Annotated in this window: 49 protein-coding genes (2 of these 49 cut by a window edge); 28 read left to right on the top strand and 21 right to left on the bottom strand. The window is 71.5% G+C overall.

The window, feature by feature from the left end; translation table 11 throughout:
* Positions 1 to 750: the beginning of a SpoIIE family protein phosphatase gene (locus EOT10_RS28500; protein ID WP_127831207.1), read on the bottom strand. 1,335 nt of this gene lie to the left of the window's left edge; only the first 750 of its 2,085 coding nucleotides appear in the window; the start codon lies at positions 748 to 750; the stop codon falls past the left edge of the window.
* Between the two features lie 152 nt (positions 751 to 902).
* Entirely contained in the window at positions 903 to 2,072 is a 1,170-nt protein-coding gene (locus EOT10_RS28505) for a D-alanyl-D-alanine carboxypeptidase family protein (protein WP_127831208.1), read from the bottom strand.
* Between the two features lie 234 nt (positions 2,073 to 2,306).
* Between EOT10_RS28505 and EOT10_RS28510 the strand changes: the two genes are divergently transcribed.
* Positions 2,307 to 2,981, top strand: a complete 675-nt coding sequence (locus EOT10_RS28510) for a restriction endonuclease (RefSeq protein ID WP_127831209.1) — start codon at positions 2,307 to 2,309, stop codon at positions 2,979 to 2,981.
* 57 nt (positions 2,982 to 3,038) lie between these two features.
* Positions 3,039 to 3,278: a hypothetical protein gene (locus tag EOT10_RS28515; protein ID WP_127831210.1), complete on the top strand. Its 240-nt coding sequence runs from the start codon at positions 3,039 to 3,041 to the stop codon at positions 3,276 to 3,278.
* Between the two features lie 154 nt (positions 3,279 to 3,432).
* On the opposite strand, the gene EOT10_RS28520 is transcribed toward EOT10_RS28515, so the two are convergent.
* Positions 3,433 to 4,248, bottom strand: coding sequence for an SAM-dependent methyltransferase (locus EOT10_RS28520; RefSeq protein WP_127831211.1), 816 nt, complete (start codon positions 4,246 to 4,248; stop codon positions 3,433 to 3,435).
* A 137-nt stretch (positions 4,249 to 4,385) separates the two neighbouring features.
* Here EOT10_RS28520 and EOT10_RS28525 point away from each other — a divergent pair, with 137 nt between their 5' ends.
* From EOT10_RS28525 to EOT10_RS28560, 9 genes are all read left to right on the top strand, one after another.
* Positions 4,386 to 4,943, top strand: a complete 558-nt coding sequence (locus tag EOT10_RS28525) for a GNAT family N-acetyltransferase (protein WP_127831212.1) — start codon at positions 4,386 to 4,388, stop codon at positions 4,941 to 4,943.
* Between the two features lie 146 nt (positions 4,944 to 5,089).
* Positions 5,090 to 6,550, top strand: coding sequence for a purine-cytosine permease family protein (locus EOT10_RS28530; RefSeq protein WP_127831213.1), 1,461 nt, complete (start codon positions 5,090 to 5,092; stop codon positions 6,548 to 6,550).
* A gap of 28 nt (positions 6,551 to 6,578) precedes the next feature.
* Positions 6,579 to 8,297, top strand: a complete 1,719-nt coding sequence (locus EOT10_RS28535; RefSeq protein WP_223281262.1) for an amidohydrolase — start codon at positions 6,579 to 6,581, stop codon at positions 8,295 to 8,297.
* The gene (locus tag EOT10_RS28540) at positions 8,294 to 9,409 is read left to right on the top strand and encodes a C45 family autoproteolytic acyltransferase/hydrolase (protein WP_223281263.1); all 1,116 of its coding nucleotides are present in this window, start codon (positions 8,294 to 8,296) and stop codon (positions 9,407 to 9,409) included. The genes EOT10_RS28535 and EOT10_RS28540 overlap by 4 nt, the downstream gene beginning before the upstream one ends.
* A 213-nt stretch (positions 9,410 to 9,622) precedes the next feature.
* The gene (locus EOT10_RS42910) at positions 9,623 to 9,688 is read left to right on the top strand and encodes a putative leader peptide (protein ID WP_317617368.1); all 66 of its coding nucleotides are present in this window, start codon (positions 9,623 to 9,625) and stop codon (positions 9,686 to 9,688) included.
* Between the two features lie 95 nt (positions 9,689 to 9,783).
* Positions 9,784 to 11,034 (top strand): LLM class flavin-dependent oxidoreductase, encoded by a 1,251-nt coding sequence (locus tag EOT10_RS28545; RefSeq protein WP_127831289.1) that lies wholly within the window; start codon positions 9,784 to 9,786, stop codon positions 11,032 to 11,034.
* A 20-nt stretch (positions 11,035 to 11,054) separates the two neighbouring features.
* Complete coding sequence (locus tag EOT10_RS28550; protein ID WP_127831214.1) at positions 11,055 to 12,452, top strand: NtaA/DmoA family FMN-dependent monooxygenase; 1,398 nt, start codon at positions 11,055 to 11,057, stop codon at positions 12,450 to 12,452.
* Between the two features lie 37 nt (positions 12,453 to 12,489).
* Positions 12,490 to 13,296 carry an inositol monophosphatase family protein gene (locus EOT10_RS28555; protein ID WP_127831215.1) on the top strand — a complete coding sequence of 269 codons (807 nt, stop codon included), beginning with the start codon at positions 12,490 to 12,492 and terminating at the stop codon, positions 13,294 to 13,296.
* Positions 13,297 to 13,324: 28 nt separating this feature from the next.
* Entirely contained in the window at positions 13,325 to 14,128 is an 804-nt protein-coding gene (locus tag EOT10_RS28560) for an NAD-dependent epimerase/dehydratase family protein (protein ID WP_223281264.1), read from the top strand.
* A gap of 18 nt (positions 14,129 to 14,146) precedes the next feature.
* On the opposite strand, the gene EOT10_RS28565 is transcribed toward EOT10_RS28560, so the two are convergent.
* The 3 genes from EOT10_RS28565 to EOT10_RS28575 form a co-directional block, all read right to left on the bottom strand.
* The gene (locus tag EOT10_RS28565) at positions 14,147 to 14,356 is read right to left on the bottom strand and encodes a hypothetical protein (protein ID WP_127831216.1); all 210 of its coding nucleotides are present in this window, start codon (positions 14,354 to 14,356) and stop codon (positions 14,147 to 14,149) included.
* Positions 14,357 to 14,449: 93 nt separating this feature from the next.
* Positions 14,450 to 15,835 carry an NAD-binding protein gene (locus EOT10_RS28570; RefSeq protein WP_127831217.1) on the bottom strand — a complete coding sequence of 462 codons (1,386 nt, stop codon included), beginning with the start codon at positions 15,833 to 15,835 and terminating at the stop codon, positions 14,450 to 14,452.
* A gap of 456 nt (positions 15,836 to 16,291) precedes the next feature.
* Positions 16,292 to 19,195 carry an AfsR/SARP family transcriptional regulator gene (locus EOT10_RS28575; protein WP_127831218.1) on the bottom strand — a complete coding sequence of 968 codons (2,904 nt, stop codon included), beginning with the start codon at positions 19,193 to 19,195 and terminating at the stop codon, positions 16,292 to 16,294.
* A 424-nt stretch (positions 19,196 to 19,619) separates the two neighbouring features.
* Between EOT10_RS28575 and EOT10_RS28580 the strand changes: the two genes are divergently transcribed.
* The gene (locus EOT10_RS28580) at positions 19,620 to 20,405 is read left to right on the top strand and encodes an SAM-dependent methyltransferase (protein WP_127831219.1); all 786 of its coding nucleotides are present in this window, start codon (positions 19,620 to 19,622) and stop codon (positions 20,403 to 20,405) included.
* Positions 20,406 to 20,430: 25 nt separating this feature from the next.
* Here the strand turns inward: EOT10_RS28580 and EOT10_RS28585 are convergent, their stop codons facing one another.
* Entirely contained in the window at positions 20,431 to 21,606 is a 1,176-nt protein-coding gene (locus EOT10_RS28585; protein WP_127831220.1) for an epoxide hydrolase family protein, read from the bottom strand.
* A gap of 300 nt (positions 21,607 to 21,906) precedes the next feature.
* Between EOT10_RS28585 and EOT10_RS28590 the strand changes: the two genes are divergently transcribed.
* Positions 21,907 to 22,287, top strand: a complete 381-nt coding sequence (locus EOT10_RS28590) for a hypothetical protein (RefSeq protein WP_223281265.1) — start codon at positions 21,907 to 21,909, stop codon at positions 22,285 to 22,287.
* A gap of 204 nt (positions 22,288 to 22,491) precedes the next feature.
* On the opposite strand, the gene EOT10_RS28595 is transcribed toward EOT10_RS28590, so the two are convergent.
* From EOT10_RS28595 to EOT10_RS28620, 6 genes are read right to left on the bottom strand one after another with little or no spacing between them, the layout of a single operon-like run.
* Complete coding sequence (locus EOT10_RS28595) at positions 22,492 to 23,283, bottom strand: ABC transporter ATP-binding protein (RefSeq protein ID WP_127831221.1); 792 nt, start codon at positions 23,281 to 23,283, stop codon at positions 22,492 to 22,494.
* The gene (locus EOT10_RS28600) at positions 23,280 to 24,311 is read right to left on the bottom strand and encodes an ABC transporter ATP-binding protein (RefSeq protein WP_127831222.1); all 1,032 of its coding nucleotides are present in this window, start codon (positions 24,309 to 24,311) and stop codon (positions 23,280 to 23,282) included. The genes EOT10_RS28595 and EOT10_RS28600 overlap by 4 nt, the downstream gene beginning before the upstream one ends.
* The gene (locus tag EOT10_RS28605) at positions 24,308 to 25,186 is read right to left on the bottom strand and encodes an ABC transporter permease (RefSeq protein ID WP_127831223.1); all 879 of its coding nucleotides are present in this window, start codon (positions 25,184 to 25,186) and stop codon (positions 24,308 to 24,310) included. The genes EOT10_RS28600 and EOT10_RS28605 overlap by 4 nt, the downstream gene beginning before the upstream one ends.
* Positions 25,183 to 26,115, bottom strand: coding sequence for an ABC transporter permease (locus EOT10_RS28610; RefSeq protein WP_127831224.1), 933 nt, complete (start codon positions 26,113 to 26,115; stop codon positions 25,183 to 25,185). The genes EOT10_RS28605 and EOT10_RS28610 overlap by 4 nt, the downstream gene beginning before the upstream one ends.
* Positions 26,112 to 27,737, bottom strand: a complete 1,626-nt coding sequence (locus EOT10_RS28615) for an ABC transporter substrate-binding protein (RefSeq protein WP_127831225.1) — start codon at positions 27,735 to 27,737, stop codon at positions 26,112 to 26,114. The genes EOT10_RS28610 and EOT10_RS28615 overlap by 4 nt, the downstream gene beginning before the upstream one ends.
* Positions 27,734 to 28,972, bottom strand: a complete 1,239-nt coding sequence (locus EOT10_RS28620) for an amidohydrolase family protein (RefSeq protein WP_127831226.1) — start codon at positions 28,970 to 28,972, stop codon at positions 27,734 to 27,736. Before EOT10_RS28620 ends, EOT10_RS28615 begins: the two co-directional genes overlap by 4 nt.
* Before the next feature lie 79 nt (positions 28,973 to 29,051).
* Here EOT10_RS28620 and EOT10_RS28625 point away from each other — a divergent pair, with 79 nt between their 5' ends.
* From EOT10_RS28625 to EOT10_RS28640, 4 genes are all read left to right on the top strand, one after another.
* Positions 29,052 to 29,738: a FadR/GntR family transcriptional regulator gene (locus EOT10_RS28625; RefSeq protein WP_127831227.1), complete on the top strand. Its 687-nt coding sequence runs from the start codon at positions 29,052 to 29,054 to the stop codon at positions 29,736 to 29,738.
* Between the two features lie 486 nt (positions 29,739 to 30,224).
* On the top strand, positions 30,225 to 31,187 hold the full coding sequence (locus tag EOT10_RS28630) for a TauD/TfdA dioxygenase family protein (RefSeq protein WP_127831228.1): 963 nt from the start codon (positions 30,225 to 30,227) through the stop codon (positions 31,185 to 31,187).
* Between the two features lie 105 nt (positions 31,188 to 31,292).
* Positions 31,293 to 32,906, top strand: coding sequence for an APC family permease (locus EOT10_RS28635; RefSeq protein ID WP_127831229.1), 1,614 nt, complete (start codon positions 31,293 to 31,295; stop codon positions 32,904 to 32,906).
* A gap of 196 nt (positions 32,907 to 33,102) precedes the next feature.
* Positions 33,103 to 33,870, top strand: a complete 768-nt coding sequence (locus EOT10_RS28640; RefSeq protein ID WP_127831230.1) for a dienelactone hydrolase family protein — start codon at positions 33,103 to 33,105, stop codon at positions 33,868 to 33,870.
* A gap of 217 nt (positions 33,871 to 34,087) precedes the next feature.
* On the opposite strand, the gene EOT10_RS28645 is transcribed toward EOT10_RS28640, so the two are convergent.
* Complete coding sequence (locus tag EOT10_RS28645) at positions 34,088 to 36,340, bottom strand: zinc metalloprotease (RefSeq protein ID WP_127831231.1); 2,253 nt, start codon at positions 36,338 to 36,340, stop codon at positions 34,088 to 34,090.
* Between the two features lie 444 nt (positions 36,341 to 36,784).
* Positions 36,785 to 37,360 carry a TetR/AcrR family transcriptional regulator gene (locus EOT10_RS28650; protein ID WP_127831232.1) on the bottom strand — a complete coding sequence of 192 codons (576 nt, stop codon included), beginning with the start codon at positions 37,358 to 37,360 and terminating at the stop codon, positions 36,785 to 36,787.
* An 89-nt stretch (positions 37,361 to 37,449) separates the two neighbouring features.
* Here EOT10_RS28650 and EOT10_RS28655 point away from each other — a divergent pair, with 89 nt between their 5' ends.
* Positions 37,450 to 38,280: an oxidoreductase gene (locus EOT10_RS28655; protein WP_127831233.1), complete on the top strand. Its 831-nt coding sequence runs from the start codon at positions 37,450 to 37,452 to the stop codon at positions 38,278 to 38,280.
* A gap of 66 nt (positions 38,281 to 38,346) precedes the next feature.
* Here the strand turns inward: EOT10_RS28655 and EOT10_RS28660 are convergent, their stop codons facing one another.
* Both EOT10_RS28660 and EOT10_RS28665 read right to left on the bottom strand, forming a co-directional pair.
* Positions 38,347 to 38,685 (bottom strand): thioredoxin family protein, encoded by a 339-nt coding sequence (locus tag EOT10_RS28660; protein ID WP_127831234.1) that lies wholly within the window; start codon positions 38,683 to 38,685, stop codon positions 38,347 to 38,349.
* A 172-nt stretch (positions 38,686 to 38,857) separates the two neighbouring features.
* A complete protein-coding gene (locus EOT10_RS28665; RefSeq protein WP_127831235.1) occupies positions 38,858 to 39,997 on the bottom strand; it encodes a PucR-like N-terminal domain-containing protein in 1,140 nt (379 codons plus the stop codon).
* An 87-nt stretch (positions 39,998 to 40,084) separates the two neighbouring features.
* Here EOT10_RS28665 and EOT10_RS28670 point away from each other — a divergent pair, with 87 nt between their 5' ends.
* The gene (locus EOT10_RS28670; RefSeq protein WP_127831236.1) at positions 40,085 to 41,140 is read left to right on the top strand and encodes a ferredoxin reductase; all 1,056 of its coding nucleotides are present in this window, start codon (positions 40,085 to 40,087) and stop codon (positions 41,138 to 41,140) included.
* Between the two features lie 7 nt (positions 41,141 to 41,147).
* A complete protein-coding gene (locus EOT10_RS28675; protein WP_127831237.1) occupies positions 41,148 to 42,266 on the top strand; it encodes a fatty acid desaturase family protein in 1,119 nt (372 codons plus the stop codon).
* A 64-nt stretch (positions 42,267 to 42,330) separates the two neighbouring features.
* Here EOT10_RS28675 and EOT10_RS28680 read toward each other — a convergent pair whose 3' ends face one another.
* A complete protein-coding gene (locus tag EOT10_RS28680; RefSeq protein ID WP_127831238.1) occupies positions 42,331 to 43,851 on the bottom strand; it encodes an amidase family protein in 1,521 nt (506 codons plus the stop codon).
* Positions 43,848 to 45,185 carry an MFS transporter gene (locus EOT10_RS28685; protein ID WP_189492189.1) on the bottom strand — a complete coding sequence of 446 codons (1,338 nt, stop codon included), beginning with the start codon at positions 45,183 to 45,185 and terminating at the stop codon, positions 43,848 to 43,850. The genes EOT10_RS28680 and EOT10_RS28685 overlap by 4 nt, the downstream gene beginning before the upstream one ends.
* A 167-nt stretch (positions 45,186 to 45,352) precedes the next feature.
* Here EOT10_RS28685 and EOT10_RS28690 point away from each other — a divergent pair, with 167 nt between their 5' ends.
* The 7 genes from EOT10_RS28690 (at position 45,353) to EOT10_RS28725 (ending at position 53,906) form a co-directional block, all read left to right on the top strand.
* Positions 45,353 to 46,537 (top strand): Lrp/AsnC family transcriptional regulator, encoded by a 1,185-nt coding sequence (locus EOT10_RS28690; RefSeq protein ID WP_189492192.1) that lies wholly within the window; start codon positions 45,353 to 45,355, stop codon positions 46,535 to 46,537.
* Positions 46,538 to 46,611: 74 nt separating this feature from the next.
* A complete protein-coding gene (locus tag EOT10_RS28700; RefSeq protein ID WP_223281266.1) occupies positions 46,612 to 47,628 on the top strand; it encodes a MurR/RpiR family transcriptional regulator in 1,017 nt (338 codons plus the stop codon).
* A 149-nt stretch (positions 47,629 to 47,777) separates the two neighbouring features.
* Entirely contained in the window at positions 47,778 to 49,295 is a 1,518-nt protein-coding gene (locus EOT10_RS28705; RefSeq protein ID WP_223281267.1) for an APC family permease, read from the top strand.
* Positions 49,296 to 49,351: 56 nt separating this feature from the next.
* Complete coding sequence (locus EOT10_RS28710; RefSeq protein WP_127831241.1) at positions 49,352 to 50,662, top strand: type I glutamate--ammonia ligase; 1,311 nt, start codon at positions 49,352 to 49,354, stop codon at positions 50,660 to 50,662.
* Entirely contained in the window at positions 50,652 to 51,809 is a 1,158-nt protein-coding gene (locus EOT10_RS28715) for an amidohydrolase family protein (RefSeq protein WP_223281268.1), read from the top strand. Before EOT10_RS28710 ends, EOT10_RS28715 begins: the two co-directional genes overlap by 11 nt.
* Entirely contained in the window at positions 51,806 to 53,008 is a 1,203-nt protein-coding gene (locus EOT10_RS28720; protein ID WP_127831242.1) for a M20 metallopeptidase family protein, read from the top strand. Before EOT10_RS28715 ends, EOT10_RS28720 begins: the two co-directional genes overlap by 4 nt.
* A 97-nt stretch (positions 53,009 to 53,105) precedes the next feature.
* The gene (locus tag EOT10_RS28725) at positions 53,106 to 53,906 is read left to right on the top strand and encodes an IclR family transcriptional regulator (protein ID WP_127831243.1); all 801 of its coding nucleotides are present in this window, start codon (positions 53,106 to 53,108) and stop codon (positions 53,904 to 53,906) included.
* A gap of 79 nt (positions 53,907 to 53,985) precedes the next feature.
* Here the strand turns inward: EOT10_RS28725 and hutH are convergent, their stop codons facing one another.
* Both hutH and EOT10_RS28735 read right to left on the bottom strand, forming a co-directional pair.
* Positions 53,986 to 55,521 (bottom strand): histidine ammonia-lyase, encoded by a 1,536-nt coding sequence (hutH, locus tag EOT10_RS28730; RefSeq protein ID WP_127831244.1) that lies wholly within the window; start codon positions 55,519 to 55,521, stop codon positions 53,986 to 53,988.
* A gap of 312 nt (positions 55,522 to 55,833) precedes the next feature.
* Positions 55,834 to 57,267, bottom strand: a complete 1,434-nt coding sequence (locus tag EOT10_RS28735) for an amino acid permease (protein WP_223281269.1) — start codon at positions 57,265 to 57,267, stop codon at positions 55,834 to 55,836.
* Between the two features lie 158 nt (positions 57,268 to 57,425).
* Here EOT10_RS28735 and EOT10_RS28740 point away from each other — a divergent pair, with 158 nt between their 5' ends.
* Positions 57,426 to 57,671, top strand: partial view of an IclR family transcriptional regulator gene (locus EOT10_RS28740; protein WP_127831246.1) — the 5' end (the start) only. Its footprint extends 567 nt past the window's final position; only the first 246 of its 813 coding nucleotides appear in the window; the start codon lies at positions 57,426 to 57,428; its stop codon lies off the right edge, out of view.

Here is a 57,671-nt window from a genome sequence, read left to right on the forward strand (position 1 = left end):
CGTGACGAACTGGAGGCGGTTGGTGACGAACACCGGCTCGCGGGTGCGGACCGCCTCGGTGAGGGGCAGCGGCTCGGACAGCCGGGACAGGTGGAAGTCCTGGATCAGGGTTTCGTGGACGCCGTTCGAGCCCACCAGTTCCATGCGGCCGTTGTCGATCATCCCGAGGATGATGCTGGACGCGCCGATGCGTTCGAGGAGACGGGAGTCGGTGAGGGCGTCGGCGACGTCTTCCACGGTGACGGTCGGCACCAGCGCGTCGCTCACGTGGACGACGATGTCGGACGGCCGGTGGCTGTCCTCCAGGGACTGGCGCAGCTGCTCGGTCTCGTCCACCGCGCGCAGTTCCTGGCTCGCGTCACGGATGATGCCGATGACCCGCACCGGACGGTTCTGCTCGTCGCGGACGATATGGCCCTGCGTATGGGTCCACTGCAGCCGCCCGTCGCTGTGCCGCACCCGGAAGTAGAGGCTGAAGCCGGAGCGCTCCCGCAGCGCGCGGTCCACGAGCTTCCCGACGGCCGGCAGCTCGCTGGGCACCATGCGCTCACCCAGCGTGGCCAGACGGCCGTCGAACTCGCCGGGCCGGAACCCCATCACGGCCAGGCCGCCGGCGTCGTACTGCATCACACCGCTGGCCACGTCCCAGGAGAACGTGCCCATGCCGTTGACCGCCAGGGCGACGTGGGCGGCGGCCGCGGAATGACTCTCTGTGCCGGGCCCGCCGCCCGGTTCGAAGAGGCGATCCATGAAACCCTCCTGGCCGCACCCTCGGTACCTCTGGGGCGCGCCGCGTCCACGGCTGCGCCGGGCGTGGCCACCTCCTCATTCTGCGCGGATTCGCCGACGGTCGCCTGTCCTGCGGGGCGGGTCCGCACGGGCGGGTGCCCGGTGTGCGGCGCTCACCCGGCGGAACCCCTGCGCCTGCGGCGGGCGGTCCTGACGGCGAAGGGCAGCGCGGCGAGGGCGAGGAGGGCGGCGGCCGTTCCCAGATGCCGGGTGAGATCGGACGACGCATGACCGGACGCGGTCGAAGCGTGCAGGGCGGTGGCTGCGTGCCGGGCCGGGTGCGGGTCACGGGGCGCGCCGTGCGAGGCCGCCCCGTTGACGATTCCGGCCGTGACGGCGTGGGGAGCCTCTGTGAACCCCCAGTCCAGGAGCTCGCGGCTCTCGTCGTAGACCGCGTTGGACGACCCCTCCTGCGGATTCATGATGGTGACCAGGATCGTCCTGTCATTGTGGGTCGCGGCGGCGACGAGTGTGTTGCCGGCCTCGGAGGTGTAGCCGTTCTTCACACCGATCATCCCCGGATAGGGCTCCACCCCGTGGGATCCGACCAGGAGACGGTTGGTGTTCTGGATCCCGAAGGAGTCGGGTCCGCCCGCGGCCGGGAACTGCGCCCACTTCGTGCCGCAGTAGCGGCGGAAGTCCGAGTTCCGCAGGCCCGCGCGCGCGATGAGGGACAGGTCGTACGCGGAGGAGTACTGCCCCGGGGTGTCGAAGCCGTCGGGGGAGCGCACCTGGGTGTCGCGGGCACCGAGCCGCTTCGCGGTGGCCTGCATCTGCGCGAGGGTGCGCTGCAGGCCACCGTTCAGCCTGGCGAGGGTGTGCACCGCGTCGTTGCCGGAGCTGAGGAAGACACCCCGCCACAGGTCTCCAACGGTGTAGCTGGTCCCCTCGCGCACCCCGACCAGGCTGCTGCCCGGCTCCACGGCGTCGAGGTCGGCGGTGACGGCGGTGTGCACGGCGGTGGCGGGCAGCTGGGGGAGCAGAGCCACGGCGAACAGGGTCTTGAGGGTGCTGGCGGGCGGCAGGTGAAGGTGCGGGGCCTTGGCGGCGAGCAGGTTGCCGGTGCCGACGTCGGTCACCGTCCACGAGAGCGCCGACACGTCCGGTGCGGCGGACGTGCCCGGCGCGGTCTGGATCTGACTGTTGGGCCCTTCGGCGCGCGGCGGCGCCCCGACCGCTCCGACCGCCGCGCCGGCGGGCGACCCGACCGCGAGCGCCGCACCCGCGAAGGAGGCGACAACTGTCTTGGTAATACAGGCGTAAAAGCCCACAAATCGCGTCATGGCGGAAACGTAGGGGCACGGTGCGCACCTCGCCATCGCCCTTACGCCATCCGGCGGCCCCTCCCTCTCACGTGACACACCCTCACCGCGCCACCCTTGACGCCGGATTGAGTGGTTCTGGCCTCACACCCTGCGGGCGGCGGGTGCGAGGGTGGTTCGTCTCGGGGGACGTGGCTGACGTAGGGGGCGGTGTTGGTCGGGGTGGGGAAAAGGGTGCGCCGCCGGGGGTGGGCGGTGTCCGGGCGGCGCCGGCGCTCCTCGGCGAGGGCGGGGCAGAACTTCACCGGCGTGTACGCCGTCGCCGCCGTCGCCGCGGGGACACTGGCCGTGGCGACGGTCCGATGGCTGCTGGCCAACTGGTGGGTGCTCGTCGTGGCCGCCGCCGTCGCGGTCGCGGGCGGCGCCGCATGGCTGTACCGCAGAGCCGAACGGGCCCGCGCGGAGCGTCTTCGCATGCAAGGTCTTCGGTACGAACTGCCCCGTCTCGACTCGCTCCATCACCGTGAGTTCGAGTTCGCGGTACGCGATCTGATGCTTCGCGACGGCTGTGGGGACGCGCGGCAGGTCGGCGGCGCGGGCGACAACGGCGTGGACGTACTCGCGACCGATCCCGCCGGCCGGCGCTGGGTCATCCAGTGCAAGCACCGCAGGGACGGCGATCGCGGCGCGGCCGTGGGCACGCCCGACCTCCAGCGTGTCAACGGCACGGCGCGGCCCCTGCACCGCGCGGACGTCGTGGTCGTCGTGACCAACGGCAGGTTCTCCGCCAAGTGCCCCACCCTGGCACGGCAGTTGGACATGCACCTGGTCGACCGCCGGACCCTCGCCACATGGGCGGCGGGATCGCGCCCGCTCTGGGAACTGCTGCCTCGGGTCCCGCCGCCACGCAGACCGTCACCGCTGCCCTGAGGGCACTCGGCCCGGGGCAGGTTGGGCGGGCACGGGCGACCTGCGACACTTTCCGGCGTGAGTCAATCCCGCCGCCCCCTGGGCACCGGCCCCAGCCCCGACGAGCCCTCCGAGCCGACCGAGCCTTCGCGCGCCGTACGAGGCCGCACGGCCGCGGAACGCGCGGGCGCCGCGGAGCAGTTCCCCGACACCGGCGCCGAGGCCGGTACCGAAGCCGCGGACGCGCCGGACGTGTCCGCATCCGGCAGACGCCGGCTCGGCGTGGGTCAGGCGCGGAACGACGAAGCGGCCCACTGACCGGACGGCGCACGCGGCCTGCGGTGGCCGGTGCGTGTCCTGCGGTGACGGTGCGTGGCCTGCGGTGACCGCAGGCCACGTGACCGGACACGCGCGGCCCCCCGGATTCTCCTGGAGGCACCCCCGCACGCCCGGCCGGCCGCGATCCTGCGGATCAGGGCTTGCGGGCGAGGCCGCCGTGTTCCGCGATGAGTTCCGGGGCGGGGGACGTGGCGTCGGGGCGCCAGAACGGCACCGAGACGACGCCGGGTTCCAGGAGTTCGAGGCCGTCGAAGAACGCCGTGATCTGGTCGACGGGACGCAGGAAGTACGGGACGGCGCCGGAGCTGTTGTAGCCGTCCTGGGCGTGCTCGAAGCCCGCGTCGATACCGCGTGACCCGTCGTTGATGGACAGGTAGCTGCCCGAGGGCAACCCGTCCAGCAGGCGCTTGACGATCGCCCGCGCCTCCTCGTAGTCACCCATGTGGCCCAGGATGTTGCTGAGGATCAGAGCCGTGGGACGGCTGAAGTCCAGCGTCTCGGCGGCCGCCGCCAGGATGCGGTCCGGGTCGGACAGGTTGGCGTCGACGTAGGCGGTCGCTCCCTCGGGCGTGGAGGTGAGCAGCGCGCGGGCGTGCGCGAGGACCAGCGGGTCGTGGTCGACGTACACGATCTTGGTCTCGGGGGCGAGGCGCTGGGCGACCTCGTGCGTGTTGTCCACGGTCGGCAGGCCGGTCCCGATGTCGAGGAACTGGCGGATGCCCGCCTCGCCGACCAGGTACGTGATGTTGCGGCGGAGGAAGGCGCGACTGCTGCGGGCGATGGTGGTGATGCCGGGGAAGAGGGCGCTGTACGCGTCGCCCGCCTCCTCGTCGACGGGGTAGTTGTCCTTGCCGCCGAGCCAGTAGTTCCAGATCCGGGCCGAGTGCGGGACCGAAGTGTCGATCTTCTCTTGTGCCGCAGGTCCGGTGGTCGCCGCTTCGTCCGTCATGGTTACCGTCCGTCTTCCAACCGAGGCGTGAACTGTTTCACCGCACAACCTACGTCCCAACATTCCTGATGCGCACACCAGTTCAAGCTTTGAATGTGCGCGTCACGGGATTTTCCTGGGGAGAACGGAGACACGCGATGGTGGCCCCGGTGGAACTGTGGCACCTGGACGAGGACAACCTCGAACGACTCCTCGCCGTGGCCGTCGACGACGCGGACCCCGGCGAGGTCATGCCGCCCGTCCCGGGCCCGCCCGGGTGGACGCCGGAACGCCGCGAGGCCTTCCGCGCCTGGCACCGCGCCCGCCGCCCCGGACTCGACGGCCCCCTCGGGGAGCGCACGTACGCGATCGCCTGCGAGGGGACGATCGTGGGCTCGGCGCGCCTCGCGGTCCGTGACGCCGACACCTCCGGCGAAGTCCTCGAAACCGGCATGTGGCTCGCCCGTTCACGACGCGGCCAGGGACTCGGCACCGCCGCCCTCCGCCGGCTCCTCGCCGAAGCCGGCGAAAGCGGAGCGCGCGCACTGGTCGCTGACACCAGGACCGACAACCACGCGGCCCTCATGGCCCTCCGCCGGAACGGCGCGACGGTCCGCCCCGGCGAGAACCCCTCGGACGTCCATGCCGAACTGGCGGTCAAGGAGCAGGACCTGCCCCCGCACGGCAACGCCACGCCCCCCGCGCACCCCCTGTGACCAGGCCCCGGCCTCTCCGTCGTATGGCACATGTATTTCCGGCAAAACCTTGACGTCATGCTCTCCCCGGCTATTAGATCTGCTCTATTGGGCGCGTGGCCAATAGTGATCGCCCGGCCGTACGAGACGCTTCTTGGGAGGACGCGATGGCGACCAGAGACCTGACAGCCACCGCCGGCGGCGATGAGGCCGTGACCGTGGACCAGGCCGGAGCCCTGGAAACCCACGGGATCGACTACATCCCCGAGGGTGAGCGGCAGGGTCGCGCCCGGGAGCTGTTCGCGGTGTGGGCGGCGCCCAACGTGAGCTATCTGAGCCTGGTCGTGGGCGCGGCGATGATCCTCATGGGCCTCACCCTCGTGCAGGCGCTCGCGGTGATCGTCGCCGGAAACCTGCTGTGGGCGCTCACCGGAGTGCTCGCCGTGAGCGGACCGGCCGCGGGCACCACGGGCTCCGTGATCTCCCGGGCGATGTACGGGATCCGCGGGAACAAGGCGATGATCGCCCTGACCGGGTGGCTGATCTCCGCGGCGTACCTGGCGCTGAACTGGTCTGCGGCCTCGGTCGCCGCGATCGGGCTCGCCGGCCGGCTCGGCGCCCCCGACAACCCTCTGCTCAGCGGCGTGATCATCTGTGCCATCGCCGCGGCGACCCTCGTCGTCAGCGTCTACGGCCACGCGACGATCCTGCGGCTCTACTCCGTTCTGAGCGTCGCGCTCACCGTCGTGTTCGTCGTGGTGAGCGGCTATGTGCTCGGGCACACCGACTGGTCGTACCGGCCCGCCGAGTCGCTGCACGGCGCCCAGCTCTGGGTGACGCTCATCGGCGGCTTCGCCATCATCGCCTCCACCCCGCTGTCGTACAGCAACAGCCCGGACCTGGCGCGCTATCTGCCGCGCGACAGCAAGCCCGCGGCCGTGGCCGGCTGGACCGCGCTCGGCGCCTTTCTGCCGAGTGTCCTGTTCACCGGCATCGGCGCCCTGGCGGCCACCGCACTCGACATGAGCGACCCGGAGGCGGCCCTGGAGGGGATCCTCCCGAGCTGGTTCATCCCCGTCTTCGTCATCGCGGTCGTCCTGAACACCGTCGCCAACAACGGCCTCACCGCGTACAGCGCGGGCCTCGCGTTCCAGTCGATCGGCGTGCGCCTCGGCCGGGTCTGGTCCGTCCTCGTCATCGGCGTCCTCGCGACGGCCATGACGCTGTACGCGATCCTCGTCTTCGACTTCCTGACCAGCGTGAACACCATGCTGGAGCTCGTCGTGGTGGTCACAGGACCGGCCGTCGGCGTGTACGTCGCCGACATCTGGACCTGCCGCAACCGCTACGACGGCCCGCAGCTCCTCGACGAGCGCCGCGGCAGCGCGTTCTGGTACGACGGGGGCGTGTGCCGGGCGGGCGTGGGCGCGTTCCTCGCCGGCGCCCTCGCGGGCGTCCTGTGCGTGAGTACGAGCTTCTGGACCGGCCCGGTCTCCGCGCTGCTCGGCGGCGCGAACCTGTCCCTCGTCGCCGGACTCGTGGTCTCCGCCGTCGTCTACGCGGCGGTCGGCCGCACCCGGCGCCGCGCGGTGATCACCGAGCCGCGCGCCTGGCCTCTCCTGCCCTGACCTCTCCCACAAGGAACAGGGCGCCATCGTGAAAAACACATCCGAGAAGAAGACATCCGAGAAGAAGACATCCGAGAAGAAGAAGGCAGTCATGCAAGCCGATGCCCTGGTGCGCGTGGCGCACGTCGAGACACTCGACGGCGCCGACGCCACCTCAACGCCCGCACCGCAGGTCGTGGCGATCCGCGACGGGCGCGTCCTCGCCGTCGGGGGCGAGGAGGTGACGGCCTCGTACCGCGGCCCCGGGACCACGGTGCACGACTTCCCGGACGCGGTGCTGCTGCCCGGCCTGACCGACGCCCACGCCCACCCCGTCTGGGGGTCGATCGAGATCGGCAGCGGCATCGACCTGTCCGGCGCCGACAGCCTGGAGGGTGTACTCGATCTCGTCGCGGACGCCCTGCGCAGCCGCCCCGAGGACGCCTGGGTCACCGGCTACGACCTCGACCTGAACCACTTCCCCGGAGCCCCGGGCGGAGCGGTCCTCGGAGAGCGCTTCCCCGGCCGCGCCGTCTCCCTGATGACGCGGGACGCGCACGCCCTCGTGGTGAGCCCGCGCGTCGTGGAGCTCGCCGGGCTGACCGGCCGCGAGACGTTCAGCGACAAGTCCTGCGTCGAGGTCGGCGCCGACGGACTCCCCACGGGCTACATCCTCGAACTCCAGGCGATGGACCTGGTGTTCGCGCACTACCCGGAGGTCAGCACCGAGGACGCCGCCGCCTACGTGCTGCGGCAGCTGGACGTCCTCGCCGGCTGCGGCCTCACCGGGCTGCACGCGCTGGACTTCACCGACCCCAGCGAGGCGGTGTACCGCAAGATCGAGGAGAACGGCGAACTGCCGCTGCGCATCCGCTGTTCGCCCCTCGTCCCCGCCGACTCCGGCCCCGACGACTGGGCTCCGGTCGCCGGACTACAGGGCACGCGCGGCCGGCGCTGGTGGGTCGAGGGCGTCAAGTTCATGCTCGACGGGACCGCCGACAACGGCACGGCATGGTTCGACCACCCCGACACCCACGGCGAGAACGACACCTCCCTGTGGCGCGACGTGGACGCGTACCGGCGGGCCGTGCGCTACTTCACCGAGCGCGGCATCCCCACCGCGACCCACGCCATCGGCGACCAGGCCGTACGCGTCGCCCTCGACGTCATCGCCGAAGCCGGGCCCGCCGACCGGGGGCCGCATCGGATCGAGCACATCGAGTCCCTCCCGGACGACCTCCTCGACCGCTTCGCCGAACTCGGCGTCGTGGCGAGCCTCCAGCCCGTGCACGGCACCCGGCACACCCGGGCGGACGGCGACGACAACTGGTCCAGGCGCATCGGACCCGACCGGGCCGCCCGTGGCTGGCGCACCCGCGACCTGCTGCGCCACGGCGCCGTCGTCGCGCTCGGCTCGGACTGGCCCATCGGCCCCGGCGACCCCCGGATCGCCCTGGCGGACTGCCAGCTGCGCCGCCCCGTCGAAACCCCCGGCACGCCGCCCGTACAGCCGGAACAGGCCCTGACCGCCCTCGAGGCGTACCGGGGCATGACCCGCGCCACCGCCGAGGCCGCCGGCATGTCCGGCGAGCTCGGCCGCGTCGAGCCCGGACACCTCGCGGACTTCACGCTGCTCGCCGCGAACCCCCTCCACCTCAGCCCCGAGGCGCAAGCCGCCAACGCCGTCGTCGCCACGGTCGTCGGGGGCGAGCTGATCCACCACACCACCGTGACCGAAGTGACCGAAGTGACCGAAGGACGCCTGTGAGTACGCCGATCGCCCGCCCCGCCGAACGCCTGCACGTCGCGGTCGCCTCGTCCGACCCGTTCGCGCGAGGAGCCGCCCGCGGAGAGCAGCTGCGCGACGCCCTGCCCGGCGGGATCGCCGGGTACGACCGGTTCTTCCGGCTCGGCGGCATCAGCCCGCGGCAGGTCCGCGAGGACGCCGAGCGCGCCCTGGAGACGATCGACGCCTTCCGGCCGCACGCGCGGGCGGAGATCGAGGGCATCGCCCACGGCGCCGGTGTCGACGTCTGGCGCGTCGCGGCGCTCAACGCCCGTACCGAGATCCTCGCCCGCAGCGCCACCGTCCCGCCCGGCGAGTGCTCGACGATCGTCCGGCGTACCGGAACCGGCGAGGCCACCGTCCCCGCCACGTTCGGCATCCAGACCTGGGACTGGCACGTCGAGCTGAACCCGTTCTGGCACACCCTCGAATCGCGCGGCGGCACCCACGACGTCGTCGGCCTCACCGAGCACGGCATCCTCGGCAAGATCGGCGTCAACAGCGCCGGTGTCGCCCTGCACTTCAACATCCTCGGCCACCGCCGCGACGGCATCGGCGGCATCCCGATGCACGTCCTGGCGGCCCTGGTCCTGGAGGAGGCCGGGAGCGTGGCGGAGGCCGTCGAGATCGTGCGCGGCGCGCCGATCGCGTCCTCGGGGTCGTTCGCCCTCTTCGACACGACCGAGGCCGTACTCCTCGACATCAGCCCCGAGGGCGTGTTCGCCATGACGCCCGACCACGGGACGCTGGTGCGCACCAACCACTTCCTCACACCCGTCCCCGCGGCCAACGAGAAGTCCTGGCTGTACCAGCCGGATTCGGGCGAGCGCTTCGCCCTCATCCAGAAGCGGCTCGCCGAGACGGGCGAGCTGCCGGGCTCGGCGGACGAACTCGTCGGCTTCCTCATGTCGGGAGAGGGTGAAGCGGCGCTCACCTGCATCCCCGACATGAACCTCCCCGAGGGACAGCGGTGGGCGAGCCTGGCCACCGTCCTTCTCGAACCGGCCACCAGCACGGCCCGCATCCTGGACGGCACACCGGTGGACGCCGGTTCGCGGCCCTGGAAGGTCCTCGCCGCGCGGCAGGGCGCATAGCCTTCCACCGGGAACATCTGGCGCCGCCACACCGTTCTGACTCACAATGCAGTGCGCACCACGCATGACTGACGGTGTGGCGGCGCCCGTCCCGGGCCCGCACGGGTGACGCGACGACGGTGGGACACGGGCCCACCGCGCCGCAGGACGGAGGTGGCCGTGACGACGCGCGTGTCCCGCCTGTGCGTCCCGGTCCTTGCCCCGTCCCGCCCCGTGCACCTGTACACGCGGGCACACATCGACCTGCAGCGCGTGGCCGGCGCGCTGTGTTGTTCCTGATCGTTCTCTCCGTCGGCGCCCCCTCCTTCTGAGGGGCACGCCCCTTTCGTACGGTCGATCAGGAAGGCACCCTTTCCGTGTCCTCGTCTTCTCCGCTGCCCGAATCCTCCCGTTCGTCCTCTCCCTCTCCCTCTCCCTCTCCCTCTCCCTCCTCGCTGCATCTCGCCGTCGCGCTCGACGGGGCCGGCTGGCACCCCGCCGCCTGGCGTGAGGAGGTGTCCCGGCCCCGGGCGCTCTTCACCGCCCGGTACTGGACCGACCTCGTCCAGGAGGCCGAACGCGGCCTGCTCGACTTCGTCACCATCGAGGACGGACTCGGGCCGCAGTCCTCGCACTTCACCGAGCCCGACGCCCGCACCGACCAGGTGCGAGGCCGCCTCGACGCCGTACTCGTGGCGTCGCGCGTCGCCCCCCTCACCCGCCGCATAGGCCTCGTGCCGACCGTGGTGGCCACCCACACGGAGCCCTTCCACATATCCAAGGCGATCGCCACGCTCGACTATGTGAGCTCAGGCCGTGCGGGCCTGCGCGTCCAGGTCTCCGCCCGCAGGAACGAGGCCGCGCACTTCGGACGCCGTACGCTTCCCGCCTTCGGCATCGAGGACCTCGACAGTCCCGAGGTGAAGGAACTGACGGCCGACCTCTTCGACGAGGCCGCCGACCACATCGAAGTAGTCCGCCGGCTCTGGGACAGCTGGGAGGACGGCGCGGAGATCCGTGACGTCGCCACCGGCCGCTTCATCGACCGGGACAAGCTGCACTACATCGACTTCGAGGGCAGGCACTTCAGCGTCAAGGGCCCCTCGATCACACCCCGGCCGCCCCAGGGCCAGCCGGTCGTCAGCGCTCTCGCCCACCGCAGCGAGCCGTACCAACTCGTGGGCCGCGCCGCGGACATCGGGTACGTGACCCCGCACGACGCCGCCGAGGCGCGCGCCGTCGTGGGCGAGATCCACGCCGCGCAGACCACGGCCGGCCGCGCCGGTGAACCCGTCCACGTCTTCGGCGACCTGGTCGTCTTCCTGGACGACGACCCGGCCACGGCGGCGGCACGGCGTGAGCGCCTCGACGGCCTGGCGGGCTCCCCGTACACCAGTGACGCCCGGATCTTCGCCGGAACGCCCGCCCAACTCGCCGATCTGCTCCAGGAGTTGCAGGAGGCGGGGCTCACCGGCTTCCGGCTGCGACCCGCCGTCGCCGGGCACGACCTTCCCGCGATCACGCAGGGACTCGTCCCCGAACTCCAGCGCCGCGGCGCCTTCCGGCACGCCTACGAGGCCGACACCCTGCGCGGACTCCTCGGACTCGCGCGCCCCGCCAACCGCTACGCCGCCGCCACCGCCTGAGCCGGAGGGACCACCGAACCATGAGCAACGTCACCGACGGCGCCGTCGAGCGCGCAGCGCACCCGCACGAGCGGCCTCTCAAGCAGATCCACCTCGCGGCCCACTTCCCCGGCGTCAACAACACGACCGTGTGGAGCGACCCCGAGGCCGGCAGCCACATCGAGTTCAGCTCCTTCGCCCACTTCGCGCAGACCGCCGAGCGGGCCAAGTTCGACTTCCTGTTCCTGGCCGAGGGGCTGCGCCTGCGCGAACAGGGCGGCGAGATCTACGACCTGGACGTCGTGGGCCGGCCCGACACCTTCACGGTCCTGACCGCGCTCGCCGCGGTCACCGAACGCCTCGGCCTCACCGGCACCATCAACTCCACGTTCAACGAGCCCTACGAGGTCGCCCGCCAGTTCGCCAGCCTCGACCACCTCTCGGACGGGCGCGCCGCGTGGAATGTCGTGACGTCCTGGGACGCCTTCACCGGCGAGAACTTCCGCCGCGGCGGCTTCCTCCCGCAAGACGAGCGGTACTCGCGGGCCAAGGAGTTCCTGACCACCGCGAACGAGCTGTTCGACTCGTGGCACGGTGACGAGATCGTCGCCGACCGGGCGAGCGGCACCTTCCTGCGGGACGCCCGCGCCGGAGCCTTCCGCCACCAGGGGCAGCACTTCGACATCGGCGGACAGTTCAACGTCCCGCGCAGCCCACAGGGGCGCCCGGTGATCTTCCAGGCGGGCGACTCCGACGAAGGCCGCGAGTTCGCCGCGTCGAGCGCCGACGCGATCTTCAGCCGGTACAGCACCCTCGACGAAGGACAGGCGTTCTACACGGACGTCAAGAGCCGCCTCGCCCGCCACGGCCGCACGCACGACCAACTCCTGATCCTGCCCGCCGCGACGTTCGTCCTCGGCGAGACCGACGCCGAGGCGGCGGAACTGGCCCGCGAGGTACGGCGGCAGCAGGTCAGCGGAGCCACCGCCATCAAGCACCTGGAGTTCGTGTGGAACCGTGACCTGTCCGCGTACGACCCGGAAGGACCGCTCCCCGACATCGACCCGGACCTCGGCGAACACACCGTCGCGCGCGGCCGCGCCCAGGTGCGGATGTACCGCGACCCGCTGGCCACGGCCCGCGAGTGGCGCGAGCGGGCGGCCGCCAACAAGTGGTCGATCCGGGATCTGGTCATCGAGACGGGCAACCGCCAGTCGTTCGTCGGCTCCCCGGCCACAGTCGCGGACACCATCGACGCCTACGTCCAGGCGGACGCCGCCGACGGCTTCATCCTCGTCCCGCACCTCACCCCGGGCGGCCTCGACACCTTCGCCGACACCGTCGTCCCGCTGCTCCAGGAACGCGGCGTCTTCCGCAAGGAGTACGAGGGCACCACCCTGCGCGACCACCTGGGCCTGGCCGAACCGACCATCTCCTGATCCGTACACCTGCCGGGCGCCCGGTACCCTGCGTGACGTGACCGACTCGACCAACTCATGGGCAGGGACCGACGATTCAGGCGTCGCCACGGCCGCGGCCACCGCCGGCGCGGACGTGGTGCGCACCCTGTACGGCCGGCGCCTCGCCCGCATCGACAAGGGTGCGGGGGACTTCGCCACCGTCGCCGATGTCGAGGCCGAGAAGGCGATCGTCGACGTCATCCGCGCGGCCCGCCCGGGCGACGCGGTGCTCGGCGAGGAAGGCGGCCGGCAGGGTGCGGCCGACGCCGCGCGCCAATGGCTGGTGGACCCGCTGTGCGGCACCCTGAACTACGCCCTCGGCACCATGGTCGTCGCGGTCAACGTGGCCCTGCGCCACGGGGCCGCGGCGGTCGCGGACCCGTTCAGCGGCGAGGTGTTCTGCACCGACGGTACGCGCGCGTGGGTGCGGCGCGACGGGCTGGACGAGCCGCTCGTGCCGACGGCGGCGACCTCGCTGGTTGACGTCAATCTCGATCCGCCCTTCCCGGGTGCGCCCGGTTTCCGGGCCGTGGACCTGCTGGCCCACCCCGCGTTCGTCGAGCGGTTCCGGCCACGGGTCGTGTCGACGACGCTGGCGCTCGCGTGGGTCGCGGCCGGCAAGCGCGCCGCGTACGTGACGGACGGCGGTGACCTGAGCGGGAGCGTGCACTTCGCCGCCGGGATCGCGCTGTGCCGGGCGGCCGGCTGCGTGGTCACCGGGGTCGACGGTTCACCGGTCGGCGAGGGAGGCCGCGGACTCGTGGTGGCCGCCGACCAGGAGACGCACGACCGGCTCATGTCGATGATCCGCGGACACGGCTGAGGTCCGGCGAGGCTTGGAGGTGGGTGTGGTGGGTCTGGGAACGGTGGCGGTCACCGGTGCCGCGGGCAGGATCGGGTCCGTGATGCGTGCCGCGCTGCGCGGTGACGCGGAGCGGCTGGTGCTGCTCGACCGGGTTCCGGTCGAGGCGGAGACGGCGTCCGAAGAGGTGCACGTCGTGGATCTGCGGGACGCGGCGGCCGTCGAGTCGGCGCTGGCCGGCGCGGACGCGGTGCTTCATCTGGGCGGGCTGCCGGACGAGGCGCCCCTCGCCGACCTGCTGGAAGTGAACGTGCAGGGCACCCATCACGTACTGGAGGCCGCCAGGCGCTCGGGATGCGCCCGTGTGGTGCTGGCCGGCAGCAACCGCGTCGCCGGCTTCTACCCCGCGTCCCACCGCACGGACCCACGGGAACCGGTGCGGCCGGACGGCCTGTACGGCGTGAGCAAAGCCGCCGTCGAGGCGCTTGGGCAGTTGTACGCGGACAAGTTCGGGCTCTCGGTGATCAGCCTGCGTATCGGCAGCTTCGAGGACGCTCCCACCGAGCCCAGGCACTTGGCCACGTGGCTGAGCCCGCGCGACGCCGTCGGCTATGTGCGGTCGGCGCTGACGGCCCCACACGCCGCGGGCTTCGCCGCTGCGTACGCCGTCTCCGCGAACACACGCCGCTTCTGGTGTCTGCCCGAGGAGTCGGTGCTGCCCTACACACCGGTCGACGACGCCGAGGTGTACGCGGCGGACATCGCCGGCGCCGATGTGCCTCTCGACCCGTCGGCTCCGCAGGCCGGCCCGTACGCGTCGCCCGAGTTCACCCTGAGACACATCTGGTCCTGAAGCGCGGGGCGGTCCGCGTCACTTGGGTGGGTGGCCGGCCTGTGTCCGTCGCGGCAGCAGGTGTCCGGGGTGCCGGCCGTGTTCGAGCACCCCGCTCGGACCCACGACGGACTCGGGTATGCCGGACGCCCACACGGTGTCGCAGACGGTGCACGCGAACCGGTCCCACAGGCCGTCGGTGTGACGGCCGCAGGTCGGGCACTGCTCCGTGGTGAAGTACGAACTCACGTGCCGTGACGCTACCCGTGTACGCCGGTGGTGCGGCAGCGAATTCAAGCCGTGCTGCACAGGTGCCCCACCGGTTTCCCGGCACCGTACGCGTCAGTTCGTACGGACCGGTTCCTCGGTACGGGTGTCCCACGTCGCGAGGTCGACGACCTGGCCGTCGGGGAAGAGCGCGCACGTGCGGCCTTCGGCGACGAAGACGCTGGACGGCTCCACGCCCAGGACCGACGCCGCGACGAACGCGCCCACGATGCGCGGGAAGTCGCACACCGCGCCGATCCTGAACAGGGCCTGCGAATCCGTCGTGACCTCGTCGCTTCCGGCGCGCAGGATGATCCGCTGGTCGCTCGCGACCGCCCGGGCCGCCACGGCGACCGCCATGTTCTCCAGGCTGTCCGAGCCGACCGCGGCGAGACCGCGGGCCTGACGGACGGAGAGCCGCTCCAGCAGGAAGCGGTCGCCGCCCCGGCCGAGAACGACGGGGATGTTGAGGGAGCGCGCCAGCGGCAGGCACGCGGCCTGGGGGTTGCGCTCCACGGCGACGACCTTGATGCCGAGGTCCTTCAGCCGGGCCGAAAGCCGCAGGCCCACCTGCCCGAGACCGACCACGACGACGTGCCCGCGGCGCGGGATGGAGCGGGCGCCGAGGATGCTCGTCATACGGTGCCCGGTGAACCGGTCCACGACGCTCGCCGTGAAGATGGCCGCCAGTACCAGGACGACGAGCATGGAGACCGCGGACACGACCTTGTACCAGGCGGGCCCGTGCTCGGCCGCCGACGACGAACCGATGGTGGTCAGGGCCCGGGCGGCGTTCCACGTGGAATCGCTCCAGTGCTCGTGCAGCACGGTCACACCGAGCACGATGTCCACCGTGAAGGCCACGGACAGGGCGGTCAGGCTCGCGACGAGCGCCTTCGCCGACGTGCCCAGGGAACGGAGCCACGCCCTGGGGGAGGCGCGGTGGTGCGCGGGAAGGTCCGCGGCGAGGGCACGACCCGGCAGATGCTCGACCGTCGCCTCCCCGCCCTCCCGTCGCACTGCGACGACGCCGCCGCCGTCGGGCTGGAGCGCCGCGTAACTCGGAGCGAGGCAACCGGCCAGCAGGCTGGGCACGATGGCATCGGTCATGCTCAGGACGGTGCAGTTGGGCACGGTCCGGGAGACCTCGTCGGCGACCGTCCGGTCGAAGAGCGTCACGACGAGCCGGATGCCGGGCTTGAGATGCTCGGCCAGCAGCGCGTAGCGCAGGGCGACGATGTCGTCACGGGAGACCACGGCGACGGCGTCGACCGGGTGTTGCTCCAGCTGCTGCCGCAGGGTGTCGTCGTCGGGCCGGGGCAGCCGGTGCACCGTGCCGTACCAGCGGCCGATGTGCGCCGCGGCGGAGCGGCCCAGGGCCTCGTCGTCCTCGATGATCACGATGTGCTGGCCCGGCGAGGGTATGTGATGTTCCTCGGCGCGGGGTGTCTGCGGGGTCAAAGCGTCGGCCTTTCTGCACGGGTGGGGCGAGGAACCGCCCCCAAGGTGGGCCCGGCATGCCTGGTCGAGGCTCGGTGCGGGGGCTTCGGCACGGGCCGGCTCTGGCCGGCGGGTCTGACTCGTACGCCGTGTCCGAGGAGTGAGGCACGGGCGCGAGGAGCCGAAGCGGTCTTTTTGCGGTCTTCTTTGTACCAGGATGCTACTGGTTTGTACGAGGCGCCCCCGGGGGCGGGCCCCGGAACCGTCCGAGATCCCGGACGCGTGGGCGGCCGCGCCACCTGGCCTTTCGCGGCCAGGCCTACCGGCACAGCCGGCCGACACCGCCAGGGACGAGGCAGGAGGGGCGAGGTAGGAGGGAGGTGCGCGCCCGTCCTGCGCCGACGCAGGACGGGCGCGTCGTTCGGTCCTCACCCTGGCACGCGTACCCGGCATCGCGGTACAGGACGGGGCATACCCTTACCGCTCCTTGACCTGGTTCCCGTCGTCCGCCCGGCCGGTCGCGAGGTTCGACGCCATGCGCGCGGCCGCCGCGTGGCGGCGCTGTGTGCGATAGAGGTCGCGGGCGGCCGTCCACGCCTCACGGGCACCGGCCGTTTCGCCGCGCTCGGCATGCAGGTCGCCGAGCGTGGACCAGGTGTCGGCCGCCCGGTTGGCGTTGCCGATGGCCTGGAAGTGCGTGAGGGCCTCGCCGTAGGCGTGGAGCGCGCGCTCGGTCCGCCCGGTGTGCCGGGCGATGTGGCCGAGGGTGTCCCAGGTGGACGCCTGGCCCTCGCCGTCGCGGTGCTGCTGGAGCAGCGGCAGAGCCTGGAGGCAGTGCTCCTCGCCGTCGGCGAAGCGGCCGAGGCGTGCGAGGGCCCAGCCCGTTCCGTTCAGGACGTTGGACTCACCGACCTGGTTGCCGAGCCGCCGGTAGCCGTCGAGCGCCTCGGCGAAGTGCGGAAGGGCGCTCTCGTAGGCGCCGAGCCGGACATGAACCTCCGCCAGGGCGTGCTGGGTTCGGGTCAGTCCCGTGATGTCGGCGCTCTCGCCGAAGTACGCGAGGGCGTCCGACAGGTGGGGCAGCGCTTCTTCGTAGCGGCCCGCTTGCGCCAGTGCCACCGCGAGACGCTGACGGGTGTGAGCGGCGAGGGACAGGTCATCGAGGGCGGTGGCCGCCTCCAGCGCGGAGTGCCAGGCCTGGATGCTCTCCGCGAAGAGCCCGCGCCGCCAGCGGAACGTGTGCAGCGACCAGGTCAGCCTGCAGACCGCGGAGTGGATGCCATGGCGCCGCGCCGTCTCGGCGATCCCCTCAAGGGCGGTGTACTCCGCCTCGAACCAGGCCAGCGCGCTGTCCGCGTCGTCGAACGCCTGGGGCGTGAACTCCGGCGGCTCGGCCGGCAGCGGGTCCTCGGCGGTGCGGTGGGGATCGAGGACGCGGTGTGCGGCGTGGGCGGTCCGGGCGTAGAAGTCGACCAGGCGGTACGTCAGCCGGCCGCGCAGCCGCTCGGGCAGACGGGCCGCCTCTTCCTCGGCGTAGAGCCTGACCAGGTCGTGCATGTGGTAGCGCCCGGGGAGGTGCTGACGCACGAGGCAGGCTTCCTGGAGGACGCGCAGCGCCCGCCGGGTCTGTGCCGGGGTGCGGTCGACGAGATGGGCGAGTGCGGGCAGGGCGATGTCCTGGAGGGGCGAGAGGCCCATCAGGCGGAAGACGTGGGCCGATTCCTCGTCCAGGGCGTGGTGCGACGACGAGAACAGCACCCGCAGGTTGGTCGAGACGTCACCGGCGTCCAGCGCGTCGAGGCGCGTACGCGGGTCCCGCAGCTCCTGGGCCAGGTGGTCGAGCGCGTCCACGGGCAGACTGACGGCGTGCGCGGCGGCGATGTCGAGCGCCAGGGGAAGCCCGGCGCACGAGCGGACGATGTCCTGGAGGGCGGGCTCGGCCGCGGCGCGGGCCGTACCCATGCGCCGGGAGAAGAGCCGCGAGGACTCCGTGTCGGGCAGCACCCCCAGGTCGACGGACCCGGCCCCGCTGCGCACCTTGAGACCGCTCAGCCGGTTCCTGCTGGTGACCAGCGTCAGACAGCCGGGTGAGCCGGGCAGCAGCGGAAGTACCTGCGCGCTGTCCCGGGCGTTGTCGAGGAGTACGAGGACCCTGCGCCGGGCCACGAGGGTGCGGTAGAGCGCCGCCCTGCCCTCCGTGTCCGCGGGCATCTCGTGCTCGACGGCGCCGAGGGCGACGAGGAACGCGTGGAGCACGTCCTGGGGGCGCGCGGGTTCGGCGCCCGGGCTGAACCCGTTGAGCTGTGCGTACAGCTGTCCGTCCGGGAACTCGTCCCCGTGCTCCTGCGCCCACCGGAGGGCGAGCCACGTCTTGCCGATCCCGCCCATGCCCCCGATCACGGAGACCGTCGGCGTGTTCTGGTCGGCGTGCGCCACGGCCTGCGCGTCCAGGAGCTTCAGTGCGTCGTCCCGTCCGATGAACCCCGTGGGGCTCGCGGGGAGTTGGCGGGGAACACGCGACGGCGGCTCGACGTCCGGTGCCGGCGCGTGGGGGCTCCGGCCGGGCGCGACGGCCAGCAGCTCCGCGTCGGACACCAGCATCCGCCGGTGGAGCTCCCGCAGCCGGGGGCCCGGGTCGGATCCGAGTTCGTCGGCGACCCGGGAGCGCACCCGCTCGTACGCCGCGAGGGCCGCGGCCGGCTGACCGCTCCGGTACAGGGCCAGGATGTGCTGGTGCGCGATGCGTTCGTCCAGCGGATGCGCGGCGGACAGCGCGGCGAGGGGCTGGACGAGATCGGCGTGCCGGCCCTGGGCGAGCAGGAGCTCGTGGTGTTCGATCCGGACGCCGAGGTGCTCCGCCTCCAGGGTGAGGCGGTACCCGTCCAGCCACTCGGAGCTGAGACCGGCGAACGGCCGGCCCCGCCACAGGGCAAGGGCCTCCTCGTAACGCCCCCTCGCCTCCTCGGAGGTACCCGTACGTGCCTGGTCGACGAGGGTCCGGAAGCGGACGAGGTCCACGCGGCGCTCGTCGGTCCGCAGCACGTACCCGGCGGACGTACGGACGATGTCCCACGCCTCCTGCTCGGCCGGGGTCACGCGCAGGGCACGCAGCCGGGAGATGTAGCTGTACAGCGTGGCCGAGGCCTGCCGTGGAGGCGAGGCGCCCCAGATCCGCTCGACGAGCGTGTCCAGGGACAGCGGCCGGTTGACGTCGACGAGCAGAAGGGCGAGAACGCACCGCTGACGCGGCGAACCGGGGACGACCTCGGATTCCCGGGAACGACCGGGGACGACCTCGGAATCCTGGGAACGCCCCGGAACGACCTCGGATTCCCGGGAGCGGATGACGACGTCGCCGAGGAGCGCGAACCCGATGTCCATACGCTTTCCTGCCTCATCCCTTGCCCACGCGCCTCGCCGAACAGTGACCGTCCGTACGCCGACTCGGGATGCGGTGCTGCTCATCTTGCAGTTGCAAGAAAGTATCAAGGTCGCTGCAGGGTGTGTAGAGGAGCCTGTGACGCGAGGACTTGCCGCAGGGGGCGGGGCGACTCCGTGGCGTGTGCGCCGCGAGGGATGCCGGTCGGTCCGGCGGGACGGCTTCCGGGCGTCGGCAGACATGCCGACGGCGCCGGTTCGGCCACGCCGCCGGTGATATGTCCGGCTCTCCGTCCACGGGGGTGGCGGGGAGCCGGGCGGGGGGACGCCACGGCCATGATCATGGGAGCATGCGCCGTGCGGAACGGGCGGGACCACCGCGCCCGTTCCTCCGGCGTACCCGGTCGCAGCGGAAGCGGAGCCACGGATGACCTCAGAACACGCGGACACGTTCATAGACACCAGCAAGCCGCACCCCGCGCGTGTCTACGACTGGCTCCTCGGCGGCAAGGACAACTACCTCGTCGACCAGGAGATGGCCGAGAAGCTGCCGCCCGAGGCACGCGCGAACGCCCAGCGGAACCGGGCGTTCATGCGCCGCGCCGCCGCCTGGCTGGCGCACAGCGGGATCCGGCAGTTCCTCGACATCGGCACGGGCATCCCCACCGCCCCGAACCTGCACCAGATCGTCCAGGAGATCGCCCCCGAGGCCCGGATCGTCTACGCCGACAACGACCCCATCGTGCTGCGTCACGCCGAGGCCCTGCTCGTCAGCAGCCCGGAGGGCGCCACGCGCTACATCCAGGCGGACGTGCGCCGCCCCGAGGACATCCTCGAACGCGCCCGCGCCTTCCTCGACTTCACAAGCCCCGTAGCCCTTTCCCTCATCGCGCTGATGCACTTCATCACCGACGACGAGGACCCCTACGCGCTCACCCGCACCCTCGTCGAGGCGCTGCCTTCGGGCAGTTACCTCGTCCTGTCGCACGGCACCACCGACGAGCACCCGGAGCTGGCGGAGTCCGTCACCGACACCTACAAGGCGGGCCGGGTCCCGCTCCGGATGCGCCGGCGCGCGGAGGTCGAGCGCTTCTTCGACGGGCTCGAACTGGTCGATCCGGGACTGGTGACGGCCACGCACTGGTACAAGGACTCGCCCGCCCCGAAGGAGGAGCTGAGCGGCTTCTACGTCGGCGTGGCGCGCGTTCCGTAGCCCCGTGCCGCGAGGCGGCGGGATCTCAGCCCGCCGCTTTCGCCCGGTAGGGCCGGAAGAACTCACGCAGCTCCTGGGCGTAGAGCTCGGGCTCCTCGAAGGGCGCGAAATGACCGCCGCGCGGCGGCTCCGCCACGTACACGGCGTTCGTGGTGCGTTCGAGCCAGGCGCGGGGCGGGCGGACGACATCGCCGGCGAACAGCGAGAAACCGGACGGGACTTCGACCCTGCGGGCGAGCTGGGCGGGAGCGATCGCGGCGTTCGCCCGGTACATACGCATCGACGAGCCGATGGTCCCGGTGAGCCAGTACAGGGTGATGTTCGTGAGGATCTCGTCCTTGGTGAAGCTGCGTTCCACGTCGCCGCCGCAGTCGCTCCAGGACCGGAGCTTCTCCACGATCCACGCGGCGAGCCCGGCCGGTGAGTCGTTGAGCCCGAACGCGGCCGTCTGGGGCTTGGTGCGCTGCATCGCGGCGTAGGCGCCCTCGGCGGCGCCCCAGGTCATGGCGTCGGCCATCCACGCGCGTTCCTCGGGCGCGAGTTCGGCCGGGTCCCCGGTGTGGACGGGCAGGCCCGCGTCGGTGCGGTGGACGGCCACGGTCCTGTCGGGGTGGTCGAGTCCGAGGTAGCGGCTCACGTGGCTGCCCAGGTCACCGCCCGCCGCGCCGAAGCGCTCGTAGCCGAGGACGCCCATGAGTTCGGCCCACAGGCCGGCGACGGCGACGGAGTCGAGCGGCGGTCCCGTGGGGCGGTCGGAGAATCCGAAGCCCGGCAGGTCGGGCACGACCACGTCGAACGCGTCGGCGGGATCGGCGCCGTGCGCGCCGGGGTCCGTCAGGAGCGGGACGACCTTCGCGTACCGCCAGAACGAGTCCGGCCAGCCGTGACTGAGGATCAGGGGCAGCGCCCCGCCGGCCGGCGCGGCGGCCCGGGCGTGCACGAAGTGGATCCCGAGGCCGCCCAGCGGCACGCGGAAGCGGGGGAGCCGGGCGAGCGCGGCTTCCTGCGCCGGCCAGTCGAAGCCGTCCGCCCAGTAGGCGACGAGCTCGCGGAGGTAATCGAGGTCGGTGCCGAGCGACCACCCGGCGTCCTCGGGGGCGTCCGGCCAGCGGGTCGCACGCAGCCGGGCGCGCAGGTCTTCGAGGACGGCGGGGTCGGTGCGCGGGTCGAAGGGCTCGGGGCGGGGCACGGTGTCCGACATGCGACGCATGCTACGGCGGCCGTCCCGGCGGGCGAAGGCGCCCGCATCGGTGTGTGGCGTGGCGGCGGGAGGCGCGGGGAAGGATTTGCGAGTGAAACGACCACAGATGGACAGGCGGACAGGGGCACGGTGACCGTGAGAGCACACAAGGGCGGTGCGCCGAAGCCGCGCGTACGTCGGCCGGTACGGATGGTGGCGGCAGCGGCGCTGACGGTGGTCGCGGTGGCGGGCTGCTCGGCCGGGAACGACGGTGCCGCGTCCGGCGGTTCCTCGCGACCGCGACCGCGAACGTCCGTGGCGATGCCCCCACCTTCCTCGGACGCCGCCCGCCCCGCCGCCGATGGACACGATGTCTCCGCCTGCGCGGACGCCGACTGCGAGGTCGCGGTGTCGCAGCCGCTGACGGTCCGTTTCAAGGGGCCGGGCGGGCCGACGACACTGTCCGTGACCGAAGTCGGGCCGGACAAGGCCGAGTTCACCGTGAAGGGCGGCAACGGCCGGTCCCGGGCCGGAGCGAACGGAGAGGGAAGCGGATGCGTCATCGTTCTCAGCAGCAACGGCAGTAGCACTTCCTGCGGCGGCGCCCCGGGCGCCAGGCCGACCGCCGAGCCCGGAACCGTCGTCATTCAGATCGCGACCGGGCAGGACGGCACGGCGATCCTGCAGATCGCCTCGCGCTGACCGACGGCCCGCCTGACCGAAGGCCCGCCTGACCGACGGCCCGCCTGACCGACGGCCCGCCCGCCCGACCGCCCGCCCGTCCGGGTACGGCACGAGGCCGCCGGTTCCTCTCGTCCCGCCCCACGAGGAGGGAGAGAGTAACCGGCGGCCCCGTCACGGTTGTCTGCTATTCGCTGTCCACCTACGCCCGGCGTCGGCCCGGCCTCACGCCTGCTGCCTCCGCGAGGGCTTCCAGCCGGGGCGCGGGACCGCGGCGCGCAGCGCCCGGGTGTACTCCTCCTGAGGAGCGCGCAGCAGGTCGGGCGTGGCGCCCCGCTCGACGATCCTGCCGTTCGACATCACGATCGCGGTGTCGCTGATCTGGTGGACGACGGCGAGGTCGTGCGAGATGAACACGTAACTGATGCCGCTGCGTTCACGGATGTCGGCGAGCAGATTGAGGATCTGCGCCTGGATGGAGACGTCGAGCGCCGCCACCGCCTCGTCCAGTACCAGTACCTCCGGCTGGACGGCGATGGCGCGGGCGATGGCCACGCGCTGCCGCTGGCCGCCGGAGAGCTGGCGCGGCAGCATGTCCGCGTGCCGCTCCGCAAGACCGACGGCCTCCAGCAACTCCAGGGCCCGTCTGCGGCGTTCGGCCGGAGTGAGCGGGAAGTGCAGGGCGAGACTGGTCTCGACGACGTCGCCGATCCGCTGGAGCTTGTCGAGCGACGAGTACGGGTCCTGGAACACGATCTGGATCTCCCGGGCGCGCTTGCGGCGCTCCCGGGACGAGACGCGCCCGGTGCCGCGCGGCCGGCCGCACACACTGATCGTTCCGTCGCTGGGCGTCTCCAGGCCGATCAGCATCCGCGCGACCGTCGTCTTGCCCGAACCGGACTCGCCGACGACCGCGAGGGACTGGCCACGGTGGAGCGTGAAGGACACGTCGTCGACCGCGACCGCCGTCCCGAACTCCTTCCGCAGGCCCGACGCCTCGATCACGATGTCGCTCATGACTCTCCCTGCAGCGTGAGTTCCCCGGCCCGCACGCACGCCACGCGTGCCCCGTCCAGCTCCTGCACGGGCGGCCGCCCCTCGTGGCAGAGCCCTTGCGCATGGGCGCAGCGCGGTGCGAACGCGCAGCCGTCGTCCGCCTCGAACGCGGCGAGCGGCCGGCCGGGAATGACGGGCAGCCGGTGGACGACCGCGTCGATGCTCGGGCGCGAGAGCATCAGACCGGAGGTGTACGGGTGCCGGGGCGTCGACGTCAGCGCGGTGGCGGGCTGCGTCTCGACGATCCGGCCGGCGTACATGACGGCGAGGCGGTCGCAGGTGGCCGCGGCCAGCTCCAGGTCATGGGTGATCAGGAGCATGGCCATGCCGCGCTCGCGCCGCAGTTCGTCGAGGATGGCCATGACCTCGGACTGGGTGGTGACGTCCAGGGCCGTGGTGGGCTCGTCGGCGAGCACCAGGTCGGGCTCGACGGCGAGCACCGACGCGATCATGACGCGCTGCAGGAGACCTCCGGACAGCTCGTGCGGATACTGGCGCATCCGCCGCTCGCCGTCCGTGATGCCGACGTCCGCGAGCAGCCGCACGGCGCGCGCCGCCGCCTCGGGGGCGGGCACCTCCAGGTTGGCGATCATGGCCTCGGTGAGGAAGTCGCCGATGGTGCGTACGGGATTGATGTGGGCCCGCGGGTCCTGGAAGATCATCGCGATGCGCCGGGTACGCAGAGCGCGCAGGGCGCGCTGGTCCGCTCCGGTCACCGGGGTCCCGTCGAAGACGATCTCCCCGGTGACGCGGGCGCCCGGCGGCGTCAGGCCGAGGACCGTCCGCGCGGTCATGGACTTGCCCGAACCCGACTCGCCGACCAGTCCCACGGCTTCGCCGCGCCCGATCGACAGGTCGACCTCTTCGACGAGGGGGCGCCACTCCTTGCCCGCGGGGACGGCGAGGCCGAGCCCGCGCAGGCTGAGCAGTGCACCGTCGGCGCTGTGGCTCTCGGCCTTGTCGGATGTGTGGAGCTTGTGGACGCTCATCGCCGGCCACCTTCCTCCTGGCCGAGACGGTCGCCGAGCACGATCACCGCGGCGACCACCAGAACGATCAACAGGCCCGCGCCCAGCGCCTCCAGAGGTTGTCCGCGGGTGGCGCTGTCGAGGCCGCTCTTGACCATGAGGCCCCAGTCGGAGGTCGGCGGCTGCACACCGAGCCCGAGGAACGAGATCGCCGCGAGGTCGATGACGGCGAACCCGAGCGCGGACACCGACTGGGCGATGATCAGGGGACGCAGGTTGGGCAGGAGATGCCGTACGCAGATGGCGAAGGCGGACCGGCCCTGGACCCAGGCCGCCGCGACGTAGGGCAGGTTGCGTTCGCGCAGCGCCGCGCTGCGCACGACCCGGGCCACGTACGGGGTGTAGGCGACGGCCAGGCCCAGGACGACGCCCGTGATGCCGGGGCCGAGCACCGCCACCGTGATCAGGGCGAAGACGATGCCCGGCACCGCGAACAGGATGTCGAGGAGCCGCGACACGATCGCGTCGACCTTGCCGCCCGCCCAGGCCGCGGTGATCGCCAGGGTGGTGCCGACGACCGTGGACAGGCAGATGATGAGGACCGGCCCGCTCAGCGTCGTACGGGCGCCCCACATCAGCCGTGAAAGGACGTCACGGCCCAGGGCGTCACCGCCCAGGGGGTGGGCGGCCGATGCTCCGCCCAGCGCGTTGAACAGGTCCGGCTGGTCGGGGTCGTAGGGGGCGAGGACGGGGGCCAGCAGCGTCACCAGGGCCACCAGGACCAGTAGTGCGGCGGCGGTGACGCCGAGGGGGCCGAGGGAGCGCACCGCGCGGGACGCGCCGTCCCTGGCGCGCGATCCGAGTGACCCGCGGACGCGGGTGGTGAGCGCGGTCATCGGGACATCCGGGGATCGAGGGCTTTGTAGCACAGGTCCACCACGAGATTGACGAGGACGAAGGCGGTGACGAGCACCAGGACGACGGCCTGCACGACGGCGAAGTCCCGCTGGAGGATGGCCCGTACGAACAGGGAGCCGAGACCGTCGAGGGCGAAGACGTTCTCGACCACGACGGAGCCGGCGATGAGGCTCGCGACGGTGAGTCCCGTGACGGTGATGACCGGGATCGACGCGTTGCGCAGCACGTGACGGCGGATGACGAGCGACTCGGCAAGCCCGCGGCTGCGGGCCGTCTCCACGTGTTCACGGCCCAGTTCCTCGCGGACCGAGGCCCGGGTGATCCGGGCCAGGAACGCCGCGCTGCCGAGGCTGAGGGTGATCGCCGGGAGCGTCAGGTGGTACAGCCGGCCGCCGAAGCCCTCGCCCGGTCCGAAGACCGGGAACCAGCCGAGGCCCAGGGCGAAGACGATGACGAGTACGACGCCGATCACGAACGTGGGCGTGGCGAGGAACGCGGAGGACACCGCGCTCACGACGTTGTCCACGCGGCCCCGGCGCAGCCCGGCGAGCGTGCCCGCGGCCACGCCGACGACGACGATCAGGACAGTGGAGTAACCCACCAGGAACGTCGTGGTCGCCGCGCGGGCGGACATGAGGGCCGACACGTCCTGCCGGTACACCAGGGAGCTGCCGAAGTCGCCGCGCACGGCGTCACCGAGCCATGTCGCGTAGCGGACGAGGAAGGGGTCGTCCAGGTGGTACTGCGCCCGGATCGCCGCGATCTGCTCGGGCGTTCCGCTCCGGTTGCCCAGAAGGAACGCCATCGGCCCGCCCGGGACGAGATAGAGCAGTCCGTAGACGAGGAACGACGCGACGAGCAGGACCACGGCCAGACCGGCCAGGCGGCGGAGCAGGAAGACGGTCACCTGGCCCCCAGCCCGACGGCCCACGGGTAGTACAGGTAGGGGGACGACGGCACGGCGCCGGTCACCCGGTTGTTCATGTACATGATGACCGGAAGGTTGTTCAGCGGCATCCAGACCACGTCACGGGTCACCTTGTCCTGGATCCCGGTGACCAGGGCCGCTCGCTTCGCCGGGTCGCCCTCGGCGCGCGCCTTCTTGATGTCGGAGTCGACGGCCGTGTAGCCGTTGAAGTTGGTCCGGCCGCCCTGCCGGAAGACGGTGTAGACGTCCAGCGGGTCCGGCACGTTGCCGTACCAGGTGCTGAGGAACGCGTCGATGCCCTTGCGTGCCTTCGGGTCGCTGTAGAGGTTTCCGTACTGCTCCACCGGGACGACCTTGATCTCGATGTCGAGACCGAGCGCCTGAGCGGTGGCCTTCAGCAGGTTGGCGGTCTGCTCGTGCACGGCCGAGCTGCCCTGGACACCGATGACGACGGGCCGGCTGGGCTTGCCCGCCTCGGCGAGGAGCTTCTTCGCCCTGGCCAGATCCTGGGTCTCGGCCGGCAGCGCGTCGTAGGCCTTCTGGAACGTCTTGCGCTGGTAGCCCCAGTAGTCGCTGCCCGTCAGGGCCCGCTCGGGGGAGGCGGTCCCCTGGAAGACGACCTTGGAGATCGCGGCCCGGTCGAGGGCGAGGGACAGCGCCTGGCGCACCTTCGGGTCGGCGTACGGGCCGGACGTGGCCGAGCCGAGCAGCGACCAGAACGTGAGCGAGTGGCCGAGGGTCACCGAACCGCTCTTGGACTTGCGGAGCTGGTCGAGACCCGCCGGGGGCAGGTAGAAGTACTGGCCGTCGACCTCGCCGGAGCGCAGGGCGTTGACGGCGGTCGTCTCGTCGGCGATGAACTTCAGGACCAGGGAGGAGGACTTGGCCTTGAGCTTCGCGTCCCAGTAGTTCTCGTTACGGGTGAGCGTCATCGAGTCGCCCGACTTCCAGTTCTTGAACTGGAACGGCCCGGTGCACATCACGCCGCTCGACGGGGTGCCGACCGACTTGCCGGCCTTGTCGAGGAACTTCTTCTCCACGACCGCGCCCGCGGCGGTGGCCATCGCCTGGTTGAACAGGGCGTCGGGCTGCTTGAGGGTGACCGTGACCTGCATGGCACCCGTGGCCTTGACCGACTTGACGGTGCTGAAGTAGTCGCCCCACCACGTGCCCAGCTTCGGGTCGAGGTGACGGTTCAGGCTGGCGGCGACGTCCGCCGCGGTCAGCGGGGCCCCGTCCCAGAACTTGACGCCCTCGCGGAGGGTGTACACCCACGTCGTGGGGGTCGGGTTCGCGGCCTTGGTGGCGAGCCCCGGCGTGATCTTGAAGTCCGGGTTCATCCGCAGCAGGCTCTCGCACATGTTGGAGAGCGCGGTGTTCTCCGCGTAGTTGAACGACCGGATCGGGTCGAGCGTCTGCGGCTCGTAGGGGAGGTTCCAGGTCACCTTGGCGAGCCCCTTGGCGGCGGCGGGCGTGGTGCTCTTCAGGTCGAGCTTCGCCGGCGCCGCGTTCTTCCCGGGCGACTGCTGCGCTCCGGAGGTACAGGCGGCGAGAGTGAGCATGAGCCCGAGCCCGAGCACGGGGAGGGTACGGCGCTTCATCGGGAAGCTCCTTCCTGGAGTCGGCCGGCCTCGGCCTGTCGTTGTGGTGTGCTGTCCACGAGCTGTCCGTCCCGCGCGATCACCCGCCCGCCGTGCACGACGAGGCCGGGCACGGGCCGGTCGACGACGATCTGGGCCACCGACTCGCCGGGAACCAGTACGAAGTCGGCGGGGTCGCCGATGCGCAGATCCGTCCGCTCCAGGCCGAGCAGCGCGGCACCGCCGTGCGCCACGACGGCGTAGCACGCGGCGAGTTCGGCGTCCGTGCGGGCGTCGGTGCGATAGGCGAGCAGATGGGCCCGGTTGATCATGTCCCCGTCGCCGAACGGGGTCCACGGATCGCGTACGCCGTCGGAGCCCGCCGCGACCAGGACGCCTCGCTCGCCCAGCGGCCCGAACGGGACGACCGGGTCGGCGCCCAGGGCACAGGTCGCGAGGGACACCCCCGCCTCGGCGAGGATCTCGCCCGTGCGGGCCAGCTCGTCGGTACCGAGGTCGGCGAGACAGAAGACATGGCTCACGGTCACGCGTCCCTGCATGCCGTGCGCCACCGTACGGCGGGCGATCTCGGTGACCTGCTCGACACCCGACGGCCCGCGGTCGTGCAGATGGATGTCGAGCGGGACGGCCGCCTTCCCGGCGAGCCCGAACAGGACGTCCAGATGGCCGTGCAGATCGCCGTCCACACCGACCGGATCCAGACCACCGAGCACATCGGCACCCTCGGAAAGGGACTTCTCCAACAGCTCGGCGGTCCCGGGCTCGGTGAGCAGCCCGAGTTGGGGAAAGGCCACGACCTGCACATCGAGCAGGCCGGCGCGCGCGGACGCGGCGGCGCGGACCCCGTGGACATTGGAAAGGCCGTGAACAGGAGCGACATCGACATGGGCGCGCATCGCCCGCGTGCCCCGGACGATCGCCCGGTCCATGAGGGCGCCGGCGCGCGCTTCGACCGGCGCCTCGAACCCGGCCCGCGCGGCCACTTCGCCGTCGATCAACTCTCGCAGGGTGTCCGCGGGTTCGCGGCTGAGCCAGGGCCCGCCCCACGTGGTCTTGTCGGGATGAATGTGCGCGTCGACGGGCGCGGGCAGCGCGAGAGCGCCGCCACCGTCGACGATGTCGCACCCATCGGGCAGAGAGGGCGGGGATATCGCGGCGATACGGCCGTCGGCGACCAGAAGGTCGCACGGCTGCCCGCCATGAAGCCGAACAGAGGTGAACAAGACATGCGTCATGAGCGGTAGAACTCCTTCGTTGGAGAAGAACCGACCGCTAGAGTTACCAGGTCATCAGATGACTAGAGAAGAGGTGGGGATGAAAAACGTGAAACGTCCGCCGTCGCTCGTCGATTCGGTGATCGCGGCGCTGCGGCAGGAGATCGCGCAGGGCACCTGGAAGCTCGGCGACCGAATCCCGTCGGAGAGCCGGCTCGCCGAGACGCTCGGTGTCAGCCGCCTGTCCGTACGCGAGGGGGTACGCGTCCTCGTGCACTCGGGCCTGCTGGTGACGCGGCAGGGCAACGGGACCTTCGTGACGGCCACGGACGAGTCCCAGGTCGCGCTCCGTCGCCAGCTCGACCGCGCCGCGGCCCAGGACATCATCGACGTGCGCCGCGGCCTGGACATCGTCGCCGCCCGCCTCGCGGCGACACGGCGCACGGACGAGGACCTGGAGCGGATGCGGAAAGCGCTGGACGACCGGGCCGCCGCGTCACGGAAAGCCGATGTCGACGCCTTCGCGGACGCCGACGTGGACTTCCACCTCCACATCGCGGAGGCCGCCCGCAACCCCGTGCTCAGGGACCTCTACCGCGGGATGAGCGACGCCCTGCGGGACAGCGTCAAGGCCGACGAGTGCATGAAGCACTCTCTCGCCGGACACGACACGTCGCACGAGGACCTGCACCGGGCCGTCGAGACCGGGGACGCGGCCGAGGCGGCCGCCATCGCGCTCGCCATCCTCGACAGCCAGGAGCACCACGGCGAGGATCCGGCCGCGTGACCGTGGGGCGCGACGGCCGTCGTTCGTGACGCCCGCGCAGCTCGGCTCAACGGGTCGGCCACACAAGTGAGTTCGGGTACATGCGCAGCCCGCACAGCTGTCGCAAGTGCCTCGGGCTTCGCCGGGCCGGGGAAGGGGAACGGACCGTCTCGGAGCGGTCCTCGGCCCCCGGCCCGGCGGCCGCCCACTGGTGTCCGGGCGTGTTCCGCACCTCTGCGTTAGGGTGACCGGCATGCACACGCACGCGAACTTCCGTGAGGGCGAGCCGCGATACAGCGGCCCCCACGGCGTGTGCGCGCCCCGCGGTTACGGCTTTCTGCGCCGCCGCGGCCGGGTGGGTTCACCCCCGGCGCTCCTCCTCTCCTCCTGTCGCTGAACCCCTCTCCGGCTTCCGTATCCGGGCCTGAGCCTTCCCCGGACCGGTTCCGCCACCGCCGCGGCGCGCTGTCCGCCGGCCGGCACCTCCGAGCTTCGAAGGAGTCCGCCATGACGCTGTCGTCGTCGCTGCCGCTCACCCATGACGCCACCACCGCCCCCGCCCTGCGCGACCACCGCATTCCCGCCGACGGCCTGTGCGAGGGGCCGCGCATCCTGCGCCGGCTGCCCGACGGCGTCCCCGGGCGGCCGTACGAGAAGTTCGAGCTGGTTCCGCAGGGCCCGGTCATCGGCGCGGAGATCCGGGGTCTCGACCTCTCGCGGCCCGTGCCGTCCGCCGTACGGGACGAGCTGAACCGCGCGCTCCTCGAATGGAAGGTGCTCTTCTTCCGCGGCCAGCACCTGACCCCGGACGCCCAGCGCCGATTCGCCCGCCACTGGGGCGAGTTGGAGACCAATCCGCTGCTCGCCCCCGGTGACGCCGACGACGTGGTCCGCTTCGACAAGTCGCCCGGTACCGTTCCCACCTTCGAGAACGTCTGGCACACGGACGTCACCTTCCGCGAGCGCCCCGCACTCGGCGCCGTGCTCCAGCTGCGGGAGGTGCCGCCGGTGGGCGGCGACACGATGTGGGCGGACATGGCGGCCGCGTACGACAACCTGCCGGCCGGGGTGCGGGAGCGGATCGACGGGGCGAGCGCCGTCCACGACTTCCTGCCGGGGTTCTCGCGCTTCTACTCGCCCCGTCAACTCGCGCAGTTCCAGGAGCAGTTCCCGCCGGTCGAGCACCCAGTGGTGCGACGCCACCCCGAGACCGGCCGGCGGATGCTGTTCGTCAACACCTCGTTCACCACCCGCATCGTCGGCCTCGACCGCCCGGAGAGCGACCGCCTGCTCCGCCTGCTGTTCCAGCAGGCCCACGTCCCGGAGTTCCAGGTGCGGTTCCGCTGGCAGGCGGGCGACGTCGCGTTCTGGGACAACCGCGCGACCCAGCACTACGCCGTCAACGACTACGCCCCGCACCCCCGCGTCGCCGAACGCGTGGCCATCGCGGGGGACCGCCCCTTCGGCTGACCAGCGACGTTCCCCCCTCGCCCACGGCTTCGCCTCAGCGGCAGGTGACCCGCCGCGTGGCAGGCTGAGCACCCCTGTGCGCGACCGTCCGAGGAGGCCTGCACGATGGCGCAGTACGAGCCGGCGGACATCGTCGCCGCCCCTCCGGACGTCCGCGCCGAGGAGAGCAGGCTCCGCAAGGACCTCGGTTTCTGGGGCCTCACCGCGATCGGCTTCTCCAACATCCTCGGCTCGGGCTGGCTGTTCGCCGCCCTGTACGCCGCCCAGACCGCCGGCCCCGCCGCGCTCCTCTCATGGGTCGGGGCCGGTGTGCTCTGCGCACTCGTGGCACTGGTCATGGTGGAACTCGGGGCGACCCGGCCCGAGGGCGGCGGCACCGTGCGCTGGCCGCTGTACGCGAGCGGCCGTCTGGTGGGCACGCTGGTCGGCTGGTCCGTGCTGCTGTCCGTGGGCGGCACGGCCGCCGAGATCAGCGCGATCATGCAGTACGCGGCCCACTACGTGCCCGGGATCTACCACGACGGCAGGCTCACCGCCACCGGCCTGGGCGTCGCCACCGCGCTGAGCGTGCTCCTGACCGCCCTGAACTGGTTCGCGGTGCGGATGTTCGCGCGCCTGAACAACCTGGTGTCGGTGTTCAAGGTCGTGGTCCCCGTGGTCACGATCGTCGCGCTGTTCCTGTCCGGCACGCACTCCGGACGCCTCACCGAGCACGGAGGGTTCGCCCCCTACGGTTACGCGGCCTGTCTGACCGCGCTGGCCGGCGGCGGCATCGTGTACTCCGTGAACGGCTTCCAGGCCCCGCTGGACTTCTCGGGCGAGGCCCGCGACCCGCGCCGCACCGTCCCCGCCGCCGTGCTCACCGGCATCGGCCTCGCCGTCCTGGTCTACCTCGGGCTCCAACTGGCGTTCCTGTACACGGTGCCCGAGTCGCTGCTCGCGCACGGCTGGCAGGGCGTCAGCTTCGATTCGCCCTTCGGCCAGCTCGCCCTCGTGCTCAACCTGCACTGGCTGGCCACGCTGCTCTACGCCGACGCGGTCGTCTCCCCGGGCGGGTCGGCCTACGTGGGAGTCGCGATCGACGCGCGCCACACCTACGCGCTGGCGAAGAACGGCCTGCTGCCCCGCTTCTTCATGCACATCGACCCCCGGTCCGGCATCGCGCGCCGCGCACTGCTCCTCAACCTCGCGGTCATCATCGTGTTCATGCTGCCCTTCGGCGGGTGGCAGGACATCGTGAGCGTGATGGGGGACATGTATCTGCTGATCTACGCGGCCTCGGCGGTGGCCGTCGCGTCGTTCCGGGCCCACGACCGCGAGCGTGGCCTGCCTCTGACGGAGGGGCAGGTGCCTGGGGTGCGCTGGATCGCCCCGCTGAGTTTCGCGGTGGCCACCGAGTTCGTCTACTGGTCCGGGTGGCACGATCTGCGGCTCGCCCTGCCGCTGGTGCTGGCCGGTGTCCCGCTGTTCCTGCTCCAGCGGCGCCGGGCCGAAGGTCCGCCCACCCGCGAGGAGTTGAGGCAGGGCGCCTGGCTCGTGTGCCATCTCGCCGCGCTGACCCTGTTGTCGTGGCTCGGCACCTTCGGCGGCTCCGGCCGGCTGCCCGCCCCGTACGACTCGGTCGTCGTGGCCGCCCTCTCCTTCGCGGTCTTCGGCTGGGCGGTGCGCTCGGGCGCCGCACACCTGCGCATGACTCGGAACGGGCGCCAACTCACCTGAGACTCCGGTGAGTCGGCGCCGGACAGAGCTCTCCCAACGCGTCTCGTTCGGCGGAGTGATCTCGACCTGCTTCGGGTACCAGCCGTCCTTGTGGTTCTTGTGGCCCTCGCCGTTATTTCAGAGGGATACCCGCGCTGCTCTGCCAGCGGCAGAACACCGGCCGGACCGGGCTCGACGATCACTACAGTCCAGTCTCATGACGACGATTACGACGCGTACGGTCGAGTATCCGGCCGACGGTTTGACGATGATCGGGCACCTCGCGCTCCCGGCCGGTGTCGACCGCCGGCCCGCGGTGCTGCTCGGACCAGAGGGCATGGGGCTCAGCGACGTCGAGCGCCGCCGGGCCGATGCTCTCGCCGAGCTGGGATACGTGGCGCTGGCCTTCGACCTTCATGGCGGGCGCTATTTGGGCGACCCCGAGGAGATGCTGGCCCGTTGCCTGCCGCTGCTCGCTGATCCCGAGCGGATGCGGGGCATCGGCCACGCGGCGCTCGATGTGTTGCGCACCGAACCGCGGACCGACCCCGACCGGATCGCCGCAGTCGGCTACGGCACCGGGGGTGCCGTCGGGCTGGAACTCGGGCGCGACGGCGTCAACTTGCGCGCGATCGGGACAGTCAACGCACTGACCACGGGCCGACCGGGCGAGGCGGCGCGCATTCGCTGCCCGGTGTGGGCCGGGGTCGGGTCGGAAGACCCGATCATGCCGCCCGCGCAACGGGACGCGTTCACCGCCGAGATGCAGGCCGCGGGCGTCGACTGGCGCCTCACGGTCTACGGCGGCGCCTTGCACGCCTTCCACCACCCGCCGGTCGACCACCCTGCCGTCCCCGGCGTCGGCTACCACCCACGGCACGCGCAGCGAGCCTGGCGCGACATCGTCGACCTGCTCGCCGAGTGCCTGCCCGTGACGGAGGATCTGGGGCATGACGCAGGTAAGCATGCTGGCCCCGGGCACTGACGGTCCACTCCCTCAAGTCCGCACAGCAGAAGCACATTCGGGCGGTTACTCGATCGCGGAGACGTATTCACAACTACCGCAGTAAGTACCGGATTTACTGCGGCAGAGCCTCTGCCGTGATCACCGCGACCTGCGGCGGACCAATCCGGTCGAGCCGACCACGTATCCGTGGTTGAGCAGCTGATCGCCGTGCGTGAGCCGGGGCCTGGAGGTCAGCTCATTCCTCGAGATCGATCCTGGTCCTTCGCAGCGTGAGCGATTCGTCATCGGCGGAGTGGATCCGCAACGCGAGGTCACCCCGTTCCGGGTCGCCCATGCCGATGTGGATGCGATCGTCGTGGTCCGTCCACCAGTAGCCGTCGACCCGGTCGACGCCATCCGCGGCGCCGATGTCGAGGACGACTGCGGTGTGGTCCTCGCACAGCTCGAGCCCCCAGCGGCCGTGGGAAATGGGGAACTCGTAGCCCTCCGAGCGGAACACCTGCACGTCCGCTTGGTCTTCCTCATGCGAGTGCCACCACCGCCCCAGGGGAGGCTTCTTGCCGCCACGCTTCGGCGGGAGCACTTTGAAGGCGACTCGCTGTCCGCCGACCAGGACGTCGTGTCGGTCACGGCGCTCGTACTGCTGAACGTCGATGAGGAACAGGCCGAAGGGCGGGGCGTTGGTGTCGGCTACGACCTGGACACCAAGGGTGTAGTACTGACCGGCGTCGACCTTCACCGGGCCGATCAGCTTGTCGAGCTTGTGAATCCGAAGCGTGTTCTCCTCGAAGCTCGCGACCGTCGGGTCGAGGTGCGCGTGCCGCAGCTTGGCAGCCAGCTCATCCGGCACCTCGAGCTCGACATGACCCCACGGTCGCTCGCCACCGAGCGATGGCGCATGCACGGCGAACAGCACCTCGCGCTCGGTGTCGGTGAGGTTGCCCACTGTGACGAACCCCGGCAGGTCGAAGTGGCCACTGGTGGCGACTTCCACGTTCTTCCAGACGATCTTGTTGTTGTTCTGCACGTTGCCGTAGAGGTTCGAGGTCTCCGGAAACGTCATTCCGTACGGTGCGGCGGCAGCGGTCTCGATCCGGCTGAGCAGGCAGAAGTGGTTCTGGTCGCCGCCGAACATGCTGTAGTCGGCCGGGTCCGGCGGGGACCAGGGGAACTCCAGCACCGTTGACCCGCGGCCTGGAACGGCCCCCGTCGGCTGAGTCCCGATCAGGCCACCCATCAGCGCGGGCGTGGTGACGGTGCCGTCCCAGGGCGCCGGCCACGCGAGTGCCGAGGACGCCTTGGCCCAGTAGAGCTTCACCGTGCCGCCGGCGGGCGTCCCGCAGGCTGCGTTGCGGACGCGGACGTAGACGTAGTTGGGCTGCGACCCTGCCGGGCGGTGGACCGGGTTCTGGTGGTCCTGGTTCGTGGAGCCGTCGTTCTGGTTGCGTACCCAGATGTCCTCGCTCTGCCACATCGGCTCCGCGAGCGGGTCCGGCTCCGCGGCCGTGTCCCGGGGCGTGTCGGCCGACCACAGCTTGCCCGCCTCGACGGCGAGTGGGGGAACGGCGCCGTCGGATGCGAGGAGGTAGGACCGTGGCCCTGCCAGCGTGGCCTGCATGCGTGCGGCCTGGTCGACGGTGAACATCACGCGGGGCGCGTCGTTGGTGTAGTCCATGTAGTTGACGAACATGTCCCCGTTCGGGCCGTTGCTGCAGGAGATGTGGGGGAAAGTCGGGCTGCCGAAGTTGGCGGCGGCCTGCGCCGGCGTGTCGGCGCACTGGTCGTTGTCCGCGCAGCCGCCCTGGAACACGTGGAACAGCTGGAAGTAGTGCCCCACCTCGTGAACGGTGAGGCGGCCGCGGTCGTACGGGGCGGCGCCGGGGCCGAAGACCGTGTAGTTGACGATCACTCCGTCGGTGGCGGCGGACGAGCCGGGGAAGGTCCCGCGCCCACCCTGCCCGGACTGTGCCGGACACACCCAGATGTTCAGGTACTTGTCCCTTGGCCAGGGATCCGCCCCTCCGGTGGCCGCGGACTTGACGTCGTCGGTGTTGAAGATGTCGAACGACGCGGTCGTGGTCTGGGTTCGGGTGATGCCGGTCGTGAGCTGGCACGACGGGTCCCGGGCGGCCAGCTGGAAGCGGATGCCGGTATCGGCCGCCAGTGCGGAGAACGCCGTGGGCGCTGTGGAGAGGTCGGCGTTCGTTTTGCCGTAGTCGCGGTTCAACGCGTCGATCTGGTTCTGGATCGCGGCATCGGGGAGGTTCTGGGCCGCGGTGTTGTAGACGACGTGGACCACGACGGGAACGACGGCCGGGCTCAGGCGGAACGCCGCGTCGGCGTTCTCCGCGACGTAGCGATTGATGAACGCCTCCCCGGCCAGGAACCGCTCGCGGTAACCGGGGTCCCGCTTGAGGAGCTGGAGGTGGTGCTCCCACGTCCCGCAGGGCCTGCGCATGACGTCCGTCTCGTCGGTCTGCTCTGACACCTGTGCCTCTTCTCGCCGATGCTCCGACCCGAGGGCACCAATCCCACACCGCATCGGATCTCGCCGCAGCAGACCGAGGGCCGACCGGGTGGCACCGGCTTCGGGTTCGCCTGTGCCAGGCGATAGGGACGGTGATCCCCGGCCGACCCGCTCATGCGATCTTCCGCCGAAACCCCGCCCCGCCGGCGATCACCGTGGGGGCGGCCCGATCTGGCCTTGGCACCAACGGCTGCTCCGTTGATCAAGCGCCGCCAATTGCACTGGATGCGAACTCGCGACAGTTCGCGAATCGTCCTGGGGCGAGATCTGAAGACGCTGGCGCGAGGGGCAGCCGTTCAGCTTGATCGGGCGGGCGCTCGGGGCGCCGATGCGCCACGTCCGCCGCTTCCTGTGCCGGAGCGGTGGTGTCCGCCCGGGCCGCTCCGATACACCGCCGGTCCGTGTTCAGCCGTGTTGCGGCCGCGCCCTGGCGGTCAGGCCGGGCAGGACGAGGGTGAGCCAGCGGGCGCGAGCGGCGGGCTGCTGGTCGCTGGGGGCGCTGGAGAACAGCAGGTAGATGTCGCTGACGGTGACGTCCGGGTGGATGTCGCCGTCGGCCTGACCGGCGCGGATGAGAGCTGCCACGGCCTGACCCGCGCGGTCCTCGTCGGCGAGGTTCCCCGGCTCGGCATCGAGCGCCTGGGCGGCGGCCTTGACGGCGCGGTCGACCGCAGTCGCCTCGATGACGCGGCCGAGGAACGCGGCCAGCTCGTCCAGGGCTCGGGCCCCGTCCCTGACGCGGTCGAGCGTGGCCTCGGCGTCGTCGGCGACGCCGGTGACGTACGCGGTGAGGGCGGCGGCGATGAGGTCGGTCTTGGTGGGGAAGTGCCGGTACAGGGTCCCCACAGCGACGCCTGCCGCCGCAGCGATCTCGTCCATCCCGATGTCGGGTCCGTGCGCGGCGACCTGCTCGCCGGCGGCGGCGAGGATCTTCTTGCGGTTGCGGACCGCGTCGGCGCGCGGCGCCCTGGGGGGAGTCATGAAGACCAAGTCCTTCGGGTTGCACAAAGATGAACCTCGGCTCACTATAGATGGTGAACCACAGTTCATCTTAAATGTGAGGACCGCACATGCCCACCAAGACCGCCCTCGTCACCGGCGCCTCCTCCGGCATCGGCGAGGCCACCGCTCTCAAACTCCAGAGCCTCGGCTACACCGTCTACGGGGCCGCCCGCCGCCTCGACCGGCTGGAGAAGCTCGGCGACCGCGGCATCCGCCCGCTGGCCATGGACGTCACCGACGACGACTCGATGCGGGCCGGTGTCGAGCGCATCGTCGCCGAGGCCGGCCGGATCGATGTCCTGGTCAACAACGCCGGATACGGCTCCTACGGGTCCATCGAGGACGTCCCCCTGGACGAGGCCCGCCGCCAGTTCGACGTCAACGTCTTCGGCGCCCTGCGCCTGACCCAGCTCGTCCTGCCCCACATGCGCGAACAGCGCGCCGGCACCGTCGTCAACATCACCTCCATGGGCGGCAAGATCTACACCCCGCTCGGCGGCTGGTACCACGGCACCAAGTTCGCCCTCGAAGCCCTCAGCGACTGCCTGCGCCTGGAGGCCAAGCCCTTCGGCATCGACGTGGTGGTCATCGAGCCAGGCGGCATCGCCACCGAATGGGGCGGCATCGCCGCGGACAAGCTGGAGGAGTCCTCCGGCAGCGGCCCCTACGCCGCCCAGGCCGCCGCTGTCGCCTCCTCCCTGCGCTCCGAGGCCAACGCCAAGCGCAACTCCCCGCCCTCCGTCATCGCCGACGCCATCGGCAAAGCTGTCACCGCCCGCCGCCCCAAGACCCGGTACGCCACCGGCTTCGGCGCCAAGCCCCTGATCGGCCTGCGCCGCATCGTGCCCGACCGTGCCTTCGACACCCTCATCTCCCGCGCCATCGGCATGCCCCGGTGAACTCGGCCGCGTGTGAAGTCGATGCGGCAGGCGCCGTCTGTCGGGGCCACGTGCCGCAGCGCCCGCTCAGAGGTGGCCGTCCAGGAACTTCCGTACCTCGGCGATGGTCATAGGCCCCGTGCCGTGCGCCACCGCCTCTCCCTCCTTCAGCAGGACGTAGGACGGGGCTCCGGTGATCCCGTATCGCTCGGTTGCGGCCGGACAACGCGTGATGTCGGCGCGGACGGCCGTCAGGCGGCCCGTGTAGTCGTCGGCGATGCCACCCACGACGAGGTCCATCACCCGGCAGGGCTCGATCGCCTTGGGCCATGCACCGGTGAAGTACGCGAGGACCGGAACTCCGCTCATCCCGAGGATGAAATTGAATTCCGCGTCCTCACGGGGTCGGTGAACCCGCTTCGTCATGGAAGATCCTGCCCTCACGTTCCGTCATTCCATCCCCATCATCCCTCGCGCGGTGTGCCAGGCCGGCCAGGTTGGTCGTCCGGTTGACCTGGTGACCCGGCCTGGCGGCCCCGTCGCTCACCCAGCTTCCTGGACCGCTCGCGGACGCGGTCGTGGACGGTCGAAGTACGCGTCAGCTGTCCGGAAGACCGACCGCCAGCGTCAGTTCAAGGACCCGGTGTGGCGATGCGAGATCCGGAAACAGCTCCCGCAGCTGCGACATCCGGTACCGGACTGTCTGGGGATGGACGAACAACGCCGCCGCCACCTCGTCCCGCCTGCCCTGGTGCAGCAGCCACGCCCGCAACGTCTTCTCCAGCCGCCGTGCGGTCGTGACGGGCAAGGTCCGCAACGGTGCGAGGGCTCGGGCACGCAGGTCTGCGAACGCGTCCACGTCGGCGCTGAGCACCAGCTCGGGCAGGTGGTCCTCGGTGTCGCGAATATCAGAGGAGAGGGAGCGCGCGCGCACGGCTCGTGCGTACGAGGCGGACGCACGAGCCCATGGCCGGGCCGGGCCGACCACGGCGGTGCGGTCGGTCAGCTGCCGCAAGAGATGTGATCGGTCGGCATCGGGGACGAGGAGCACGCCGGTGGCGTCCGGCAGATCGTCGAGGACGAGGGTGCTCGGGTCGAGCGCGCGGTGGGCGGGCCAGGCCTGGGCGGCGGGCAGCAGGACCGCGGTCAGCGACACCGGAGGCTGCCACCCGGCCCGCCCCGCAGAGGCCAGCAGCACGTCCGGGCTCGCGCCGGCGAGCAGGTCGCGGGCCAGGTGTTCCAGGTGGCGCTCGTGGGCCCTGCCCCGGGCGGCCAGTTCGTCGGCGTGGCCGGCGGCGCTCGCGGCGGAGAGCTCGTCGATGTAGGCGAAGGTCAGCTCGGCGAACTTGGCGACCTCGGCGGCGGGCAGACCTGCGGGTACGGCACCCGCAGCCAGGCATCGCCAGGCCACGCGGGCGCCGACGCGGTAGGCACTGAGCAGGGCGTCCATCGAACGGCCGTCCCGGACCTCGCCGCGGCCCAGCTCGTAGGCCGCGTCACCGGCGTCGCCGCCTGTGGCGTTCCCGCTCGCGAGGTCCAGGTAATGCCCCAGGGCGGTGCGGACGGCTCGGCGGATGGTGGCACCCATGTGGCCCGAAAGGGCGCCCGCGTAGGGAGGGACCTCGTCGATGATCGCCTGGACGACCTCGTCGGCGGTGCTCTTCAGCGCGGCCCGAAGCGCGGTGACCGTCGTCTCATCCAGGGCCAGCTCGCTGACCCTCCGCATTGCATGGCTCACGATTTTATTCCCTGCGAACAATTCAGTCGGCCAGATTTACATCCTGCGGTCAGGACTTTACGCCTTGAGGCGCATCAAGCTGGAGTCATGACGAGTACAGCCCTCCGCAGCAGGGCGTGGAAACTGCTGGAGATGGTCACGACGCCGCTGCTGCCGTCGGACTACCTCGACCTGGTCAGCCCGCTGCGTGCGGGCGCTGACCTGCGGGGGCGCATCGAGGCCGTGCACCCCGAGACGGGTGACGCCGCGACCATCGTGATCAGGCCGGGACGGGGCTGGCGCGGCCACACGGCCGGTCAGTACGTGCGGATCGGGGTCGACGTCGACGGGGTGCGCCTGTGGCGTGCCTACTCCCTCACCTCGCCGACAGACCGCCAGGACGGCCGCGTCACGATCACCGTGAAGGCGATCCCGGACGGCAAGGTCAGCAACCACCTGGTCCGCAAGGCGAAACCGGGCATGCTGATCCAGCTCGACCAGGCGACCGGTGACTTCGTACTGCCGCAGGCCAAGCCCGCCAAGGTGCTCTACCTGACGGCCGGCAGTGGCATCACGCCTGTGATGGGCATGCTGCGCGACACCGAGTTCGACGACGTGGTCATGGTCCACTGCGCGCCACAGCCGCAGGACGTGATCTTCCGCGACGAACTGCACGACCTGGTCGCGGACAAGAAGCTGCGGCTCACCGAGGTGCACACCGACACGGACGGCATGCTCGACATCGCCCGTCTCGACGAACTCGTGCCCGACTGGGCCGAGCGCGAGACCTGGGCCTGCGGGCCCGCGGGCCTGCTCGACGTCGCCGAAGAGCACTGGACCGAGCACGGCGTCCAAGAGCGCCTGCACACCGAACGCTTCCGCCCCGGCATCGTCGTCACCGGCGACGGCGGCGAGGTCACATTCAGCGCCACCGGCAAGAGTGTCGACGCGGACGGCGCCACGCCGCTGCTGGACATCGGCGAAGAGGCCGGCGTGCTCATGCCCTCCGGGTGCCGCATGGGCATCTGCTTCGGCTGCATCACGCCGCTCAAGGCGGGCGCCGTCCGCGACCTGCGCACCGGCGAGATCACCGAGGCCGAACCGGGCGTCCTCATCCAGACCTGCGTGTCCGCCGCGGCGGGCCCCTGCAACATCGAACGGTAGGAACACCTTGACCGCCACCGACCCCACCGCCCACCTGACCGCGGAACAGATCGAGGAGCTCGGCCGAGAGCTGGACGCGATCCGCGACGAGGTGATCGCCGGCCGCGGCGAGAAAGACGCCGCCTACATCCGTAAGGTCATCTCGGCGCAGCGCAAGCTCGAGCTGGTCAGCAGGGGCGTGCTGCTGTTCTCGTTCTTCCCGCCCGCGTGGCTGCTCGGCACCGCCGGTCTGTCCGTGGCGAAGATCATGGACAACATGGAGATCGGCCACAACGTCCTGCACGGCCAGTGGGACTGGATGCGGGACCCGAAGATCCACTCCACTACCTGGGAGTGGGATCACGCCTCGCCGTCCGACCAGTGGAAGCACTCGCACAACGAGCTGCACCACACGTACACCAACGTGATCGGCAAGGACAACGACCTCGGCTACGGCATCATGCGCGTCGACGAGGACCAGCGGTGGCACCCGTTCCACCTCGGCCAGCCGCTGTGGAACTTCATCAACGCCTGCTTCTTCGAGTACGGCATCGCAGCGTACGACCTGGAGCTCGGCAAGAACCTGCAGAAGCGCCGCCGTAAGAACCCGGAGTTCCGTGCGCGGGCCAAGGCCGTGGGCCGCAAGATCCGCAAGCAGGTGCTCAAGGACTACGTGATCCACCCGCTCCTTTCGGGCCCGTCGTTCCTCACCACGCTCGCCGCCACGTTCACCGCGAACCTGGTCCGCAACATCTGGACCCACTCGGTGATCATGTGCGGGCACTTCCCCGAGGGCGTGCAGGTCTTCGAGCGCCGGTCGATCAAGGGCGAGACGCGCGGCCAGTGGTACCTGCGCCAGATGATGGGCTCGGCGAACATCAGCGGCAGCAGGGCCATGCACTTCATGACCGGCAACCTGTCCCACCAGATCGAGCACCACCTGTTCCCGGACCTGCCGAGCAACCGGTACGCCGAGGTCGCGGTGAAGGTGCGCGCACTGTTCGAAAAGTACGAGCTGGAGTACGTCACCGGGCCGCTGCCCAAGCAGGTGTTCTCCGCGTGGAGCAAGGTCTTCCGGCTCTCGCTGCCGAACAAGAAGCCCAAGGTCAAGACGCCGGACCGCGAGCGGGAGCTCGTCGCGGCCTGATTCCCGGCATGGGTTCAGACCTTTCGGCCGTACCGGCGGCAGCCGCTACGCTCCCCACGGCCACTCACGGTGACCATGAGCCCTCACCAGCCGAGGGTCGCGAGCGCGGCGGCGGCTCTCGTCGGGCGTCGACGGTGTGTGCGACGGGTGCCACGCGCGAACCCGTCGCCGCTTCCTGGAGTGCGCCGGCGAAGCGCAGCACGTCCGCGTCGGCGCCGGGACGCCCCACCACCTGTACGCCCACGGGGAGTCCGTCGTCGGTGAAACCGAACGGCACGGAGGCGGCCGGGAATCCGGTGACGGTGACGCGGGAACAGGCCCGCATCCAGTCCAGGTAGTGGCGCGTGGGGACACCGTCCACCTGGGGCGGGTGGTTGAGGCCGATGTCGAAGGGGGCCACCTGGCTGGTGGGGCAGAGCAGGAACTCGTGGGTGTCGAGGAAGGCGCGGGCCCGTTCGGTGACGGCGTTGCGCTGCTTCTCGGCCCTGACGAGGTCCTCGCCGGTGACCCGGCGCCCCTGGTCGACGTTCCAGACGATGTTCTCCCGCAGCAACTCCCGGTGCTCGTCCACGAGTTCGCCGAAGCAGAGCACCTGGTACCAGGCGCGCCAGGTGAGGAACGCGTCGTCGGCGCCGTCCCAGCCGGGACCGCCTTCGTGGACGTCACATCCCAGGGCGGCGAGCACCTGGGGCACCCGCGCGAGCACGCCGCTCACCGCGGGATCGACCGGCAGGCCGCCCAGATCGGCGTCGAAGGCCACCCGGCGGCCCGCCGGTTCGAAGCCGCCGCCGAGATCGAAGCTCTCCGGATACGGCGCCGCGAGCGGAGCGCGCGGATCGGGAACGCCGATGACCGCCATCTGCAGGGCCACGTCCTCCACACACCGACCCAGAGCGCCGTTGGTGGGATACGGGAAATAGGGCGCTGTGGAAGGCCAGTTGGGCACCCGGCCGGCGGACGGTCGCAGACCGACCACGTGGCAGAACGCGGCCGGGTTGCGCAGCGAGCCGCCCATGTCGGAGCCGTCCGCGATCGGCAGCATGCCGGTCGCGAGCGCGGCCGCCGCGCCGCCGCTGCTGCCACCGGCGCTGCGGGTGAGGTCGTAGGGGTTGCGCGTGGCGCCGAACACGTCGTTGACCGTGTGTGAACCCGCCCCGAATTCAGGGGTGTTGGTCTTGCCGACGAGGATCGCGCCTGCCTCGCGGTACCGCTGGGCGAGGAGCGCGTCCCGGTCGGGCACATGGGCGGCGTAGACGCGGGAGCCGTAGGTGGTGCGCAGCCCGGCCGTGTCGACGAGGTCCTTGTGGGCGACGGGCAGGCCGTGCAGCGGGCCGAGCGGGCGGCCGGTCCTCGCGTAGCGGTCGTCCGCCCGGGCCGCTGCCTCCCGAGCCCGCTCGGGGCAGTGCGTGACGATCGCGTTGACCTGCGGGTTCACTTCCTCGATGCGGCGCTGGAAGGAGTCGAGGACCTCCCGGCAGGAGATCTCCTTGGCGAGCAGACGGGCCCGCAGTTCGACGGCGGTCAGGCTCCACAGGTGCACGGCGGCTCCTTGTACGGGGGCGGTGTCGGTGGTGCTGCCCTTCATGACAGCTCGCGCCCCCGGGTCTCGGGAAGGAGGCGCAGGCAGAGCACGGACACGGCGGAGAGCACGACCAGGTAGCCGGTGAAGACGGCGTGCAGACCCATGCCGCTCAGCCAGGTGTTGAGGTAGGGGGCGCTGCCGCCGAAGAGGGCGACGGCGACGGAGTAGGGGACGCCGACGCCGGTGGCCCGGATCTCCGTGGGGAACAGCTCGGCGAAGAACACGCCGATGATGGAGCTGGAGAAGGCCATCACCGTGAGGGCGATGCTCATGGCGACGAGGAGCTGCCAGAAGGCGCCGCGCACCATCCAGTCCAGCGGGAAGGGCAGGATCACGTAGCCGATCGCGCAGACGTAGTAGACCGGTTTGCGGCCGAAGCGGTCGGAGAGGTGGCCGGCGACCGGCAGCGCGATGAGGAACACGCACTGCGCGAGCAGCCCCGCCACCAGCGCCGACGTGGGACTCATGCCCTTCGCGGACACGGCGTAGCCGGGGGCGAAGACCACCCAGGTGTAGAACCCGACCGTGCCGCCGATGGTGAGACCCATGCTCAGGAGGGCCGGGCGGCGGTGCCGCCACAGCAGGGCGAGCGTGGTGCGACCCGGTCGGGGCGTGGTCTCGCGAGGGGGCGTCACGGCGTCGAACGCGGCGCTCTCGGCGAGGTTGCGCCGCAGGTATATCGAGTACAGGGCGAAGAGCGCGCCGAGCGCGAACGGGATCCGCCAGCCCCACGTGTGCAGTTGGGCGTCGGTGAGCACGGCGCTGAGGAGCGCGCCGAGACCCGTCGCGGCCATGGTGCCGATGGTCACACTGACGTAGGACGTGGACGACCACAGGCCGCGGCGGGCGGGCGGGGCGATCTCGGCGACGTAGGTGTACGACGCGCCGACCTCGCCGCCGTGCGCGACCCCCTGCGCCATGCGGGCCACGAGCAGGAGGACCGAGGCCGCCACGCCGATGGTGTCGTAGCCGGGGGTGATGGCGATCAGGAGTCCGCCGGCGGCGGCCAGGGTGATCGACACGGTGAGGCTGACCTTGCGCCCGCGCCGGTCGGCGAGGCGGCCGAACAGAGCGCTGCCCAGCGGGCGCATGAGGAAGCCGACGGCGAAGACGGCGAGCGTGGACAGCAGTGCCGACAGGGCGTTCGTGGTGTGGAAGAAGCGCGCCGCGAAGAACGGCGCGAAGACCGCGTAGACGTTCCAGTCGAACCATTCGATGGCCCCGCCGATGTTGGCGGCGACGAGGCTGCGCCGCAGCGGGGAAGGCCCGTTGCGGGGCGGGGCGCTAGGCGAGGGGGCGGCGGAGGAGTGCGCGGCGACGGATCTTGAGGAGGTCATGAGTGCCTGCCGGGGGAGAGGGGGCTGGGCAAATTGTTGGTGCAGGCTGGCACGGTCTGCAGACAACGGACAACGGTTTTGCTTTGATTGAAAGAATCAGCCAAGTGAGGGGGCATCAGATGGCAGTGTCCGGCTCAGGGCAGGGGAGCGGGCGGGGGCCAGGATCCATGACGGCGAGCGGGCGCGCGCGACCTGCGCGAACCGGCGGTGCCGCGCAGGCCGGGCCGGTCGGGCCGGTCAGGCCGGTCGGGCCGGTCGGGCCCGCCGCCCCGGCCCCGCTCGATCCGCTCGACCTCCGCATCGTCGCCGCCCTCCAGATCGACGGCCGCGCCTCGTGGGGGCGCATCGCCCGCGCGCTCGGCGAGAGCGAGCGCACCGTGGCCCGGCGGGCGTCGCGGCTCCTCCAGGAGGGATGGGTGGCCGTCGTCGGGATCGTGCACAAGCAGCTCGTCGGGTGGGGCGAGCCGTACCTGCTGCGCGTCGGCTGCGAGCCGCGCCGGCTGCGCGCGGTGGCGCGGAGCCTGGCGGCCATGCCCGAGATCCGCTGGGTGTCGGTGGTGACGGGGTCGACGGACTGCTTCGTGGAGATGGACGTCGGACGCGAGCGGCTGCTGCCGATGGTGCTCGACGAGGTCGCCGCGCTCCCGGGCGTCACCTCGCTGCGTACCCACGCGGTCCTGCGGTACTTCAAGTCCTCGCACGAATGGCGCCTCGACGTGCTCACGCGGGCGGAGGCGGCCGCCCTTGCGCGCACCGACCTCGACCTGGTCGCCGCTCTCGCGGCCCGTCCCGCCGAACCCACGCCCGAGGAGAGCGCGATCCTGGAACTCCTTTCCCTGGACGGCCGGGCGACGACGGATCAGATCGCCACGGCGGCCGGGATCTCGCCGTCCACGGCATGGCGCAGGATCGAGGCGCTGCGCGTGCGGGGGATGGTCTTCATCCGCGCGGACGCCGAGGCCGCACTGCTCGGCATGCCGGTCGAGGCGCATCTGTGGCTGCGGGTGGCGCCCGGGCGCACCACCGAGGTGGGCACCCGGCTCGCGCGCTGCCCCGAGGTGCGCTACCTGGTGGCCACGACAGGGGACTGCCAGCTCGTCGCGGATGTCGCACTGGCCGACCGCACCGCCCTGTACACGTTCCTGGACGAGGTGACCGGCGCCGAGGAGGGCATCGACCAGGTCGATGTGACCCTCACCGCGCACACGCCCAAGCGCGGTTTCGTGCGGCGCGCCGACGGACGGCTGCACCCGGTCGGCTCGCCCGTCGTGCGCGCCGGCGGGGCGGCCCGAAGCCCTCGACGGGAACGGGGGAGTCCCGCCGCCGGCCAAGTGGCGGACGAGGCGAGATGACACCATCCAAGGCGCGGTCCGGCCCTGCCCGGCGACGCGCGGGACAACCCGGAGCGAGCGGAGAGAAGGAACGAATGCCCACCCCCCAAGCCCAAGGCGACACCCAAGGCCATGGCAACACCCCGGGCCACGGCGACACCCTGGGCCATGGCGACACCCTGGGCCCCGACAACACCTCGGGCCACGGCGACGCCTCGAACCCTGGCGACACCTCGCGTGCGGCCGCGCAGACGGTGGCCGACCGGGTGCGCCGCGCGCAGGACTCCTTCTCGGCAGGTGAGCGGAAGATCGCGAAGGCGCTGCTCGGCCACTATCCGGCCGCGGGTCTGGAGTCGACCTCCGCGCTCGCCGCGCGCGCCGGGGCGAGCGCTCCGACCGTGGTGCGTTTCGTGGCTCGCCTGGGGTTCGCCGGTTACCGGGACTTCCAGGCGGCGCTGCGCGACGAGGTGCAGGCGCGCAGGGCCTCCCCGTTGACGCTGCCGGCGATGATCACTGACGCCTCGGACACGTCGGAACTCATGGAGGTGGCGGCCGACGTGGGCTGTGCCGCGTTGAAGCAGACCTTCGCCGCGCTGCCGGCCGAGGACTTCGAACGGGCCACGGAACTGCTGTGTGACACATCGCGGCGCATCGTGGGCTTCGGCGGGCGGTTCACGTCGATGCTGGCGGAGTATCTCGACCTGCATCTGCGGCTGATGCGCCCGGACACGTTGCTGCACGTCCGGGGGCCGGGGCGCGACGAGGGTCTGGTGGCGGACCTGGGGCCACGGGACGTGTGCGTGGTCTTCGATCTGAGGAGGTATCAGCGCGGCACCGTCGAGCTGGCCCGCTTCGCCCACGGGCGCGGCGCGACGGTCGTACTGGTCACCGATCCGTGGCTGTCACCGGTCGCGCAGTTCGCGGACATCGTGCTGCCCGCGCGGGTGGAGGCGCCCAGTCCGTTCGACAGTCTGGTGGCGCCCCTGGCGCTGACGGAGGCGCTGGTGGCCGCCGTGCAGGCGCGCCTCGGGCCGGCCGCGGCCCGGCGGATGCGCGCGGTCGACGACGCGCTCGCGGACCTGGAACCCGGGCCCGGACCGGACCTGGCCTGAGGCGTCGAAGCGGGTCGAAAGGGCCGCCGAGAGCCGAGAAGTGAAACGACTGTTTCGCCGTGGACAGCTATTGACGCCTCACCTGGAATGGATATTTCATGTCAGGGTCCGGGCCGCAGACAGGCGGCCCCGCCCGCCAGGGAGCCTCCGTGCCAGCTGAACACCGGCCCCGACGCAAGCTCCGACTCTGGGAGGCCTGGGCGCTCTCCGTCGGCATGATGGGCCCGACCCTCGCCATGGGCCTCAACGGGGCCGGGGTCGCGGGCGCGGTCGGCACCGCCGTCCCCCTCGTCTTCCTCCTCGGCCTGCTCGGCGTCGCCCTCGTCGGCTACGGGTTCTGGCGCCTCACCCGGCACATCAGCCACGCCGGCTCCGTCTACGCCCTGGCCGGAAGCACCATCGGCCCGCGCGCCGGCTTCTTCGGCGGATTCGCCCTGCTCGGCACGTACCTGGCGTTCCTCGCCTGCACCCTGGCCGCCACCGGCGTCTTCGTGCACGCCTTCCTGGCCGCGCTCGGGATCGGGAACAGCGGACCCTGGATCGTCATCTCCCTGATCGCCGCCGTCGGCGTGACCGTGCTCAACTCACGCGACACCCGCATCACCGCCCGCGCCCTCCTGCTCATCGAAGGCGTCGGCATCCTGGCGATGCTGGTGCTCAGCGCCGTCGTCCTGGTCCGCGTCGGCGCCGGCAGCGCGCCCCGCGGCCAGAGCTTCGGCCTCTCCCCGTTCACCACGGGAGGCCACAGCGCGAGCGCCATCGTCAGCGCCACCGTGTTCGCCTTCCTCTCCTGGGCGGGGTTCGAGGCGTGCACCTCACTCGGGGAGGAGACCGCCGAACCCAGGCGCAACATTCCCCGCGCACTGGTCGGCAGCATCGTGCTCACCGGCATCCTGTACGTGGGCGTGATGTTCGCCGAGACCCTCGGCTTCGGCACCGACCGCCACGGCGTCGCCGCGTTCGCCTCCGCCGAGTCGGCTCTGTCCACCCTCGCCGGGCAGTACATCGGCACCTGGTTCGCCCTCGTCATCGCCTTCACCGCGGCAGCAGCCGCGTTCGCCGGGGCGCTGTCCTCCTTGGCGGCCGCCTCCCGCCTGTGCTTCGCGCTCGCCCGGGACGGCTTCGGCCCGAGCCGCCTCGCCCGCACCCACCCCCGTACCCACGCCCCCGTCCCCGCGCTGCGCACCACCGGCGTCATCGGCGTACTGCTGTGCGCCGCCGTCTGGGCCGCCGGCACCGGAGCCTTCGACGCCTACTACTGGTTCGCCACGGTCGGCGTGCTCTGCCTCCTCGTCGCCTACGCGGTCGCCGGCGCGGGAGTCATCGCCTTCACGCTCTCGGGCCGGGGCCGCATTCCCCGCTGGGAAGTGGTGGTGCCCGTCGCCGCCATCGCCTACCTCGTCTTCGTCTTCACCGAACAGTCCACCGGCCAGCAGGCGCCCTACAGCTACTTCCCGTGGATCGCGGGCGCCTGGTGTCTGGCCGGGGCGGCGATCGTGGTCCTCGCCCCGGAGAGGGCCCAGCGCATCGGGGACAGCCTGCGCGCGGAAGCGGCCGACACCGAACCGGCCGACACCGAACCGGCCGACGCCGAACCGGCCCCGGCCGACCAGACCCCCGGCGCGCCGTCACCCCAGCCCGCCCAACCCAGCGGCCTGTCCTCCTAGCCATGCCGCCCGCGCGAGCAACCTCCCGCACCACAGCACCCGTTCAGGAGCCGTCGATGTCCGACCCCGCCACCGTGTTCGTCGCGACCTGCGACCTGTCAGGACAGGTCAGAGGCCGTGCCGTGCCCCACTCCGACGAAGAGGACGTCCTGCGGACCGGCACCGGATGGGTGCCCGCCAACCTCGGCATCACCTCGTTCGGGCCCATCGCGCCCGGCACCCCCTTCGGCTCCACCGGCGACCTGCGTCTGCTGCCCGCCGAGGCCACCCGGACCGACGTCCCCGCCGACCCGGACACCGGCACGCCCGGCCTGCGCCTCTACCTCGCCGACCAGACAGGTCTCGACGGCGAGCCCTGGGCCTGCTGCCCCCGCACGTTCCTGCGCACCGCCCTCGACGACCTGCGCGAGACGACGGGCCTGAGTGTCACGGCCTCCTTCGAGCACGAATTCACCCTCGAAGGCCTTCCCCCGACCCGCCCCTTCTCCCTGCAACGCCTGCGCGCCGCCGAGCCGTTCGGGTCGGACCTCCTCGCCCTCCTCGACGGGGCCGGGTTGCGGCCCGAGAACTGGCTGCCCGAGTACGGCGACGACCAGTTCGAGATCACCCTGCGTCCCGCGGACGCCCTCACCGCCGCCGACCGGGCCGTGCTGCTGCGTGAACTCGTCCGCGACCTCGCCACCCGGCGAGGCCTGCGGGCCTGCTTCGCCCCCCTGCCCGACCCCGCCGGCTCGGGCAACGGCGTCCACATCCACCTCAGCCTCCAGGACGCCGACGGACGTCCCGTCCTCCACGACCCCACGCGGCCCGGCAGCCTGTCCGAACCCGGCGCCCGCTTCGCCGCCGGCATCCTGCGCCACGCCCGCGCCCTCACCGCATGGACCGCGCCCAGCCCCACCTCGTCCCTGCGCCTCACCCCGCACCGCTGGAGCGTCGGCGGCGTGTTCCTCGCCGAACGCAACCGCGAGGCCCTGCTGCGGATCTGCCCCACCTCCCGGCTCGGCGGAGGCGACCCCGCCCGCCAGTTCAACCTCGAATACCGGGCGGCCGACGCCACCGCCAACCCCTGGCTCGCACTCGGCGTACTCGTCCGCGCCGGCCTCGCGGGCCTGCACGGCGACCCGGACGGTTACCCGGAGCCGCGGGTGTGGCCCGAGAGCGCCGACGAGAGCGATCTCGCCGAAGTCCCCGCACTGCCGCGCACCCTGCCCGAGGCGCTCGACGCGCTGGAGGCCGACAAGGTCGCGTCCTCGTGGTTCGACCCCGACCTGCTGGCCACCCACCTCGCCGTCCGCCGATCCGAACTCGACCGTCTGGACGGCCTCGACGACGCCGCCCGCGCCCGGGAGACCGCACGTGTCCACTGAAACCCACCCCACCCTCGAAGCCGCCCTGCGCACCACACCGCTCGTCGACCACCACGTCCACGGCGCGCTGCGCGACGACACCGACCGCGCCGGATTCGAGCTGATGCTCACAGAATCCGACTGGCCCGCGCCGCCCGGCACCACCCACCTCGACTCCCAGCTCGGCTTCGCGATCCGCCGCTGGTGCGCCCCCCTCCTGGGCCTCGAACCGCACGCATCGGCGGAGTCCTACCTCGAGACCCGCGCCGCCCTCGGCCCCTCCGAGGTCACCCGCCGCCTGCTGACCGCCACCGGAATCGGCGACTACCTCGTCGAGACGGGACACAAGGGCGACGCGATCCTCGGCGTGGAGGAGATGGCCAAGGTCTCCGGCCAGGCGGCCCACGAGGTAGTACGCCTCGAATCGGTCATGGAGGACGTCGCCCGCGCGGGAGTCACCGCGGAGGAACTCCCCGGACGGTTCCGCGCCCTGCTCGCCGAACGGACCGTGACCGCGGTCGGCGTGAAGAGCATCATCGCCTACCGGTACGGCTTCGACTTCGACCCGGAACGCCCCACCGACGACGAGACCGTACGCGCCGCCGGGACCTGGCTGCGGGACGCGGAAGCCACGGGAACCTACCGGGTGTCCGACCCCGTGCTGCTGCGCTTCGCCCTGTGGACGGGCGTCGACCGCGGCCTGCCCATCCAGCTGCACGCCGGCTACGGCGACGCCGACGTGGAACTGCACCGCTGCGACCCGCTGCTGCTCACGCGGTTCATCAAGAACGTCCGGCCCCACGGCGTCGACCTGCTGCTCCTGCACTGCTACCCGTACCAGCGCGGGGCCGGCTATCTCGCCCAGATCTTCCCGCACGTGTACTTCGACGTCGGACTCGGCGTGAACTACACGGGTGCCCGCTCCGACGCCCTCATCGCCGAATCGCTCGAACTCGCCCCCTTCTCCAAGGTGCTCTTCTCGTCCGACGCGTGGGGGCCGCCCGAACTGCACTACCTGGGCGCCCTGTTGTGGCGCCGGGGGATGCGCCGCGCGCTGGGGCGGTGGGTCGACGACGGCGACTGGCACCCCGACGAGGCCGCCCGCGTCGTCCGCCTCACCGGCCGCGACAACGCCCGGCGTGTCTACGGACTGACGGAGGCGCGATGACCTCGGACGCCACGGCCCGCGCCCGCCTGACCGAGGAGCTGCGACGACGGCTCCCGGACGCGATCGCCCTGCGCCGCCGCCTGCACGCCGAGCCGCGCCTGTCCGGCGACGAGGGCCAGACCCGCGACACGGTGATCGAGGCGCTGCCCGCCCGCTGCGACGTGGCGAAGACGGCCGACACCGGGGCGGTCGTGCGCATCGGCGGCGCGGGACCGGCCATCGCCGTACGCGGGGAGATGGACGCCCTGGCCGTGACCGAGCGCACCGGCACACCCTGGGCCTCGCGGCGCACCGGCGTCATGCACGCCTGCGGCCACGACGTCCATATGGCGGCCGCGACGGCACTGGCCCTCGCCGTGGACCAAGTCGACGGCGCCGTACCGATGCTGATGGTCCTTCAGCCACGCGAGGAGGCCTATCCGTCGGGTGCGCTGGACATCGTCGAGGACGGCGTCCTGCGGCGCGAACAGTGCCGCGCGGTCATCGGCGCCCACGTCCAGCCGCTGCTGGCACCCGGCACCGTCGCCTGCACACCCGGCGCGGTCAACGCCTCCTCCGACGAGTTCACTCTCACCGTGCACGGCCAAGGTGGCCACGCGGCCTACCCGCACCTCACGCACGACCCCGTCGCCGCGCTCGCCCACATCGTCGTCGCCCTCCAGACCCTGGTCAGCCGGCGCACCGACCCCATGTCCCCGCTCGTCCTCAGCGTCACCCGGCTCGACGCCGGAAGCGCGTCCAACGTCGTACCGGACGTGGCGAGCGCACGCGGCACCCTGCGCGCCATGGACACCGGGCAACGGGCCGCCGTACAACGGGAGATGAGGGAAACGGCCCGCCTGGTCGCCCGCACCCAGGGCTGCCGCGCCGAGGTCACTTTCGTCCACGGCGAGCCCGTACTGGTCAACGACCCGGCGCTCACCTCGGCGACGGCGCCGCTCCTCGCCGAGCTGGGACTGCGCCCGGCGCCCGAACTCAGATCGGCCGGCTCCGACGACTTCTCCTACTACTCCGCGCACTTCCCCTCGCTGATGATGTTCGTCGGCACCGGAGGCGGCGGCACCAGGGGCGACGGCACCGGAGGCGATGAGGAGAGGCTGCACTCCGCCGCATTCCTGCCCGACGACACCGCGGTCGGCGAGGTCGCGCACGCCCTGCTCGCCGGCTACCTCGCGGCGGCCGGCAGTCTCCTGGACTGAGGGTCCCGCGTCTTGGTCCGGGGCGGGATGTCTCGGATCACAGACGCGCTGGGGGAGGAACTGCGGCCGGTGTGCGGGGGCGGCGTACTCTCGCGGCATGTCCACCGTCCCCGCCGCCGCACAGGTACTCGCCATCCTCCGGTATCTCGCCGCGCAGGCCGGACCCGTACCGGCCGCGGCCATCAGCCGCGATGTGCAGCTGCCCCGCTCGACGACGTACCACCTGCTCGACACGCTCGCCCGCGAGGGCTTCGTGGTGCACCTGCCGGAGGAGCGCCGCTACGGGCTTGGCGTCAGCGCCTTCGAGCTGGGTTCCGGATACAGTCGGCAGGCCCCGTTCCAGCGCCTCGCCCGGGTCCCGCTCGCGAAGCTCGTCGACCGCACCGGTCACAACGCCCATCTGGCGGTGCTGCACGGCCGCGAGGTCATCTACGTCATCGAGGAGCGGGCGCCGGGACGCGCGCCGCTGGTCACCGAGGTCGGCGTGCGGCTGCCCGCGCATCTGACCGCGAGCGGTCGCGCGGTGCTGGCCCGGCTGCCGCAGGCCCAGGTGCGCGCGCTGTTTCCGGACGCCTCCGCCTTCGTCATGCGCAACGAGTCCGGCCCCGGCTCACCCTCCGCGCTGCGGAACCTGCTCGTGGAGGTGCGACGCCGTGGGTACTCGACCGAGGACGGGGAGGTGACTCCCGGATTCGCCTCGGTCGCCGCCGCCGTCCTCGATCACACCGCCCACCCCATCGCGGGAGTGGCGGTCACGTTCCCCGCCGAGGACGTGGGTCCGGAGGAACAGCAGGAGATCGCGCAGCAGGTGGCCAGGACCGCCGCGGAGGTGAGCCGCCGCGTGGGCGGTGTGACCGACCCGGCGCGCGTACCGGGCCACGGCACCCCCACGCGCTGAGGCGAACCCCCGCCAAAAACACGTCCGGCCCGGCGCACCAGTGCGGGGTGCGCCGAGCCGTGACCGTGTGTGTGGTGCCTTAGTTGAGGCGGCCGGCCTTGGACTCGGCGGCGGCCAGCGCGCGACCGGAAGCCACGTACTGCACGGCCTCCTCGATCTCGGGGGCGAGCCAGCGGTCGGTGCCGGGGCCCTCGACGGTCTCACGCAGACCGGCGACGACGGCGGCGGTGGCCGGGGCCGGCGTCAGCGGGGCGCGCAGGTCGAGGGCGCGGGCGGCGGTGTACAGCTCGACGGCGATGACGCGGGTCAGACCGTCGATGGCCTTGCGCAGCTTGCGGGCGGCGGACCAGCCCATCGACACGTGGTCCTCCTGCATGGCGCTGGAGGGGATCGAGTCGACCGAGGCCGGGGCCGCGAGGCGCTTGAGCTCGGACACGATGGCCGCCTGGGTGTACTGGGCGATCATGTGGCCGGAGTCGACGCCCGGGTCGTCGGCGAGGAACGCGTTCAGGCCGTGGTTACGGGCCACGTCCAGGAAGCGGTCGGTGCGGCGCTCGGAGATCGAGGCGAGGTCGGCGACGCTGATGGCCAGGAAGTCCAGGACGGCGGCGACGGGCGCACCGTGGAAGTTGCCGTTCGACTCGACGCGGCCGTCGATGGTGACGACGGGGTTGTCGACGGCGGAGGCGAGCTCGCGGGAGGCGACCAGCTCGGCGTGGCCGAGGGTGTCACGGACGGTGCCGTGGACCTGCGGGGTGCAGCGCAGCGAGTACGCGTCCTGCACGCGGGTGCACTCGGGGCCGCGGTGGCTGGCGATGATGCCGGACTCGGCGAGCAGGGCGCGCAGGTTGCCGGCGCTGTCCGACTGGCCGGGGTGCGGACGCAGGGCCTGGAGGTCGGCGGCGAAGACGGCGTCGGTGCCGAGCTGGCCCTCGACGCTCATCGCGGCGCTGATGTCGGCGGTACGCAGCAGGAGACGCAGGTCGTGGGCGGCGAGCACGAGCATGCCGAGCATGCCGTCGGTGCCGTTGATGAGGGCGAGGCCCTCCTTCTCCTGAAGCACGACCGGGGTGATGCCGGCGGCGGCGAGGGCCTCGCCGGCGGGGCGCAGCACGCCCTGGGCGTCGCGGACCTCTCCCTCACCCATGATCGCGAGGGCGCAGTGGGCGAGCGGCGCGAGGTCGCCGGAACAGCCGAGGGAGCCGTACTCGCGGACCACGGGGGTGATGCCGGCGTTGAGGAGGGAGGCGTAGGCCTCGGCGGTCTCCACGCGGACACCGGTGCGGCCGGTGGCGAGCGTCGACAGGCGCAGCAGCATCAGGGCGCGGACGACCTCGCGCTCGACCTCGGGGCCGGAGCCCGCGGCGTGCGAGCGGACCAGGCTGCGCTGCAGCTGGGCGCGCAGGGCGTGCGGAATGTGGCGGGTGGCGAGTGCGCCGAAGCCCGTGGAGACGCCGTAGTGGGGCTTGACGTCCTCGGCCAGGGCCTCGATGACTTCCCGGCTGCGGGCGATTTCCTTGAGCGCCTCGGGGGCGAGGGTGATGGGCTCGTTGTGGCGAGCGACGGCGACGACATCGTCGGCGGACAGGGCGTTGACATTCACAACTACGGTCATGCCTCTATTAGGCCCAGGTCAGACCCCCTGTGCGAGACATTCAGAGGCACTGTCTGTCTGGTATCCCAGACGTTCGGCCGATACGGGAGGGCGGGACACAGAGCAGGGGGCCAGGTCAACGGGCCAGGGGGCGCGAGGTGTCCGGTATCCCAGACGTTTGGAGTACATGACAAGGGCCGTGACGGGGGGCAAGGACCGTGACTTGGGCCGTGGCATGGGCGGCAGCAAGGCCCGTACAGCAAGACGCACCATGACAGGCACATCGGCTGTGCTCGTCATGGTGCGTCCACGGGGTGAAGCGCGGCAGTGGCTCTAGGGCCGCGCCGCCGAGGCCGTCTCGAGGTCCGGGGCCGGAGCTTCCTCCACCGCGGTCCGCTCCTGCGACGCCTCCTGCGTGAGGCCCGCACCGGGCTTACGCGGGCGGCCCCACAGGTAGTACAGGCCCGAGAGCAGCGCGAGCCAGACGACGCCGACGAGGAGGGCGACCCGGGTGTCGGACGAGAAGGCCAGGAGCACGAGCACACCGACCATGAACGCGATGGTCACGATCTGGCCGTAGGGCCAGAACGGGGCCGGGTACTTCAGCTTCGCCTGTTCCTCGGCCGACATCTTCCGGCGGGCCGCCACCTGCGCCAGCAGGATCATCATCCAGACCCAGACCGTCGCGAAGGTCGCGATCGAGGAGATGATCAGGAAGATGTTCTCCGGCATCAGGTAGTTAAGGAGCACGCCGAGGAGCAGCGCGCCCATCATGATGCTGACGGTCAGCCACGGCGCGCCGCCCCGGGTGAGCTTGCGCATGGCGGCCGGGGCCTGGCCGCGCTCGGCCATGCCGTACATGATCCGGCCGGCGGCGAAGATGTCGCTGTTGATGGCGGACAGGGCGGCCACGATGACGACGACGTTCAGCACGGTCGCCGCGGAGCCGATGCCAAGGCTCGAGAAGATCTGGACGAACGGGCTGCCCGCGGAGTCGACGTTCTGCCAGGGGTTGAGCGACATGATGACCGCGAGGGCCAGCACGTAGAACAGCACGATGCGCAGCGGGATCCAGTTGACCGCGCTCGGGATCGTCTTCTCCGGGTTCTGCGCCTCACCGGCCGTGACGCCGATGATCTCGGTGCCGCCGAAGGCGAACATGACCACGGCGAAGGACATGATCAGGCCCTGACCGCCGTGCGGGAAGAACCCGCCGTGGTTCCAGAGGTTCGAGATGCCGACGTGGTGGTGACCGCTGTGCAGGCCGAAGACGATGATCGCCACACCGGCCGCGATCATCGCGACGATGGCGACGACCTTGGCCAGGGAGAGCCAGAACTCCAGCTCACCGAAGACCTTCACGCTGAACAGGTTCATCGTGCCCACGACGAGCACGACGGCGAGCACCCAGATCCAGCGGGGCACGCCCGGGAACCAGAAGCCCATGTACACGCCGAAGGCGGTGACGTCCGCGAGACAGACGATCACCATCTCGAAGGCGTAGGTCCAGCCGGTGATGAATCCGGCCAGCGGTCCGAGATACTTGGTGGCGTATTCGCCGAACGATCCCGCGCACGGGTCGCTCACGGCCATTTCGCCGAGCGAGCGCAGTACCAGGAAGACCGCGGCTCCGCCGATCAGATACGCGAGCAGGACCGCTGGTCCGGCGGCCTTGATCGATTCGGAGGAGCCGTAGAAGAGCCCGGTGCCGATGGCTGAGCCGAGAGCGATGAAACGAATGTGGCGGGCCTTGAGCCCCCTGCTCAAGGTAGCCGGTTGTGCAGTCAACGAATTGCCCTCCTTGGGACAGCATTGTCCCGGACGGGTGGGGGGTGCTTGCTTCGGCCGTTCGACCTGGAACACGCCCGCTGTACGGAGGGCACTTGTATATTCCTGTCTATACAGGGTCGTCAAGGGGTGAACTAATGAATGAACGCGAGACGACGTCCAGCAGCACCTCTCCGGCGGTCGGGCGAGCCCTCGACATTCTCCTGCATCTCGCGGGCCGCCCGGGCCTCGTCCAGGCGGGCGCGCTCGCCCGCGACCTGGGCATCCCGCGCTCGTCCGCGTACCACATCCTCTCGGTGCTCGTGGAGCGCGGGTTCGTGACCTACGTGGCCAAGGAACAGGCGTACGGTCTCGGGGTCGCGTCCTTCGAGATCGGCTCCGCG

Source organism: Streptomyces antnestii, assembly GCF_004005495.1.
Classification (GTDB): domain Bacteria; phylum Actinomycetota; class Actinomycetes; order Streptomycetales; family Streptomycetaceae; genus Streptomyces; species Streptomyces antnestii.

Bases quoted from the DNA above. Each gene is read 5' to 3' on its own strand.
- EOT10_RS28505 (WP_127831208.1), bottom strand. From the start codon at position 2,072: ATGACGCGATTTGTGGGCTTTTACGCCTGTATTACCAAGACAGTTGTC.
- EOT10_RS28520 (WP_127831211.1), bottom strand. From the start codon at position 4,248: ATGACGGACGAAGCGGCGACCACCGGACCTGCGGCACAAGAGAAGATC.
- EOT10_RS28525 (WP_127831212.1), top strand. From the start codon at position 4,386: ATGGTGGCCCCGGTGGAACTGTGGCACCTGGACGAGGACAACCTCGAA.
- EOT10_RS28530 (WP_127831213.1), top strand. From the start codon at position 5,090: ATGGCGACCAGAGACCTGACAGCCACCGCCGGCGGCGATGAGGCCGTG.
- EOT10_RS28550 (WP_127831214.1), top strand. From the start codon at position 11,055: ATGAGCAACGTCACCGACGGCGCCGTCGAGCGCGCAGCGCACCCGCAC.
- EOT10_RS28575 (WP_127831218.1), bottom strand. From the start codon at position 19,195: ATGGACATCGGGTTCGCGCTCCTCGGCGACGTCGTCATCCGCTCCCGG.
- EOT10_RS28580 (WP_127831219.1), top strand. From the start codon at position 19,620: ATGACCTCAGAACACGCGGACACGTTCATAGACACCAGCAAGCCGCAC.
- EOT10_RS28585 (WP_127831220.1), bottom strand. From the start codon at position 21,606: ATGTCGGACACCGTGCCCCGCCCCGAGCCCTTCGACCCGCGCACCGAC.
- EOT10_RS28590 (WP_223281265.1), top strand. From the start codon at position 21,907: ATGCCCCCACCTTCCTCGGACGCCGCCCGCCCCGCCGCCGATGGACAC.
- EOT10_RS28595 (WP_127831221.1), bottom strand. From the start codon at position 23,283: ATGAGCGACATCGTGATCGAGGCGTCGGGCCTGCGGAAGGAGTTCGGG.
- EOT10_RS28600 (WP_127831222.1), bottom strand. From the start codon at position 24,311: ATGAGCGTCCACAAGCTCCACACATCCGACAAGGCCGAGAGCCACAGC.
- EOT10_RS28605 (WP_127831223.1), bottom strand. From the start codon at position 25,186: ATGACCGCGCTCACCACCCGCGTCCGCGGGTCACTCGGATCGCGCGCC.
- EOT10_RS28615 (WP_127831225.1), bottom strand. From the start codon at position 27,737: ATGAAGCGCCGTACCCTCCCCGTGCTCGGGCTCGGGCTCATGCTCACT.
- EOT10_RS28620 (WP_127831226.1), bottom strand. From the start codon at position 28,972: ATGACGCATGTCTTGTTCACCTCTGTTCGGCTTCATGGCGGGCAGCCG.
- EOT10_RS28625 (WP_127831227.1), top strand. From the start codon at position 29,052: ATGAAAAACGTGAAACGTCCGCCGTCGCTCGTCGATTCGGTGATCGCG.
- EOT10_RS28630 (WP_127831228.1), top strand. From the start codon at position 30,225: ATGACGCTGTCGTCGTCGCTGCCGCTCACCCATGACGCCACCACCGCC.
- EOT10_RS28635 (WP_127831229.1), top strand. From the start codon at position 31,293: ATGGCGCAGTACGAGCCGGCGGACATCGTCGCCGCCCCTCCGGACGTC.
- EOT10_RS28640 (WP_127831230.1), top strand. From the start codon at position 33,103: ATGACGACGATTACGACGCGTACGGTCGAGTATCCGGCCGACGGTTTG.
- EOT10_RS28650 (WP_127831232.1), bottom strand. From the start codon at position 37,360: ATGACTCCCCCCAGGGCGCCGCGCGCCGACGCGGTCCGCAACCGCAAG.
- EOT10_RS28655 (WP_127831233.1), top strand. From the start codon at position 37,450: ATGCCCACCAAGACCGCCCTCGTCACCGGCGCCTCCTCCGGCATCGGC.
- EOT10_RS28660 (WP_127831234.1), bottom strand. From the start codon at position 38,685: ATGACGAAGCGGGTTCACCGACCCCGTGAGGACGCGGAATTCAATTTC.
- EOT10_RS28670 (WP_127831236.1), top strand. From the start codon at position 40,085: ATGACGAGTACAGCCCTCCGCAGCAGGGCGTGGAAACTGCTGGAGATG.
- EOT10_RS28680 (WP_127831238.1), bottom strand. From the start codon at position 43,851: ATGAAGGGCAGCACCACCGACACCGCCCCCGTACAAGGAGCCGCCGTG.
- EOT10_RS28685 (WP_189492189.1), bottom strand. From the start codon at position 45,185: ATGACCTCCTCAAGATCCGTCGCCGCGCACTCCTCCGCCGCCCCCTCG.
- EOT10_RS28690 (WP_189492192.1), top strand. From the start codon at position 45,353: ATGACGGCGAGCGGGCGCGCGCGACCTGCGCGAACCGGCGGTGCCGCG.
- EOT10_RS28700 (WP_223281266.1), top strand. From the start codon at position 46,612: ATGCCCACCCCCCAAGCCCAAGGCGACACCCAAGGCCATGGCAACACC.
- EOT10_RS28710 (WP_127831241.1), top strand. From the start codon at position 49,352: ATGTCCGACCCCGCCACCGTGTTCGTCGCGACCTGCGACCTGTCAGGA.
- EOT10_RS28720 (WP_127831242.1), top strand. From the start codon at position 51,806: ATGACCTCGGACGCCACGGCCCGCGCCCGCCTGACCGAGGAGCTGCGA.
- EOT10_RS28725 (WP_127831243.1), top strand. From the start codon at position 53,106: ATGTCCACCGTCCCCGCCGCCGCACAGGTACTCGCCATCCTCCGGTAT.
- hutH (WP_127831244.1), bottom strand. From the start codon at position 55,521: ATGACCGTAGTTGTGAATGTCAACGCCCTGTCCGCCGACGATGTCGTC.